The sequence below is a fragment of the Chryseobacterium sp. JJR-5R genome (genome assembly GCF_034047335.1).
In the GTDB taxonomy this organism is placed as follows: Bacteria; Bacteroidota; Bacteroidia; order Flavobacteriales; family Weeksellaceae; genus Chryseobacterium.
Window position 1 is genome coordinate 115343 of sequence record NZ_CP139137.1, and the last position, 57671, is coordinate 173013.

General features: G+C 40.8%; 53 protein-coding genes and 2 tRNA genes (2 of these 55 running past the window's edge). 25 read left to right on the forward strand and 30 right to left on the reverse strand.

Going from position 1 to position 57671, the window contains the following annotated elements:
• Both SD427_RS00565 and SD427_RS00570 read left to right on the forward strand, forming a co-directional pair.
• Window positions 1–215: the end of a TonB-dependent receptor gene (locus SD427_RS00565; protein WP_320559395.1), read on the forward strand. The gene continues 2830 nt to the left of window position 1, outside the view; 215 of the gene's 3045 nt are visible here — the last part of the coding sequence; its start codon lies off the left edge, out of view; its stop codon occupies window positions 213–215.
• Window positions 216–233: 18 nt separating this feature from the next.
• Complete coding sequence (locus tag SD427_RS00570) at window positions 234–1997, forward strand: RagB/SusD family nutrient uptake outer membrane protein (protein WP_320559396.1); 1764 nt, start codon at window positions 234–236, stop codon at window positions 1995–1997.
• Window positions 1998–2217: 220 nt separating this feature from the next.
• Here SD427_RS00570 and msrA read toward each other — a convergent pair whose 3' ends face one another.
• The 9 genes from msrA to SD427_RS00615 all read right to left on the reverse strand — a co-directional run bounded on the left by msrA (window position 2218) and on the right by SD427_RS00615 (window position 15796).
• On the reverse strand, window positions 2218–2772 hold the full coding sequence (gene msrA, locus SD427_RS00575; RefSeq protein WP_320559397.1) for a peptide-methionine (S)-S-oxide reductase MsrA: 555 nt from the start codon (window positions 2770–2772) through the stop codon (window positions 2218–2220).
• Between the two features lie 419 nt (window positions 2773–3191).
• Window positions 3192–4160, reverse strand: coding sequence for an ROK family protein (locus SD427_RS00580; RefSeq protein WP_320559398.1), 969 nt, complete (start codon window positions 4158–4160; stop codon window positions 3192–3194).
• An 87-nt stretch (window positions 4161–4247) separates the two neighbouring features.
• Entirely contained in the window at window positions 4248–5459 is a 1212-nt protein-coding gene (locus tag SD427_RS00585; RefSeq protein WP_320559399.1) for a PepSY-associated TM helix domain-containing protein, read from the reverse strand.
• Window positions 5460–5506: 47 nt separating this feature from the next.
• Complete coding sequence (locus SD427_RS00590; RefSeq protein WP_320559400.1) at window positions 5507–7624, reverse strand: TonB-dependent receptor; 2118 nt, start codon at window positions 7622–7624, stop codon at window positions 5507–5509.
• Entirely contained in the window at window positions 7624–8826 is a 1203-nt protein-coding gene (locus tag SD427_RS00595) for a PepSY-associated TM helix domain-containing protein (RefSeq protein WP_320559401.1), read from the reverse strand. The genes SD427_RS00590 and SD427_RS00595 overlap by 1 nt, the downstream gene beginning before the upstream one ends.
• 55 nt (window positions 8827–8881) lie before the next feature.
• The gene (locus tag SD427_RS00600) at window positions 8882–11065 is read right to left on the reverse strand and encodes a TonB-dependent receptor (protein ID WP_320559402.1); all 2184 of its coding nucleotides are present in this window, start codon (window positions 11063–11065) and stop codon (window positions 8882–8884) included.
• Window positions 11066–11213: 148 nt separating this feature from the next.
• The gene (gene secA / locus SD427_RS00605; RefSeq protein WP_320559403.1) at window positions 11214–14288 is read right to left on the reverse strand and encodes a preprotein translocase subunit SecA; all 3075 of its coding nucleotides are present in this window, start codon (window positions 14286–14288) and stop codon (window positions 11214–11216) included.
• A gap of 124 nt (window positions 14289–14412) precedes the next feature.
• Window positions 14413–14634 carry a DUF2795 domain-containing protein gene (locus SD427_RS00610; protein ID WP_027382805.1) on the reverse strand — a complete coding sequence of 74 codons (222 nt, stop codon included), beginning with the start codon at window positions 14632–14634 and terminating at the stop codon, window positions 14413–14415.
• Between the two features lie 139 nt (window positions 14635–14773).
• Window positions 14774–15796 (reverse strand): GDP-mannose 4,6-dehydratase, encoded by a 1023-nt coding sequence (locus tag SD427_RS00615; RefSeq protein WP_320559404.1) that lies wholly within the window; start codon window positions 15794–15796, stop codon window positions 14774–14776.
• Between the two features lie 89 nt (window positions 15797–15885).
• Here SD427_RS00615 and SD427_RS00620 point away from each other — a divergent pair, with 89 nt between their 5' ends.
• Window positions 15886–16677: a DUF2797 domain-containing protein gene (locus tag SD427_RS00620; RefSeq protein ID WP_320559405.1), complete on the forward strand. Its 792-nt coding sequence runs from the start codon at window positions 15886–15888 to the stop codon at window positions 16675–16677.
• A 28-nt stretch (window positions 16678–16705) separates the two neighbouring features.
• Window positions 16706–19357, forward strand: coding sequence for a hypothetical protein (locus SD427_RS00625; RefSeq protein WP_320559406.1), 2652 nt, complete (start codon window positions 16706–16708; stop codon window positions 19355–19357).
• A gap of 14 nt (window positions 19358–19371) precedes the next feature.
• Here the strand turns inward: SD427_RS00625 and SD427_RS00630 are convergent, their stop codons facing one another.
• On the reverse strand, window positions 19372–19719 hold the full coding sequence (locus SD427_RS00630) for a hypothetical protein (RefSeq protein ID WP_320559407.1): 348 nt from the start codon (window positions 19717–19719) through the stop codon (window positions 19372–19374).
• Between the two features lie 165 nt (window positions 19720–19884).
• Between SD427_RS00630 and SD427_RS00635 the strand changes: the two genes are divergently transcribed.
• From SD427_RS00635 to SD427_RS00645, 3 genes are all read left to right on the forward strand, one after another.
• On the forward strand, window positions 19885–20079 hold the full coding sequence (locus SD427_RS00635) for a hypothetical protein (protein WP_056219633.1): 195 nt from the start codon (window positions 19885–19887) through the stop codon (window positions 20077–20079).
• Window positions 20080–20206: 127 nt separating this feature from the next.
• Complete coding sequence (locus SD427_RS00640; RefSeq protein ID WP_320559408.1) at window positions 20207–21253, forward strand: PA0069 family radical SAM protein; 1047 nt, start codon at window positions 20207–20209, stop codon at window positions 21251–21253.
• Between the two features lie 216 nt (window positions 21254–21469).
• A complete protein-coding gene (locus SD427_RS00645; RefSeq protein WP_320559409.1) occupies window positions 21470–21655 on the forward strand; it encodes a hypothetical protein in 186 nt (61 codons plus the stop codon).
• 69 nt (window positions 21656–21724) lie between these two features.
• Here SD427_RS00645 and SD427_RS00650 read toward each other — a convergent pair whose 3' ends face one another.
• Window positions 21725–21889, reverse strand: a complete 165-nt coding sequence (locus SD427_RS00650) for a bacteriocin-like protein (protein ID WP_320559410.1) — start codon at window positions 21887–21889, stop codon at window positions 21725–21727.
• Window positions 21890–22108: 219 nt separating this feature from the next.
• Between SD427_RS00650 and SD427_RS00655 the strand changes: the two genes are divergently transcribed.
• A complete protein-coding gene (locus SD427_RS00655; RefSeq protein WP_320559411.1) occupies window positions 22109–22378 on the forward strand; it encodes a hypothetical protein in 270 nt (89 codons plus the stop codon).
• A 91-nt stretch (window positions 22379–22469) separates the two neighbouring features.
• Here the strand turns inward: SD427_RS00655 and SD427_RS00660 are convergent, their stop codons facing one another.
• Entirely contained in the window at window positions 22470–23420 is a 951-nt protein-coding gene (locus SD427_RS00660) for an isopenicillin N synthase family dioxygenase (RefSeq protein WP_320559412.1), read from the reverse strand.
• An 84-nt stretch (window positions 23421–23504) separates the two neighbouring features.
• Here SD427_RS00660 and menD point away from each other — a divergent pair, with 84 nt between their 5' ends.
• Window positions 23505–25181: a 2-succinyl-5-enolpyruvyl-6-hydroxy-3-cyclohexene-1-carboxylic-acid synthase gene (gene menD, locus SD427_RS00665; protein WP_320559413.1), complete on the forward strand. Its 1677-nt coding sequence runs from the start codon at window positions 23505–23507 to the stop codon at window positions 25179–25181.
• A 41-nt stretch (window positions 25182–25222) separates the two neighbouring features.
• Complete coding sequence (locus SD427_RS00670) at window positions 25223–26890, forward strand: T9SS type A sorting domain-containing protein (RefSeq protein ID WP_320559414.1); 1668 nt, start codon at window positions 25223–25225, stop codon at window positions 26888–26890.
• 3 nt (window positions 26891–26893) lie between these two features.
• Here SD427_RS00670 and SD427_RS00675 read toward each other — a convergent pair whose 3' ends face one another.
• Together SD427_RS00675 and SD427_RS00680 are read right to left on the reverse strand one after the other, a co-directional pair.
• Complete coding sequence (locus tag SD427_RS00675; RefSeq protein ID WP_320559415.1) at window positions 26894–27520, reverse strand: aminotransferase class IV; 627 nt, start codon at window positions 27518–27520, stop codon at window positions 26894–26896.
• Window positions 27504–28481: an aminodeoxychorismate synthase component I gene (locus tag SD427_RS00680; RefSeq protein ID WP_320559416.1), complete on the reverse strand. Its 978-nt coding sequence runs from the start codon at window positions 28479–28481 to the stop codon at window positions 27504–27506. The genes SD427_RS00675 and SD427_RS00680 overlap by 17 nt, the downstream gene beginning before the upstream one ends.
• A gap of 46 nt (window positions 28482–28527) precedes the next feature.
• On the opposite strand from SD427_RS00680, the gene SD427_RS00685 reads away from it, so the two are divergent.
• The 4 genes from SD427_RS00685 to SD427_RS00700 all read left to right on the forward strand — a co-directional run bounded on the left by SD427_RS00685 (window position 28528) and on the right by SD427_RS00700 (window position 31419).
• Complete coding sequence (locus SD427_RS00685; RefSeq protein WP_320559417.1) at window positions 28528–29250, forward strand: hypothetical protein; 723 nt, start codon at window positions 28528–28530, stop codon at window positions 29248–29250.
• Window positions 29251–29322: 72 nt separating this feature from the next.
• On the forward strand, window positions 29323–30060 hold the full coding sequence (locus SD427_RS00690; RefSeq protein WP_320559418.1) for a beta-carotene 15,15'-monooxygenase: 738 nt from the start codon (window positions 29323–29325) through the stop codon (window positions 30058–30060).
• Window positions 30057–31145 (forward strand): AI-2E family transporter, encoded by a 1089-nt coding sequence (locus tag SD427_RS00695; RefSeq protein WP_320559419.1) that lies wholly within the window; start codon window positions 30057–30059, stop codon window positions 31143–31145. Before SD427_RS00690 ends, SD427_RS00695 begins: the two co-directional genes overlap by 4 nt.
• 19 nt (window positions 31146–31164) lie before the next feature.
• A complete protein-coding gene (locus tag SD427_RS00700) occupies window positions 31165–31419 on the forward strand; it encodes a DUF3820 family protein (RefSeq protein WP_320561065.1) in 255 nt (84 codons plus the stop codon).
• A gap of 67 nt (window positions 31420–31486) precedes the next feature.
• Here the strand turns inward: SD427_RS00700 and SD427_RS00705 are convergent, their stop codons facing one another.
• Entirely contained in the window at window positions 31487–31861 is a 375-nt protein-coding gene (locus SD427_RS00705; protein WP_320559420.1) for a VOC family protein, read from the reverse strand.
• 72 nt (window positions 31862–31933) lie between these two features.
• A complete protein-coding gene (gene uvrB / locus SD427_RS00710; protein ID WP_320559421.1) occupies window positions 31934–33925 on the reverse strand; it encodes an excinuclease ABC subunit UvrB in 1992 nt (663 codons plus the stop codon).
• A 209-nt stretch (window positions 33926–34134) separates the two neighbouring features.
• On the opposite strand from uvrB, the gene SD427_RS00715 reads away from it, so the two are divergent.
• Entirely contained in the window at window positions 34135–35334 is a 1200-nt protein-coding gene (locus SD427_RS00715) for a PQQ-dependent sugar dehydrogenase (protein WP_320559422.1), read from the forward strand.
• A 77-nt stretch (window positions 35335–35411) separates the two neighbouring features.
• On the opposite strand, the gene SD427_RS00720 is transcribed toward SD427_RS00715, so the two are convergent.
• The 4 genes from SD427_RS00720 to SD427_RS00735 all read right to left on the reverse strand — a co-directional run bounded on the left by SD427_RS00720 (window position 35412) and on the right by SD427_RS00735 (window position 39046).
• Window positions 35412–36569: a pyridoxal phosphate-dependent aminotransferase gene (locus tag SD427_RS00720; protein WP_320559423.1), complete on the reverse strand. Its 1158-nt coding sequence runs from the start codon at window positions 36567–36569 to the stop codon at window positions 35412–35414.
• Window positions 36570–36572: 3 nt separating this feature from the next.
• Window positions 36573–37658 carry an NAD(P)/FAD-dependent oxidoreductase gene (locus SD427_RS00725; protein ID WP_320559424.1) on the reverse strand — a complete coding sequence of 362 codons (1086 nt, stop codon included), beginning with the start codon at window positions 37656–37658 and terminating at the stop codon, window positions 36573–36575.
• A 182-nt stretch (window positions 37659–37840) separates the two neighbouring features.
• Window positions 37841–38458, reverse strand: coding sequence for a DUF502 domain-containing protein (locus SD427_RS00730; protein WP_320559425.1), 618 nt, complete (start codon window positions 38456–38458; stop codon window positions 37841–37843).
• A 6-nt stretch (window positions 38459–38464) separates the two neighbouring features.
• Window positions 38465–39046, reverse strand: a complete 582-nt coding sequence (locus tag SD427_RS00735) for a tRNA-(ms[2]io[6]A)-hydroxylase (protein WP_320559426.1) — start codon at window positions 39044–39046, stop codon at window positions 38465–38467.
• 158 nt (window positions 39047–39204) lie between these two features.
• Between SD427_RS00735 and SD427_RS00740 the strand changes: the two genes are divergently transcribed.
• On the forward strand, window positions 39205–39444 hold the full coding sequence (locus SD427_RS00740) for a hypothetical protein (protein ID WP_320559427.1): 240 nt from the start codon (window positions 39205–39207) through the stop codon (window positions 39442–39444).
• Between the two features lie 10 nt (window positions 39445–39454).
• Here SD427_RS00740 and SD427_RS00745 read toward each other — a convergent pair whose 3' ends face one another.
• Window positions 39455–40546 (reverse strand): acyltransferase family protein, encoded by a 1092-nt coding sequence (locus SD427_RS00745; protein WP_320559428.1) that lies wholly within the window; start codon window positions 40544–40546, stop codon window positions 39455–39457.
• A 117-nt stretch (window positions 40547–40663) separates the two neighbouring features.
• Window positions 40664–41548: a metalloprotease gene (locus SD427_RS00750; RefSeq protein WP_320559429.1), complete on the reverse strand. Its 885-nt coding sequence runs from the start codon at window positions 41546–41548 to the stop codon at window positions 40664–40666.
• A gap of 181 nt (window positions 41549–41729) precedes the next feature.
• Here SD427_RS00750 and rplU point away from each other — a divergent pair, with 181 nt between their 5' ends.
• The 3 genes from rplU (at window position 41730) to SD427_RS00765 (ending at window position 42729) form a co-directional block, all read left to right on the forward strand.
• Window positions 41730–42119: a 50S ribosomal protein L21 gene (gene rplU / locus SD427_RS00755; RefSeq protein WP_320559430.1), complete on the forward strand. Its 390-nt coding sequence runs from the start codon at window positions 41730–41732 to the stop codon at window positions 42117–42119.
• 26 nt (window positions 42120–42145) lie between these two features.
• Window positions 42146–42403 carry a 50S ribosomal protein L27 gene (rpmA, locus tag SD427_RS00760; protein ID WP_027387413.1) on the forward strand — a complete coding sequence of 86 codons (258 nt, stop codon included), beginning with the start codon at window positions 42146–42148 and terminating at the stop codon, window positions 42401–42403.
• Between the two features lie 140 nt (window positions 42404–42543).
• A complete protein-coding gene (locus SD427_RS00765; protein ID WP_320559431.1) occupies window positions 42544–42729 on the forward strand; it encodes a bacteriocin-like protein in 186 nt (61 codons plus the stop codon).
• A 59-nt stretch (window positions 42730–42788) separates the two neighbouring features.
• Here SD427_RS00765 and SD427_RS00770 read toward each other — a convergent pair whose 3' ends face one another.
• Window positions 42789–45314, reverse strand: coding sequence for a DUF5686 family protein (locus tag SD427_RS00770; protein WP_320559432.1), 2526 nt, complete (start codon window positions 45312–45314; stop codon window positions 42789–42791).
• Between the two features lie 296 nt (window positions 45315–45610).
• On the opposite strand from SD427_RS00770, the gene SD427_RS00775 reads away from it, so the two are divergent.
• Window positions 45611–45841 (forward strand): hypothetical protein, encoded by a 231-nt coding sequence (locus SD427_RS00775; RefSeq protein ID WP_320559433.1) that lies wholly within the window; start codon window positions 45611–45613, stop codon window positions 45839–45841.
• Between the two features lie 51 nt (window positions 45842–45892).
• On the opposite strand, the gene SD427_RS00780 is transcribed toward SD427_RS00775, so the two are convergent.
• The 5 genes from SD427_RS00780 to SD427_RS00800 all read right to left on the reverse strand — a co-directional run bounded on the left by SD427_RS00780 (window position 45893) and on the right by SD427_RS00800 (window position 48959).
• Window positions 45893–46522 (reverse strand): SOS response-associated peptidase family protein, encoded by a 630-nt coding sequence (locus SD427_RS00780; protein WP_320559434.1) that lies wholly within the window; start codon window positions 46520–46522, stop codon window positions 45893–45895.
• 109 nt (window positions 46523–46631) lie between these two features.
• Window positions 46632–46705, reverse strand: a tRNA-Asn gene (locus SD427_RS00785).
• Between the two features lie 205 nt (window positions 46706–46910).
• A tRNA-Asn gene (locus SD427_RS00790) sits at window positions 46911–46984 on the reverse strand.
• An 81-nt stretch (window positions 46985–47065) separates the two neighbouring features.
• Window positions 47066–48415: an RIP metalloprotease RseP gene (rseP, locus tag SD427_RS00795; protein WP_320559435.1), complete on the reverse strand. Its 1350-nt coding sequence runs from the start codon at window positions 48413–48415 to the stop codon at window positions 47066–47068.
• A gap of 103 nt (window positions 48416–48518) precedes the next feature.
• Window positions 48519–48959 carry a DUF6646 family protein gene (locus SD427_RS00800; RefSeq protein WP_320559436.1) on the reverse strand — a complete coding sequence of 147 codons (441 nt, stop codon included), beginning with the start codon at window positions 48957–48959 and terminating at the stop codon, window positions 48519–48521.
• Window positions 48960–49058: 99 nt separating this feature from the next.
• Here SD427_RS00800 and SD427_RS00805 point away from each other — a divergent pair, with 99 nt between their 5' ends.
• Window positions 49059–49817 (forward strand): nitrilase-related carbon-nitrogen hydrolase, encoded by a 759-nt coding sequence (locus SD427_RS00805; RefSeq protein WP_320561066.1) that lies wholly within the window; start codon window positions 49059–49061, stop codon window positions 49815–49817.
• 95 nt (window positions 49818–49912) lie between these two features.
• Here the strand turns inward: SD427_RS00805 and trxA are convergent, their stop codons facing one another.
• Complete coding sequence (gene trxA / locus SD427_RS00810; RefSeq protein WP_320559437.1) at window positions 49913–50212, reverse strand: thioredoxin; 300 nt, start codon at window positions 50210–50212, stop codon at window positions 49913–49915.
• A gap of 162 nt (window positions 50213–50374) precedes the next feature.
• Window positions 50375–51784 (reverse strand): MBL fold metallo-hydrolase, encoded by a 1410-nt coding sequence (locus tag SD427_RS00815; protein ID WP_320559438.1) that lies wholly within the window; start codon window positions 51782–51784, stop codon window positions 50375–50377.
• 265 nt (window positions 51785–52049) lie between these two features.
• Between SD427_RS00815 and SD427_RS00820 the strand changes: the two genes are divergently transcribed.
• The 4 genes from SD427_RS00820 to SD427_RS00835 form a co-directional block, all read left to right on the forward strand.
• Window positions 52050–53576 carry a helicase HerA-like domain-containing protein gene (locus SD427_RS00820; protein WP_320559439.1) on the forward strand — a complete coding sequence of 509 codons (1527 nt, stop codon included), beginning with the start codon at window positions 52050–52052 and terminating at the stop codon, window positions 53574–53576.
• 218 nt (window positions 53577–53794) lie between these two features.
• Window positions 53795–55018, forward strand: a complete 1224-nt coding sequence (locus tag SD427_RS00825; protein ID WP_320559440.1) for a 3'-5' exonuclease — start codon at window positions 53795–53797, stop codon at window positions 55016–55018.
• A gap of 330 nt (window positions 55019–55348) precedes the next feature.
• A complete protein-coding gene (gene lysA, locus SD427_RS00830; protein ID WP_320559441.1) occupies window positions 55349–56548 on the forward strand; it encodes a diaminopimelate decarboxylase in 1200 nt (399 codons plus the stop codon).
• Between the two features lie 195 nt (window positions 56549–56743).
• A protein-coding gene (locus tag SD427_RS00835) for a thiamine pyrophosphate-dependent enzyme (RefSeq protein ID WP_320559442.1) crosses the window boundary here: on the forward strand, window positions 56744–57671 show its 5' portion. It continues 806 nt past the right edge of the window; 928 of the gene's 1734 nt are visible here — the first part of the coding sequence; the start codon lies at window positions 56744–56746; the stop codon falls past the right edge of the window.

Below are 57671 nucleotides of genomic sequence, written 5' to 3' on the forward strand. Positions count from 1 at the left end.
TGGGGTATACTTTCGATATGAACCAGTTGAAATTCTTAAGAAGCATCAACCTGTATGTAAGTGCACAGAATGTATTCACCATTACCAATTATACCGGCTATGATCCGTTGGTGGATACCAGCAAGCCGTCCGGAGGGAACCAGTCTTTAGGAATTGATTATACCACCTATCCGTCTGCAAAAACCTTTATTTTAGGCGCTACCGTTAAATTTTAATTTAAGTTAAGAGAAATAATGAAATTTACATTTTTAAATATTAATAAAATTGTTTTGTCCTTTGCTGTATTATCTTTTATAGGATGTACCAATCTGGATGAAAAGTTACTTGATGAGGTTCCGTCCAATTCAAATGCAGACCCAGAGGCTTCCCTGGCTGCTGCTTACAGCCAGCTTGGCGAAGGGACTTTCGTAGACCATGGAAGCGTGTTTGCCTTGCAGGAATATTCTACGGACGAAGCACTGTTGCCGACAAGGGGAAGCGACTGGGGAGACGGCGGAAAATGGCGGGCTATGCATGAGTTCACCTGGGATGCAAACAATGATGTGGTAAAAAATACCTGGAACCAGCTGAATTTCGGGATTACCAGATCCCTGTTTGCCATAGGAAGCATCAATAAAAGCAGCATCAGCAACAAAGCATTGTTTCTGGCAGAAGCAAAAGGGCTGCTGGCCTATTATACCTATACCACCATTGATTTGTTCGGCCAGGCTCCTTACCGCGATCCGGATAATATCAATGCACCGATTGAGATCAGAAAAGCAGAAACTACCATTGATGCGTTAATCACCGAGGTGGAAGGGCTTATTCCGAACCTGGCAGACCTTAAAACCCAGAATACGCATGCCGGAAGATTTACAAAACAGGCCGCATACGCACTTTTGGCAGATATGTACCTGAACCGGGCGGTTATAAAGAATAAAACGGCAGCCACGTTCAATTTTACAGAACAGGCGGTTAACGGCGGCGGAACGGATATGGATAAAGTCATCCAGTATTCCACTTTACTGATCAACAATCCGCTTTTCAGCCTGGAATCCAATTATTTCCACAACTTTGATATCGACAATAATACGAGCAAGGAAATGATCTTTACGGTGGTGCAGAAGAAAATTGCGAGCTCGGATAAGGGTTCGGACAATGATCTGGCCTACATGTCAATGGAAAGAATCCAGAAGCCGTCGCCGGACAACAGGGGAACCAATGCCAACTGTGTCACTCCGGAATTCTATTATTCATGGAACGGCAATTTCGAGGACCCGCGTTTCCACAGGCATTACCAGTATGCCGACGGGACCTGGTTCAGGAATAACGGGACCGATGTAAGCGTGCCGTCAACAAGCAAAGTGGAAGGAACGGGAAAACCATGGTTCCATTTCAACAGGGGATTGCAGGCAGGCCAGCAGTATGGCCCGAAGATCATTAACGGAAACTTTGATATGACTGCAGACGGAAGAATTAAAGTATATAAATTATTTACAGAAAAAAATACAACCTTAGCAGCAGATTTTACTCCGGAACTGAATTTTGACAACCCTTCAGAAGCCGTCTTTACCCAGGCTCAGATCAACAGGGGTGTAAGAAACTTCAAGTTCGAGTTTGATCCCGGCTACGGAAACAACGGGACGAGTGGAATGGATGTGCCGTTGTACAGGTTGGGGACCGTTTATATGATGAGGGCAGAAGCATATTTCAGAAGCCAGAATATTACGGCAGCATTGAATGATGTTAATAGACTGAGAACAGGCAGGACCCGTGAAGCTTTATTCAACAATGCTCCCGGTGTTGCCATCTCATCTCTGGATGCGAATATCCTCTTTAAAGAGTCGGGCTACGAGCTTTATTGGGAAATGTACAGAAGAAAGGCCATGATCAGGTTCGGGAAATTTGATCTGGCAGGAACCGCAAAGCCGGCGTCACAGCCTTACCGCAGAATTTTCCCGATTCCTCAGGCTACCCTTGATGCTTCAAAAGAATTTTCCCAAAACCCGGGATATTAGATTTCTTCATTCAGGGATTATTATTTTTATGCAAACAAAAAGCGGGGAGACTTAATCATCTCTCCGCTTTTGTTTTAAAATGCCCTTTGGTTATGACTATCCGTTAAGTCTGTCATTCCGGGATGGCGGATCAGATACAGATAATACATATGGTATGAATAGGAACGGGCTTCAATCTTTTAATAATAAACTATCAGTTAAGTTAGCCAAGACTTAAAAATTATGCTTCATTCAGCATTCCCAGTTCCCCGAAATGTTTTTTGAATTTCTGGATTTTAGGGCCTACAACGGCGCTGCAGTAAGGCTGTGTAGGATTCTCATGGTAATATCCCTGGTGGTACTGTTCTGCCGGCCAGAATTTTTCAAACCGGGTTAATTCCGTCACGTAAGTACCTGTCCATCTTCCTGATTCCTGTGATGCTTTGACAGCTTCTTCGGCTTTTGCCTTCTCAGCATCATCTTTATAGTAAATAACGGAGCGGTATTGGGTCCCTACATCATTTCCCTGGCGGTTTAGCTGGGTAGGATCGTGAAGGAAAAAGAAGACGTCCATTAACTGTCCGTAAGAAATAACTGCCGGATCATAGGTGAGTTGTACCACTTCCGCATGCCCGGTTTCCCCGGTGCAGATTTCTTCATAGGTCGGGTTGTCTGTATGGCCTCCCGAATACCCTGATACAGCAGATTTTACGCCTTTCAGCATATTGAAACAGCTTTCCACACACCAGAAACAGCCGCCGCCGAAAGTGATCTGTTCTAAATTATTGTTATCCATCTTAAAATTGATTATTGTATTTATGCATTTTCCCTGTAAGAATTATGGGGAAAAGCCTGTCAAAAATAGCAAAAACCTTTCCATTTACCATTAAAATCGGCCCTTAAACATATATTGAGCTGATAGATAGGACAAATAAATCATAAGGAAATATAATATGAATAACCATGTAAATCAGTATAATCTGTGGAGGAATTAAATGCAAAGTTTAGTTTTTTTCATGCTTATCTTAGGAAGCAAAGAAGAATCAACAGGTTACATTGATGAAGCTGTAATGCAGGCTTCGCGCAGTAAATTTATTTGTCTCTGCTTCCTAAAATCAATATTTTACTTTATAAATCTTTACATTAATAAAATTTAGGACATAACAAAAAAGCACCCCGAAGAGGATGCTCCGTATGATTAAAAAATAATTTCAATTAATTTTCCCAGACCAGTGCACTTGCGCCTAAAATAGCAGCATCGGCTTCATCCAGCTCACTGAATACCAGTTTTACTTTGTTTCTGAAGATCGGAAGAAGGTTCCTTTCCATATGAAGCTTGGTCGGTTTTAGAATAAAATCCCCGGCTTTAATCACCCCTCCGAACAGAAGAATGGCCTGTGGAGAAGAGAACATGACAAAATTCGCCAGTGCTTCCCCTAATTTCTGCCCGGTATACCTGAAGACTTCAATGGAAATAGGATCGCCTTTCAGGGCACATTCGTGAACGGTTTTGGAATTGATGGATTCTTCCGGGAACTGGCTCAACATGGATTCCGGAAATTCCGCCCGCATTTTTTTTGCCGTAATGGCAATTCCTGTTGCCGAGGCATAGGCTTCAAGGGAGCCTTCAGAGCCTGTGCTCCAGTGTTTCCTTCCGCCCGGCTTTACAATCGTATGTCCCAGTTCTCCCGCAAATCCGTCATGTCCGTAGATCAGTTTTCCGCTGGCCACGATTCCGCTTCCCACGCCTGTCCCTAATGTGATCATGATAAAATCTTTCATGCCTCTTGCTGCCCCGAAAAGCATCTCGCCGTAAGCGGCTGCGTTCGCGTCATTGGTTACCGTAGCCCGGAGATTGAACTTTTCGGTCATCAGTTTCCCGAACGGGATTACGCCTTTCCATGGCAGGTTCGGCGCCTGTTCGATGGTTCCTGTATAGTAATTGCCATTGGGAGCCCCGATACCGATTCCTTCAAACGTTCTTTCTTTGCTGTGCCTTTCTATTAAAGGGTAAATATTTTCATACAGCGCATCGATATACTGTTCTACAGTTTCATAAGCATCTGTACGAAGATTTCCTTTTTCAAGAACTTCACCCCGGTGGTTGACCACTCCAAATTTGGTATTCGTGCCGCCTATGTCAATTCCTAGGGCAACGTTTTTTGATAAATCGATTAATGACATTTTCTATTTCTAAAATTCTAAAAGGTTAAAATTATAAAAAAGATTGTATTAATGGATTATTAACTAAATAATTATTGAATTTTTTTTTCAGGCGGTTTTCACCGTTTTCTTTTTCCTTCTGCCCCACCAGATCATAAATCCGGTTACTGGTAATGAGGCACATATAAGACTTACAACAAAAGCGATGATCTTCGTGGGAAGCCCTAAAATTGATCCTACGTGGATGTCGTAATTGGCTCCCACCGCTTTTTCACCGAAATTTTTGTCTTTCATATCGTGGGTATGGAGCAGGTCGCCGGAATTTTCATCAAAAATAAGGCTGCTGCTTTTGTGGTAAGAATAGGATAAGTGCTTTACATATACTTCAAAATTCGGGTGTTCGTGATCATCCATGTGCGGGTGCCCCAGATCAATGGAAAACCCGTAAGAATCAGGATATTTAGCTTTGACCGTATTGCTGATCTTATCCAGGGTCCCTTCCGTTCTCATCTCGATCGGTGCCTTGGTTTTAATTGATGAAAAATCGGGATACTGGGTTTTCCCGCCGGAGAAAATGAAATAGATGGCTGCCTGCACAAAGAAAAACGCATAGAACAATCCCGTAATGGAAAAAATCAGCGCAAATATGGAAGCGTAAAACCCCAAGACATTGTGAAGGTCATAGTTTTTCCTTTTCCAGCTTTTCACATTCTGCCACTTGAAGGAGAAACGCTGTTTTCTGGCCGCTTTATTTTTCGGCCACCAAAGGATAATGCCGGAGATCAGCATGATCATGAAAATAATCACCGGGATCCCCACAAGGTAGGTCCCCCAGGACTGCTTCAGCAGATAGCTCCAGTGGATCATTTTTACGATCTGGAAAAATCCGTTTTTCTCATCGTAGGTTTCCAGGACTTTACCGGTATACGGGTTTACATAAGCCGCTTTATATATCGGGAATTCATCAAAATAATTCCAGGCTTCCGGGTTATGTTCATACCAGTAGAAGAGGTAAGACATTTTTTTATCAATCGGGATATTTACCCAATGGACCGGATATTTCTCTTTTACCTGTTCCACCACTGCTTTCTCCAGCGTACGGATCGGAAGGACCTGCTTGCTGTCAATATTCTGCTCGTTATGGTAGATGACATCCTGTCTCGTAAAGTTTTCAATTTCGTCCTTGAAAACAAATAAAGCTCCGGTAATGGAAATAATGAAGATCAGAAACCCCACACCCAGTCCGAGCCACAAATGCAGTTTGCCGGTCCATTTTTTAAATGCGCTGGGTTTCTTTTTATGGTGATGCTTTTTTCTCATGCTGATAAAACTTCTGCAAAGATAAACTTTAAATTTATTTAGATTAATTAAAATCTATATTCAGCCATAAAGGTTCCCCTCATCCCTAGGGAATTCACGAAATCACTGTCCCGGGCTGCCCACCAGGCAATGGCCGGCTGGTACAGGCGGTTGAAAAGGTTTTCAATACCTATGGAAAGCTTCCAGTGCTTATCAACTTCATAGCCTGCCCTGAAATTGAAGACCGTATAATCCGGGATTCTGCCTTCGCCGTATACATACAGCCCTGTTTTTGCGTTCGGCTCAAACCGGTCCTGTTCAAAGGCATGAAGCATATCCAATCCCATGGATAAATGCCGTAAAGGTTTTACCTGGATGTACGCCAGTACTTTAGGTGCGGAAATTCTGCTGTTGTTGATTTTTGTTGAATAATCGCCGTCGTCTTTCGGGGAAGTAATGCCTTCCATCCAGCTGTAGCTGCCCCCGAAGCTGATCTTTTCAGCAGGGGTAAAATGGAGAAACCCTTCAACACCGTATACCACTTCCGGAGCCCGCTGGATCATCAAAGCCCGGTCCGGGCTCTGGATGAACGAAGCGCCCAGTTTTGAAGTACTCACATAGGAAGTTAATTCATAGTTGATCCATCTGTTGATCTGGCCTGTTGCCCCGAATTCATAATTATTGACGATGATCGGTTTTGTTTCAAGGTTATTGATGGTATCGGAAGTGGAGGTTCTCAGGATCCTGCCCAGCTCATTGATGGAGTAGGCCTGTGAAAAACTCCCGAAAAGGCTGATAACAGGATTGATGTTGTACCGGAACCCGATATTTCCCACCAGCGCATTGTACTCAAGATTGCCTCCTGCCACAAAAATACTTTTGGTGAAGGTGCCGTCATTTTTAATGCTTGAAAGGGTATTGAAATCACCTGTTTTTACTTTTATATTTTCATAGCGGAGGCCTCCTTTAAGAATTAATTTTTTAAACAGGTCAATTTTTACGAGCATAAAGGGCGCTATGTTCGTCATGTCCATATCCGGTGTCCAGTAGCGGCCGTCTTCCAGTTTCTGTACGGTCTGATCATTTAAGATATCTGCTCCGTAAATGACCTCAGCCTGGGAATTCTGTGCATTCCAGAGCTGGGTATCAAAGTTTATCCTTGCTCCCTTCTTTTTTGAGATGACGTTGGACTGCCCTCCGTTTAAGAAAGTATCGCTATAGCCGTATACCGTCCTGAAATCCTGAAGGTACAGGTTGATATTCAGCGATGTGCCTTTCCAAAGGTTTTTATGGTCGTAGCTCAGTTTGAAATTGTGGTTTCTCGGGGTACCCTGCGGCGTGGTTTCAAGGCCTTTTCCTTCGCCTTCGCCAATGGTGGGAACAAGGCCGTATTTCCCTGTTCTCAATCCTAAATTTAAATCCGATCGCGATGCATAACCAATGTAAGAAGCTTCAACTCTTTGATTGTCATTGATGTTGTAGCCTAGCTTCAGCATTCCGTTATAGTTGTCCATTTTGGCAGGGCTTGAGGTAGGACTGAGGCTGGCGCCGTCGGCATCTTTCATGTATCCTGTTCTTTCGTAAGCCATTGACACTACATAATCGAAATTTTTATTAATCCTTCCGGATAGCAGCTGGCTTGCCCTGAAGCCTAATGTGCCACCGTAAAGCTGCCCGGTAATCCCGATCTGCGACTGGCCCGAGATGTTACGGCTGTTGTCTGATCTTCTGGTGATGTAATTGATGATTCCCCCGTCGGCACCGTTGCCGTAAATGGAAGATGCCCCTTTAATGACTTCAATCCTCTCAATCACGGAAGGATCAATGGATCTGATGTCCCTCGAGCCGTTTCTCAGAGGAGTAGACTGCGGAATCCCGTCAATCAGTACCAGAACCTGGCGGCCTCTCAGTGTCTGTCCGCTGTTGGTGGTCATTCCCGAACTGGTAGCCAGACTGGGAACGGTATACTGTAAAATATTTGTAATATCTGAATTAACCGTTAATTGCGACTGAATCTGTTTTCTGCCTACGATGGTAACGGAACCCGGGATTTCCTTTATGCTTTCTTTTTTCCGGGATGCTGTTAACACCACCTCATCTACATTTTTGGTCTGCAAACTGTCTGTACCTTGTGCGAATACCACAACGGTTCCCAGGCAAGCCACTGATAAAAGAGCCTTTTTCATTATATTTTTTTTCCTTGTTTTTTTCTTTTTCCCCACCAGATCAAAAATCCGGTTACCGGTAATGAAGTACAGAGTAATCCTGCCGTAAACCAGATGATCTTTCCCATCAGCCCGAAATAAGAACCGGTATGGACGTCATAATTGGCATGGGCATACTGTTCTGCGGCAGTCAGTTGCTGATGAGGTTTGTTGACCAGCAGTTTCCCTGAATATTGATCGAAAGCCAATTGGTTTCTTACGGCAAATTTCCCATCTTCGCCATAAACGGTGACAGGAATATTTTTTAACTCTTTTCCTTTTTTGTTTTTTCCGTTCAGCGGTATCCTGAAGCTTGAAGAGGCGGGATACAGGGCCCGGGTCTGCCGGGCGGCGAGATCATAAACCGAACTGTTTTTTGCCAGCAGTGAATCCGGGGATTCAAGTTCTTTTTCCTTCGGAAGCTCAGTAGAACCGGATAAGGTAAAATTAAATGTGTTTTTCACCCACGGATAAGCGAAGTAAACTCCTGAAAGGCTCAACAGCAGGGCGATAAATGAAACATAAAACCCCAAGATATTGTAGAGGTCATAATTTTTGCGTTTCCACGTTTTTACATTCTTCCAGTCGAAACGGAACCGTGTTTTCCTGGCTTTTTTATTTTTCGGCCACCAAAGGATAATGCCGGTGATCAGCATGATGATAAACAGTACCGTCGGGATTCCCACCACATATTTTCCCCAGTCTGCTTTTAGCAACAGGCTCCAGTGAATGGACTTCAGGATAGGGAAAAGGTCATACTTTTCATTGTAAACTCCCTGGATCTGTCCGTTGTAGGGATTTACATACACCAGCTTATTGATTTTTACCTCATCAAAATAATTCCAGGCCTGTTTGTCTTTTTCATAATAGAGAAACCTGTAAGATTTGCTTCTGTCCAAAGGAATTTCCACTGAACTGACCGGAAATTTCTCATTGACTTCCAAAGCGACTTTTTCTTTAAGCACTTCTATGGAAAGCGGTGTCTGCGTAATCGTTTCAGCTTTTACATAAACGGCATTTTTTCTCAGAATACTCTGAACCTCATCTTTGAAAACATACATCGTTCCGGTCAGAGAGACAATAAAAACAATGATCCCAACGGATAAGCCAAACCACAGATGCAGTTTGGCAGACCATTTTTTTATAAAAGAAGGTTTCTTTTTATGATGCTTCCTCTTTTTCATTTAAAATAAACTATTCCTGAAGTTTTTCAGGAATAGCAGTTGTAATTATTGATTTTTAAAACTTGTAAGTAACAGTTCCTAAAGCATTGATAAGCTTTTGCGGGTTTGCCGTTGTGTACCCTATCCAGTAATGCTGATTGGTAAAGTTGTCTACCTTCACACCGATCCTGAATTTTTTTGCATCGTAAAAAGCATTGGCATTTAATACGAAGTAAGTGGGAAGTGTGAATTTATCAATATTGCTGGTTACCGGATTTAACTGGTTAAAGATTTTATTTTCACTTGCATAATTTCCCCCGATACCAACTCCGAAACCTTTGAATTTTCCATCCAGAAACTGGTAACTTGCATTAAAATTGGCTAACCAGGGTGATCCTCCTGTGCTTGGTCTTAATCCTGAAGCTACATCTTTTATGTCATTGTAAGCAATACCTCCGATAAGCGAGAAACCTTTAATCAAATAGGCATTTACTTCCAATTCAACCCCTTTGCTGTGCGTTTCACCGGCCTGGGTCTGAACGGAAGTCCCCGTAGGAGTAAACTGCCCTGTCCCAATCAAAAGGTTCTTTACTTTGATATCATAGTAACTTACCGATGCATTAATTTTCCCGTTGATAAGGTTAGCTTTGAAACCTCCTTCAAACTGATTGGCTCTTTCAGGATCAGCCAGTGCTATGCTTCCTGCGAAATCCTGCGTATAATATCCGTTACTTTTGAAACTGTTCTGATAGTTTCCGAAAACGGAGAATTTATCCGGAATGATCTGATACACCAAACCTGCTTTGGGAGACCATGCAGATTGATTATACCCTTCAACAACAGACATGAAATATTTACCTTCTTTTGCATTATTGCTTTCGTAACGAAGCCCAAAAACGATATTAAGGCCTGTAACAGGTGTGAAGACGTTGGAAATATATCCGCTGTATGTATTGATGTCTGCATCACTGTCAAAATTCCCGATATTTGAAGGATTGCCGTAAAGGTTGCCTAATACAGTGCCGTTGAAATCTGAATAATCTGCTCCGTTTGCAGGAACAGGATTGTTAAAACTGCCTGCACCACTTACCGTTAAATAAATATAACGCGACCTGTCTTTTGTCTTCAGATAATCAAAACCTACTACCGTCCTGTTTCTCATACCGTTTCCGAAAGTATAATCGAAATTAAAATTCTGCTGAGCCTGGAAATATTTTTTCCGGCTGTCTCTTGTCCCCTGGTCGAACCTTGAAACAGTCAATGAATTATCGGTGGCTAAACCAACCGAAAAGTAAGGCCCGAAACCATCCGAGTAACTTGAAGAACTATTGATGTTTGTAGAAGACTTAATGTTGTCATTGATCTTATAATTGATCTGGCCGAAGATGTTATTTACCCTTGCTGTGGTGTAAAGATCATCCCCGATGTAAGATTCTTTATAATTCAATCCCTTCTTTTCCAGATCCTTCATATTATCAACTCCTAAAGCCGGTGAAAGATAGAAGAAAAAAGGATCCCCGACAGCTCTTGTATTGAACATTTCATATTCCACATTAAACTGCAATCTGTCATTTACATTATATGTTAATGACGGAGTAAAAGCAAAGTATGAGTTTTTTGCATCCGTCTTCTGGAATGTTCCTTCGTTGGTGTAAGCCGTATTGATTCTGAAAAGTAATTTTTTATCTTTCGTAAGCGGTGCATTTACATCAGCCTGAGCCCTGTAGGTATTATAGCTCCCGCCCATTAAACTTACCTGGCCTTCGAAGCTGTCAAAAGGTTTTTTTGTAATTCTGTTGATCAGACCTCCATAAGATGCCACGTTACTTCCGTATAAAGTTCCTGAAGGGCCTTTTAGAACCTCCAGCCTTTCAATGTTGATCGCATCTATTGTCGTGGTAACAGGAGATACCAATCCGTTTCTCAAAGAGTTATTGGAAGGAAATCCTCTTAATACGACAAAAGATCCTCCGTCGCCGGCTCTGCTCGTTGCTGTCCACATTTTCTGTAATCCAGTAACGTTTCTGTACGCATCGTCAATCGTGAAAATTGCCTGATTTTCTAAAATAGTTCTATTGATAGACGAAAAAACCTGTGGGTCTTCGATCGCCTTTAGAGGCATTTTGTTTGAATAGTCACTGTCTTTCTTGATATACGTATTAATAATAACTTCTTCGATATTAGCTTTAACAGAATCTTTTTCCTGTGCGAAAGTCAACATAGAACCTAACATAGAGGCACAGATCAGTACATTTTTCATGAAACGCAAATTTTTTGCAAATATATTGTTTTTAATTATTCTAAATAAATTAGTTAATTGATATTTATCATACAATTAATATCCGGTGAATAACAAAAAACCGCTCCAGGTTGTGCTGGAGCGGTTTATATGATTAAAATTTTGTTTCTTATGCCGGAATTTCACCTTTATACAGGAACGAAATAATTTCTTTATTCAGTTTGTCTATCATTTCGCTGAACAGGTGGAAAGATTCCTGCTTGTAAATGACAAGCGGGTCTTTCTGCTCGTACACAGCACCTTGGGAAGATTTTCTCAGGTCGTCCATTTCACGAAGGTGAAGCTTCCAGTTTTCATCGATGATCGATAAGGTGATGTTCTTTTCAAAATCGTTGATCAGGCTTTCACACTGGGATTCGTATGCTTCTTTAAGATCAGTAACAATTGTCATTGTTTTGTGCCCGTCTGTAAACGGAACCTGGATCATTTTAAACATGGATCCCTGGTTCTGGTATACATTTTCAATAATCGGGAATGATTTTTCTTTCAGTAAGTTCAGCTTCATCTGATAATCTTCCTGAGCTGCCTTGAACAGGATATTGGTAAGGTCCTGAACGGTCTTGTTACCGAAATCATTTTCAGAAACAGGGGAAGCCATGGTGAAGTGTTTGATGACTTCAAATTCAAAATCCTTATAGTTTCCTGTTGCTTTTCCTTTGGTTACGATAGAATTCGCAACATCGAAAATCATATTCGTAATATCATATTTCAGGTGGTCTCCGAACAGGGCATTCTTTCTTCTCTTGTAGATAACGTCACGCTGTTTGTTCATTACGTCATCATATTCCAGAAGCCTTTTTCTGGTTCCGAAGTTATTTTCCTCCACTTTCTTCTGAGCTCTTTCAATCGATTTGCTGATCATGGAATGCTGAATGACTTCACCTTCCTTGTGGCCCATTCTGTCCATCATTTTTGCAATTCTTTCAGAACCGAAAAGACGCATCAGGTTGTCTTCCAGGGAAACATAGAACTGTGAGCTTCCCGGATCTCCCTGACGTCCCGCTCTACCTCTCAGCTGTCTGTCAACACGCCTAGAATCATGCCTTTCTGTACCGATGATGGCTAAACCTCCGGCTTCTTTTACTTCTTTGGTCAGCTTGATATCCGTACCACGGCCCGCCATGTTGGTAGCAATGGTTACCACGCCCGGCTGTCCGGCTCCTGCCACAATTTCCGCTTCCTTTTTGTGGAGTTTCGCGTTCAGTACCTGGTGTGGGATTTTTCTTAACTGTAATGCTTTTGATAATAACTGAGAGATTTCAACAGATGTTGTACCTACCAGTACAGGTCTCCTTGCAGCTGTTAATTTTTCAATTTCTTCAATTACCGCGTTATATTTTTCTCTGTTGGTTTTAAAAACCAAATCCTGCTTGTCGTCTCTTAAAATTACACGGTTGGTCGGGATTACCACAACATCCAGTTTGTAGATCTCCCAAAGTTCGCCGGCCTCCGTTTCGGCAGTACCGGTCATCCCCGCAAGTTTGTTGTACATACGGAAATAGTTCTGGAGCGTTACCGTTGCAAACGTCTGCGTTGCCGCTTCGATTTTCACGTTTTCTTTCGCTTCGATTGCCTGGTGGAGACCGTCTGAATATCGTCTGCCTTCCATAATACGGCCGGTCTGTTCATCAACGATTTTCACTTCGCCGTCAATAACCACATATTCATCATCTTTTTCAAATAATGTATAAGCCTTCAGCAGCTGGCTCATGGTGTGAACCCTCTCGGATTTTTCGGCAAAGTCGGCAAAAAGCTGTTCTTTAGCTTCAAATTCTTCTTCCTTAGATAAATTTTTAGCTTCAACTTCTGCTATTTCTGTCCCGATATCCGGAAGAACGAAGAAATTGTTGTCTTCATTTCCCTGGGACATATATTCAACCCCTTTATCTGTAAGGTCTACCTGGTTGTTTTTTTCTTCAATGACGAAATAGAGGTCTTTGTCTACAATCGGCATATCACGGTTGTTGTCCTGCATATACTGTGCTTCGGTTTTCTGAAGCAATGCACGGTTTCCGCTCTCTGACAAAAATTTAATCAGCTGTCTGTTTTTAGGAAGGCCTCTGTATGCCTGAAGCAGTTTGAACCCTCCTTCTTTATTCTTTCCTGCAGCAATCAATTTTTTAGCTTCGTTGAAAATGGCAGAAACGGTTTTTCTCTGTACCTCAACAATCCTGTCGATGGAAGGCTTAAGAACATCGAATTCCTGCCGGTCTCCCTGAGGAACCGGCCCGGAAATAATCAACGGGGTCCTGGCGTCATCCACCAATACGGAATCGACCTCATCCACGATGGCAAAGTTCAGTTCTCTCTGTACTAGTTCGGAAGGTGAGGTCACCATATTATCCCTCAGGTAATCGAACCCGAATTCATTGTTGGTTCCATAGGTAATATCTGAATTGTACGCGCTTCTTCTTCCGTCTGAATTCGGCTGGTGGTTATCGATACAGTCAATGGACATACCGTGGAACTGGTACAAGGGTCCCATCCATGCGGAGTCCCTTTTTGCCAGATAGTCGTTTACCGTTACTACGTGGACGCCTCTTCCCGGAAGTGCATTCAGGAAAATGGGTAAGGTACCCACTAAGGTTTTACCTTCACCGGTTGCCATTTCAGCAATTTTACCGCTGTGAAGGATCACTCCTCCGATAAACTGTACATCATAATGCACCATATCCCATACTACCGGCGTTCCGGCAGCATTCCATGAGTTTTTCCAGATGGCAGTATCTCCCTGGATTTCAATGAAGTCTTTTCCGGCAGCGGCCAGTTTTCTGTCCCAGTCGCTTGCCTTAATGCGGATTTCTCCGTTTTGTGCCCATCTTCTTGCCGTTTCCTTTACCAAAGCGAAAACTTCAGGAAGGATCTGAAGAAGGACTTTTTCTTCAACTTCATATGATTCTTTTTTAAGAGATTCAATTTTAGAGAAAAGCGCTTCTTTTTCGTCAACGTTTTCTGAATTTTTTATCTGCTCCTGGATCTGTTCTATCTGAGCTGTGATTTTACCGGTTGCAGATTTGATATTTTCTTTAAACTCAGCAGTCTTCTCTCTCAAACCGTCATCAGACAATTGCTGGATATCAGGTTCAACAGCTTTGATTTTTGTTACAACTTTTTTTACTTCTTTTAGGTCCTGCGCTTTCTTGTCTCCCAAAAACCCTTTTAGAACTTTGTTTAAAAAACTCATAAATTTTTTGCTTTATGCTTAAAATGGTATCCTTTAAGCGTTTTTAATAACACTTATCGTGTAAATTTGATATGTGAAAAGGGCAAAAAAGCTCTAAGCGAGGCTTAAAGCTTATTGCTTCCCATTAATATTCGTCTTCGTTCCAAAGATAATCTTCGTCCGTAGGATAATCACTCCAGATCTCATCGATCGCATCATAGATTTCCCCTTCATCTTCAATTGCCTGAAGATTTTCTACTACTTCCATCGGTGCACCAGTTCGGATTGCATAGTCGATAAGCTCTGCCTTAGTCATTGGCCATGGTGCGTCACTTAAATATGAAGCTAATTCTAATGTCCAGTACATAATTTTCTAATTTTTGCAAAAGTATAAAAATAGCTTATATTATACGCTTTTTTATACCTGATTTTCAATTCTTTTTATTAATTTTTACTCATTGTCTTTCGGAGCTGCTGTTACAGCCCTGAAGGCCACCTGATTGTTGTCATTTTCTCAAAAACCATTCCACAAATTTTTTTATGCCATTTTGGAAGTTTGTGTCAGGTTTGTAGCCGATTAGTGTCCTGGCTTTGGTAATATCGGCATTGGTTTTCTGTACATCTCCGGGCTGCATTGGCAGATTTTTTCTGATGGCAGATTTTCCCAGCGCATTTTCTATGGACGATACCATGGTGTTCAGTGTGACAACCTGATTTTCCCCGAGATTCAGGATTTCATAGACCTGTAGATTCCTTTCCAGATATATGATGGATTTTGTAATCCCGTCAATAATATCATCAATATAGGTGTAATCCCTTGCCGTCGTCCCGTCGCCGTAAAATGGGATTTCCTGGTTTTCCGAAATTAATTCAGTGAATTTATGAATGGCCAGATCCGGCCTCTGCCTCGGTCCGTACACGGTGAAAAAACGCAGCTGGATCATATCCATATCATATAAATGGTGATAGACGTGGCCTAAAATTTCACCGCATCTCTTTGTTGCAGCGTACGGGGAAATAGGATGGTCTACCGCATCGGTTTCAGAAAAAGGGATCTTCCGGTTGTTTCCGTAAACACTCGAAGAGGAAGCACATACAAATTTTTTAATCTGAAAATCTTTGCCCAGCTCCCACAGGTTCTGGGTTCCGCGGATATTGACTTCCTCATAATCCAGCGGCCTTTCTATAGAAGGCCTTACACCTGCAAGTGCTGCCAGGTGGATAATTAAATCAATTTTATGGGTTTTAAATATCTCTTCAAGCCCCTTTTTATCACGGATATCCTGGTAATACAGGCAGAATGAGTCAGATTCTGTAAGCGAAACCAGTTCCCGGATATCTTTTTCCTTTTCAGAAAATTCAAAATCCGAAAAGCGCTGAACAGAATCTAATGTATTTTTAATTTTTATGCGATAATCATAGAAATCATCAAAATTATCAATACTGATGACAGAATGTCCTTTTTTCAGCAATTGTTCAACTAAGTGGGAACCAATAAAACCGCTTCCGCCGGTGACAAGATATTTCATCCGTATGTTTTTCTTCCCACAAAAATATAAATTTACTTCGTGAAAAATATAATCTGTAAATTTACTTAAAAAAGTAATATAAAATTAATATGCAGTTTCAGGGACAAATTTTAAAAATGACATGCTTCAATGATGAGCCGATCCAGTATTATCTTAACCTTTCAGGGGATCTGATCCATATGAATGAGCTGTTCGGGAAAGACCTCACAATAAAGCATACCGGATTCCAGTGTGTAAACTGCCAGCAGGACAGGCCGGTCTACAGGATGGGGTTCTGCAAAAACTGTTTTTTCGAAAGTCCTTATGCAAGCGGTACGATCATCCGTCCCGAACTCTCCACGGCACATCTCGGAATTGCAGAACGTGACCTGGAAGTGGAAAAACACATTCAATTGCAGCCGCATACCGTTTATCTGGCCTATACGGGGGAAGTGAAAGTAGGCGTTACCAGAAATACGCAGATCCCTACACGGTGGATTGATCAGGGCGCGACTTTTGCTCTGCCTATCGCGAGAACGGAAAACCGGTATGAAGCAGGCATGATAGAAGTGGCTCTTAAACAGTATGTTCCTGATAAAACAAGCTGGAAGAAAATGCTTAAGGATGATCTGGAAGACGATGTAGACCTGGCGGATTTTCAACAGAAAATAAGGGAATATTTTCCTGAAGATTTCCGGAAATTCTACAGTGAAGGCGAAAATCTCTGGAAATTTGACTATCCTTTTGAGAAACCTGAAAAAGTAACATCATTTACCCTGGATAAGAGGCCTGAATTTACAGGAAAACTGATCGGAATCAAAGGACAGTATCTTAGCTTCGACGGCGGGGAATTTATCAATGTAAGAGGACATGAAGGTTATGTAATTGAATTGACAATATAAACTGACGTATTAATATCAAATCACAAGGATGAAAAAATGGGTTAAAAAGATATGCATTGGTCTTGGCATTATGCTTATCCTGGTCTTACTGGCTAATCTCGGACTGAATATCTGGCTTAAAACCCAGCTTCCAAAATATATCAAAAACAATACGGATTATAAAGTTTCCTATAAGCTGATGGAAGTTGACCTCCTGTCCGGGAATATTCTTTCGACAGGGATTACCGTAAACAGCAAAAACCCTCAGAATACCGATGCCATAGGGTTGCAGGGAACCATTGATACCCTGAAAATCAGCCGATTCGGAATCTATGATGCCATTTTCAATAAGCAGATCAACTCATCTGACCTGTTACTTGCCAAGCCTGATTTAAATATCATCCTCGCCAAACCGGCAGATACAAAAACGGGTAAAAAAAGAAACCCGGTTATGTTTGAAAATATCAGGATCCATAAAGGCAACATCAGTATTTTCAGGCATACGAAGCAAAAATTCATATCCGTAGAGGCTCTTGATCTGTATGTGGAAAACCTGCAGCTGACCGAAGAATCCGTAGAAAACCAGCTGCCTGTGGTTTTTGATAATTATAATATCAGAGGCAGGAATTTTTTTATACGTCCCGATAATGTCTATGCTTTACGGATTAATTCTATACAAACCACAAACGGGCAGGTATCAATCAATAATTTCCAGCTTGTCCCGGTACTTACGTTTGATCAGTTTAAAAAATACTATCCTAAAAAAACAGAACTTTTTCAGTTTGCTGCTAAAAAGATGGAGTTTAAAGATCTGGTATTGAAAAAAAACAAGGTAACACTTTCCCATGCTAACTTTTATGATCCGGATTTTGTAATCTATACAACCAATGCAGCTTCTGTAAAAATTAAAAAACCTTCTGATTTTGAGCTTAATCTTGAAGATATACGTCTTAAAAATGCGGTTGTCCGCATCATGAAGCCTGACGGCAAGAAGCTTCTGTACGCCAAGAATATCAATGCAGATGTCAATCAGCTGAAATTTGATAAGGAAACCCGCGAAGAGCTTATTCCGGTTGGTTATAAAGATTTCCGGTTGTCAGGGAGCGATATTTTATACTCCAATCATCAGGATTTTAATATCAAAAGCCTCAGTTTAAATCCAAAAAAAGGAGAACTGAAACAGATTACCGTTGTACCTAATGGTACTGCTGAAGGAAAAACGTCTATGGACTTGTCTGCTGAACTTGTTGCCTTTACAATTAATACATTGGAATTTGCAGACAAAAAGCTCAAGCTTGATATCAACGAAGTTCTTGCAGACAGGGTAAAAGGAACGGTTAAAGCCGGGGATGCTAAAAACAGTAAAAAAAGCGGTTCAAGCGGAATACAATTTCCGATTATTGTAAGAAAGGTGACGGTAAAAAATTCGGATATTACTTACGATAAAGATAACCGGCCTTTGAGTTTCAGCGGACTTAACGCTATGGTTAACGATATCCGCCTTGTTCCGAAAAAAGATAATTCCGGGATAGCGGTGAGTGTTAAGAATTACGTTCTCACTACCAATAATTTCCTTTACAAAACGCAGTTTTACCGGATGGCTGCCGGTTTTCTTAAGCTTAATGAAAAAAATGTCCAGATCAATAATTTTGAAATGGCACCGGTAGTTTCTAGGGCTCAGTTTATCAGGGCGATTCCTGTTGAAAGTGACCTTTATGATATCAAAGCCCGGCAGATCAGTGCAGACGGGACCTGGGACCTGTTCTCAGATCAGAAATCCATTAATGCTTCCCAAGTGATCATTCAGTCTGCCGATGCCAATATTTTCAGGAGTAAAATCCCTAAGGATGACCCTAAAGAGAAACCTTTGTATTCAAGGCTGCTCCGGTCGCTGAAGATTCCGCTGTCTGTCAATACACTTACCCTGAAAGATTCAAAACTGGTGTATGAAGAAGATACTCCCGAAAGCGCGGGCCCGGGAAAACTTACGTTCAGCAATTTTAATATGAATGTCAGAAACCTCAATTCAGCAAAAATGAAAGGGAAGCCGACAAAAGTTGATATCAGGATCAGCTGCTCATTCATGGATCTTGCGCCGCTCACTGTAAACTGGAATTTTGATGTTGCAGATCAGCGGGACTTATTTACTATTTCAGGCAAAATTACCGGCCTTCCTGCACGGGGCATCAACCCTTTCATCCGTCCTTACCTTCACGTAAGTGCTACAGGGAACATCCAGGAAATGCTTTTCAATTTCAGGGGAAGCCCAAAAGGGCTGAACGGTGATTTTAATCTCAGGCACAAGGATCTGAAGGTTGCCATTCTGGATAAAGACAACCGTGAGAAAAAAGGATTGCTGTCTGCTGTTGCCAATCTGCTGGTAAAATCAGATTCCGGCAAGCTCCCTGAAGATGTGAAGGTGGAAGATGTGGAAAGGGATGCTACAAAATCATTTTTTAACTTATTCTGGAAAGGAATAGAGCAGGGATTGAAGAAAACCCTTATCGGAATCAACATCGGCGGCGGGACAAAAACACCGGATAATGGCAATGCTGCAAAAAAAGATATCAAACCATCTGCCGCTCCGGATAAGAAGGCATCAGATAAAACGGAAATAAAAGCGGAAGGAGAGAAAAATAAAAAACCTTTTCTGAAAGGCATCTTCAGGAAAAAAGAGAAAGAAAACCCCGGAACCAAATAGCTCCGGGGTTTAAGTTATGAATCAAGATCAAACTCTTCGTTTTCCAGGATAGGGATCTTACGCAGGAAATCATCAAATTCTTTAGGATAGTTGCTTCCTGCACCATAAGAATCAATCATCATTCCCAGGTTGCCGTCAGTATCTTTAATTACATAAAGGACAGCATTGTCATCCGGATTGCTCGGTCCTTCGAAACGGTAGGTCTTTACGATGGTCAGTTCGTCAGGCTGGTATTTTTTTTCAGAATTTTCAAATTTCATTTCACCTTCTTCATTCATTCTGAATTCCCTGTGGATCCCTCTTTGTGTCAGTCTTGTCATCACCTGACTTAATGTCGTCATTTTATCGATATGTCCTTCCATAATATTATTTTTCCTTTAAGATACAATAATTAAACCACAGCGATAAAGAAAGGTATTTATATAGGAGATTAAACCGGAGCCAGTTAAGTGTTAACAAAATTTATAATACATATCATTCTTTGGGTATGCTTTTTGCAATAGAAAAATTAATAAATCAGACGAAATATGAAAAAAGAGGTCGGAGTTTTACTGGCAGGGGGAGTTGGTCTTTTGGCAGTATTAAGCATCATCGGTATCAAGAAAATATTAAATAAAAAAGATAAAAAGTATAACGATACCTACTCGGATTATTACAGGCATTTTGACAAAGACTCCTATGATGACGAATATCACGGAGTGGAATTCTATGCATTGAAATAGCAATACAAACAACAATAATAAACATTATCATATATAATCCATACCGTAAAGGCGATGGATTTTTTTGTGTAAAATTTGTTGTTAAAAAGCATTGTTTATTAATGTGCCGTTTTATCTTTACAGATTGATGCAGAACGAAAATATAATTAAAGGTCAGGGAGCTCAGCGAAATGTGGTCAACCGTTTCGAAAAATATACTTATGAGCCGGAAGACGAAGATGTCGAAACGGTAAAAACATCCTTCACCGAAGTTTTTCCTAAGACCATTGTGAATCAGGTGAAAAGCAAAGATCTGCCGATGGAATATTCCATGAATCCTTATCAGGGTTGTGAACACGGCTGCTCGTACTGTTTTGCGAGGCCGACCCATGAATATTGGGGCTACAGCGCAGGCGTTGATTTTGAAAGAAAAATCATGGTCAAAAAAAATGCACCGGAACTTCTGGAGAAATTTTTCCAGAAAAAGCGGTACCAGCCGGCACCGATTTTACTTTCCGGGAATACCGATTGTTATCAGCCTGCAGAACGCCGGTTTGAAATAACACGTAAGCTCCTGAAAGTGTGCCTGGACTACAGGCATCCCGTCCATATCCTGACCAAGAATGCAATGGTTTTAAGGGATATTGACCTTTTACAGCCGATGGCAGAACAAAACCTGGTTTCCGTCTCTCTGAGTATTCCCACCATTAATGAAGAGCTTAGAAGAAAAATGGAGCCGCGGACCAGCTGTGCGAAAAATAAACTGAAAGCGATAGAGGTATTATCCGAAAGCAAAATTCCGGTGAATGTAATGGTTGCACCAATTATTCCCGGGCTCAATAGTGAAGAACCGCTGGCTATTTTAAAAGCCATTTCAGATGCGGGTGCAAAAAGCTTCGGGTATACATTAGTGCGGTTGAATGATGCGGTTGAACCGGTCTTTGTTCAGTGGATTGAAAGTGCTTTTCCTGACCGTGCCCAAAAAGTACTGAACCTGATCCGCTCTGTGCGCGGCGGGAACCTGGGTGAAAAAAGATATTTTGACCGTCAGAGAGGTGAAGGAAATATTGCTGAAATGATCCACAGTACTTTTAAAATCGGAAGGAAAAAATTCTTTGACAGAAAAGAATTCCCGAAATTGTCAACCGCTGGGTTTACCGGAGCGAAAGACCAGCAGCTGAGGTTGTTTGATTGATCATTAAAATATTGAGAAAACTGTTTTTCTTACTTTTGCTTTTTGCGGAAATAATTTTGTCTTTATATATTCCATGGATTACCCGGGCTAATTGTACAGATTACTGACGCTTCGAATGATTTTAAATTTAGCCTTGTATCTTATAAAAATGAAAACAACAATGTATTTTTTACTCCAAAAAAAGGTAAAATTTTAAGTTTTTCTAAATTTAAACTTTTGGAAGAAAATTTTTACAGTCAGCCTTTTGCAGAGCTTGAAAGCAGTGGTATGAGATTGGTACATGCTGATGAAAAAGGGAATAGATTGCCCTGGAATTCACGAGAAATGTCACAAAAAATGCAGAATACGCTTAAAGAAAATAATAATCCCATAGAGCTTAATTATAAACCCGACTTCAAATAATACATAATTTATAAAAAAGAAACCGCTCCAAAAGGAACGGTTTTATCATTTGCAGATGAAATCTATAGTTTAGATTGAATCATCCGGGCATTTGAAATCATCACTGCAGGTTGTACAGATTACTACGTTCCCGCATGCATACACGCAGAAATCTGGTTCCGGAAGTGTTTTAATTCCTCCTGCTCCCGTAATTGTTTTTAACTGGCTTTTGTTTAACTTCTTTAGATTTTTCATATTGTTTTAATTAAAAATTTGATAGTACTGTAAATATAATTAAAAAATACATAAATCAAACTGTTGTGGTATATTTTTTAAATAAAATTTATTAATTTCATTAATTGGTGAATAAAATCACTTAAAAATTTGATTGTTAATAAGATATATTTTAACTTTAAATTGTTAACAGTGTTGTCCGAAAAGCTTACAGAATAAGAAATACCAAACATAAAAACAATGAAAAATTACAGAAAACTTTCAAGAGAAGACAAAAAAAGAATTTCAGCCGGTGATAATCCGGCGTACTGTTTCGAAGGCGGCGGCCCCGGAACCGGAGGCTGTGCTGCTGATCAGATTTGTTCAGGCGGAAGATGTATTCTATATAATGATCCCGGAAACGGGGGAGGAGGCAATCCCGGCGGCGGCGATTCTTTTACCTGCATCTGTCCGTGGGGAACGGTTATACAGTCGACCCCTTGTCCGGAATTTTACTGCATCACAGGATAATTAAGAATGAAAAATGGCTGTGAAAAAATTAAAGTCAATAATTGATCTTATTCCTAAATACAAGAACAATCAATTATTGACTTTTTATCTGTTATTTTTTAATCAGTCCCAGTTCAATTAACCGCTCATGCAGAAATGCTCCGGCTGTAGTATCTTCATACAGTTTCGGATGGTTTTCATCTACACAGTTTTCAAGCGCGTTTAAAGACATGGAGCTTACCGGATGCATAAAGAAAGGGATGGAATACCTTGATGTCCCCCAAAGCTCTCTCGGCGGATTAACGACCCTGTGGATGGTTGATTTCAGTTTATTGTTCGTATGCCTTGAAAGCATATCCCCGACGTTGATCATCAGCTCGTCCGGTTCTGCAATCGCATCGATCCATTCGCCTTTGTGGTTTTGAACCTGAAGGCCTTTTCCCTGGGAGCCCATCAGAAGCGTAATCAGGTTGATATCGCCGTGAGCCGCTGCCCTTACCGCATCGTCCGGTTCCTGTGTAATAGGAGGGTAATGGATCGGTCTTAAAATAGAATTTCCTTCTGCAATTTTATCGTCAAAATAAAATTCATCCAGTCCTAAATACAAAGCCAGGGCCCTTAAAACATACTGTCCTGTTTTTTCCAGCATCTGGTATGCTTCTTTGCCTACTTCATTGAACTTCGGAAGTTCTTCAACCGTTACATTATCTGGGTACTCGCTTTTGTATTGTGAATCCTCAGTCACATACTGCCCGAAATGCCAGAATTCTTTCAGGTCTCCTTTTTTAAAGCCTTTTGCCGTTTCTTTGCCGAATCCTACATAGCCTCTCTGTCCGCCAATGCCCGGAATCTCGTATTTCTGTTTTGTTTCTGTGGGCAGTTCAAAAAAGTTCTTTACCTCTTCATACAGTTCATCCACCAGGGTGTCACTAAGAAAATGGCCTTTTAAGGCTACAAAACCAATTTCTTCATAAGCTTTTCCGATTTCATTAACAAATTTCTGTTTGCGTTCCGGGTCACCCGAAAGGAAATCACGCAGGTCTACACTAGGTATTTTGTCCATTTATAGAAATTTTACGTAGCGCTAAATTACAGATTTTAAATTAAATTCTTTTTTATCTCCGGTATTATAAATTAAATTTGTCCTATGAAAAAATATTCTTCCAAAAGAAGTATTCAGATATTGGCACACCTTCTTCAACAGTACGGAATTTCAGATATTATCATCTCCCCGGGATCCAGGAATGCTCCTCTGGCGATTCATTTTTCGGAAACCGACGGCTTTAACTGTTTCAGTATTGTAGATGAAAGGAGTGCGGCTTTCGTAGGAATGGGAATGGCCATGAGCCATAAAAAACCGGTTGCCATTACCTGTACCAGCGGTTCTGCAGCAGCCAATTATTATCCTGCGGTTACGGAAGCTTTTTATTCGAATATCCCGCTTTTGGTGCTGACTGCCGACAGGCCCACAGATTATGTGGATATTTTTGACGGACAGACGATCAGGCAGCAGAATCTTTTTCATCAGCATTCCTACGGGGACTTCCAGCTGCTGGAAGACAGCCGGGAAAATGCGGAAGATTTTAATTTCGATACCCTTAAAAAAGCCATCGAGCTCTGTTTTGAAAAGCAGGGCCCGGTTCATATCAATATTCCTTTGGAGGAACCTTTGTATGAGCTGATCTCTGAGCTCCCGACTTTCCCTACCGTAGAGAAAACAATCAAGCAAAAAGATTATGAAATCCCGTCGAACCTTGTGGCTGACTGGAATACTTCGCAGCGGATTATGATTCTGGTAGGAACCAGGGGCTACAGTCCTGAACTGGAAAATCAGCTGTCCCAGCTGGTTAAAAACCATTCTGTTGTAGTGTTGAGTGAAGCCAATTCCAACCTGTATCACGAAAAGTTCTTCAGGCATATTGACCGTTACATTTTTAATTTCACCGAAGAAGATTACAGGACCTATGCACCTGATTTACTGATTACGGTAGGGCAGAACGTAGTGTCTAAAAAAGTGAAGCAGTTTTTAAGGAGTGCCAAGCCGAAACAGCACTGGCACCTGGATGAAGTCTGGCAGCCCGATACCTATTTCGCCCTGACAGAAAAGATAGAAGCAAGGCCTGAAATTTTCTTTACCAAACTATTGAAATTCATTAATCTGGAGCCAAGGCCCTATTTTAACCTCTGGGATATTTTAAGGGATAAAAAAGATGCAAAGCATGAACAGTTTCTGAATACGGTAGGATTTTCTGATTTTTATTTCTTCCGTACATCTTCACAGGCGATTCCTGAACATTACAATATCCATTTCAGCAACAGCTCAGCCATCAGGTATGCCCAGCTGTTTGATTACGGGAAGAGAAAAATCTATTGTAACCGGGGAACGAGCGGTATTGACGGTTCCACGTCTACTGCCATGGGATTTGCCATTAAAAACGCGGATCCCACCCTGCTGATTACAGGGGACCTGAGTTTTTTCTATGATATCAACGGGCTTTGGAACCAGTATATTCCTCCTTTTGTAAGAATTATGATTTTTAATAACGGGGAAGGCAATATTTTCAAGATTATTCCGGGCCCGGGAAATGCCAACCCGAATGCACTGGATGAGTTTATTGCTACCAGGCATCATAAAAATGCAGAGCATCTCGCAAAACATTTCGGGTTTTCTTACACGAAAGTAGATGAAGAAGCTACATTAGACCGGGTCCTGGAAAATTTCTTTAAACCTGATGTTCAGCCTAAGATATTGGAAATTAACACCTATGGGAAAAACAATGCCGAGGTACAGAAAGCTTATTTTGAATTTATGAAAGATAAATAATTTATTTAAATTTGCTGCTTGAAAAAATTACGCTACAAACCATGAACAAATTTTTATTTCTCTTATTAGGTTTCTTCTATACATTTTTACATTCTCAAAACTATTCCGGAGGTTCCGGAACGGTAAACGATCCTTATTTAATATCTAATCTTACGGACTTAAGATATTTAAGTGAACATAACTCAGATTGGAGTAAAAGCTTTTTGCAGACAGCAAATATAGATGCTACAGTCAGCTCAACATGGAATGGTAATAAAGGTTTTTTTACTATCGGAAGCCCATCCGCTTCTTTTTACGGAACTTATGACGGCGGAGGATACAAAATTATAGGGATGTATATCAACAGATCTTCCAATATGTATGCAGGTATGTTTGGAACGGTATATACTTCAGCAACGATCAAAAATATAAATCTGGTCGGAGGTTATTTTTCCGGTGATATGTATACAGGCAGTATTGCCGGTGAAGTTTTGGGAACGATTACCAATTGTACTTCTTCTGCAACTGTTAACGGCGGAAAATATGCAGGCGGATTGGTTTGCCTTATTAAAAATGGTATCACCAATAGCTCAGCAACAGGAAATGTCACAAGTGGATCTGGCTACTCAGGAGGAGGTCTTGCTGCCGGAGCTACCGGCACTGTTTCGAATTGTTTTGCAACAGGGATTGTTAAAGGTTCTACCGGAATAGGCGGTCTTTTGGGAAGCTCAGGCGGTGAAGTCATAAATTGCTATGCAACTGGTAAGGTTACGAAACTTCCATTTGGAGGAAGCACTACTTCGGGAGGCTTGATTGGTTCTGCTGCAAAACTTGTTTCAAATTCTTATGCAACTGGAAATGTGGATGGTGATATAGCTGGAGGCCTATTAGGTGAAACAACAAGTAATGTAACAAAAAGCTACGCCACAGGAAATGTAGATGCAACCGGAGCGAGTCAAAATATTGCAGGTGGTTTGATAGGAATGATAAGGCATGCAACCGCAGCTTCGTATTTTTCATCTGTCAGTTTATCATTTTCCACAGGAACGGTTATCGGAGGTTCTATTACCGGCGGCTTAGTTGGATTTGGCAAGAATTTACAAAAAATCAATATTACAAATTGTTATTCCAGAAGCAAGGTTAACAATGGAACGGGTGCGCTTTTTGGTTATTTTCAAGAGGATGGTGCATTTATTACAACCAGTTACGCAACAGGACAGCAAGGAGGAACTAATCCGGGAGGATTGCTGTCTTATGGATTGAACGTAACTTTAACCAGAGCCTTTTGGGACCGTGATACAACAGGTGCTTTGGTTGCGGATGCTTCCGGCTGGAATCAGACCGACGGAGGAAGAACAACTGCGCAAATGAAAGCTCAGGGTACATTTATCAATTGGGATTTTGCAACCGTTTGGGCAATAGATCCGGCTGTCAATGACGGATACCCGTATCTAAAAGAAAACTCAGGATATTTGGCAACAGGTGAATCATCAAAAAAGGATCACTCCATCAAAATATATCCCACAGTAGTAACTGATAGGGTATATATTTCTTCTGATGTTAATATTATTAAATATTCAATTTTTGATATGCAGGGAAGATTAATAAGACAGAATGCTGCTAATTCGAGAGAATTTGATATTAATCTTAATGATTTACAGCAAGGAGCTTATCTCTTAAATATGATGCATCAAAATGGATTTGAATCTAAAAAAATCATCAAGAAATAAAATTTAGAGGTCTAAATATTCTTCATTTCCGGGCAGGTTAATAATTTTGTCAAGCGGATAAATAAAGTTTTTATTGAAATCATTCATGGCATTAATGATCTGGAAATGAGAAAACTGTTTGATGTTCTGGATGTTGATTTCGGTTTCTTTGATTTTTTTCTGTTTTAAAAGGTACTGCCGCTGCACCCCGTTCAGAAGGTAAGTGGACGGCGTGTACCATTCTTTCCCCTTTAAAAACAGAATATTGGAATAGGAAGTATCCGTCACATGGTTGTTTTTAATAATGATAATTTCCTCTGCTTTGGATTTCATTTTCATTTTTTCCAATTCTTTCCGGTCTTCAAACTTGAAGGAATAATCATAGCCGTTATTCTCCACCAGCTGGAAATCCTGTATTTCCGGTATGGCATAAGGAATCATCTGGGTACGCACTTTTTTGTCAAGATCATACACAACCCTGAGCTTAAAAAGCCCGTCTCCGTCATGGTCCAGCTGTTTATAGATCTTGGCAAGGTCTACAGAGCCTTCTTTCCCAAAGTGGGCAAAAGTCTGGTCTACGCGCTTCTGATGCAATTCCGATAAGAAAATCTCCTGGTCTTCTACTTTGATGCTTTCAATAAATTGGGACATAAATTTTATTTTTCATTTCCTGATACTCGTCTTCCGGCCTGCTCATATGGGTAATCCCGCCGCCGCTTTTAAAATAAAGCGTATCACCTTCTTTCTCTATAAACCGGATCATAATACAGCTGTCTACATTTTCACCGTCAAACCAACCGCAGACTCCGGTGTAAAAACCCCTTTCATAACCTTCCGCATCTAAAATTATTTCCATTGTTTTAGATTTCGGGGCTCCTAAAATAGAGCCTGCAGGCAGCAGGTTCTGCATAATGCTTCCTACCTTTCCGTTAAATTCAGGCTTGATATTTCCTGATATTTCCGAACTCATGGCGTACAGGTCCTTTTGCCGGGTCCTGATGAAATCAATGTGCTGGAATTTATCCACTTTCACATCATCTGCCACCATGCTGAGATCATTCCGGAGCAGATCTACCACCGTATAATGTTCAGCTTTTTCTTTCCTGTCATTTTTCAGGGTTTCCTCGGCATTTTCCAGGGCGGCATCGATGGTGCCTTTCATGGGATAGGTAAGAATTTTTCCGTCAATGATCTTCACAAAAGTTTCAGGAGAAAAAAATACAAAAAAATCTTTATAAAAAACTTTATATTTCGCGCCTGAATGAAAAAATATTTCCCTAAGGGTCAGGTTTGTCTCGATTTTGGTTTTCCGGGTATAGTTAGTCAGATAAGAATTTCCGAGGTGGATGTTTTCCTGCACCTTATCAAACCCTTTTTTAAAGCTTTCCAGGGTTTCGGGATACGATTTCCATTCAATATTTTTATGCAGGGCAGGCTGGTGCGATGTATTTGAAAAGTTTTGAAAATCAATCAGCAGGTCTGAATTTATCAGCTCTTCCTGTCTGAAAATTTCAATATTCTCTGCCTGAAAGTCGATCATAAAGAAAAAAGGGACTTTCCGGAGCGAAAGTTCATCCATTTCCATAAATTTTTGTTGTTTCACTGAAAACATTCTGCAAAAGTAATTATTGATGATTACTTTTGCACAAAATTTTTTAATGGAAAACAGATATCCACAGAAACCGGGATTGGATTTTATACTGAAGCAGGCATTTTTCTACTGGAATAAGACGCTCATCTACCAGCTGATGTTTTCAGTGATTTATTTTGTCATCTTTTTCACGGCATTTTTTTTCTTTGCTTCAAAATACGGCATCTGGGACCAGCAGCAGGAACTTGTTGACGCTTTCCAGGTGAGCACTGAAGCGTATCTTCAGAAAGCACAGGCGATGGGGCAGACAGAAAGTTCACAGTATTTCAGTTATGCATTTTTAGGAATACTTGTTTTTTTATATCCTTTAAACCTCGGGCTGTTTCAGATTTTCAGGAAAATCGATCTGAATGAGACACCGGAAATCGGAGACCTGTTTGTTGGCTACAACGGTTTTAATTTTTTTAAGTATGCCGCCTTCTATCTATTCTGGTTCATGGTTTATATGATGACATTCAGGCTGGTTATCCTGCCGTTCGTATGGGTATGTATTACGATCTTTGTTGCGCCGATTATGTTTTTTATGAACAAAACAATCTTTGAATCCATCTCTTTGAATTTTAAGGCATTAAAAATGTATTTCCTGGAAATATTTGTCTGTGTCATGGTTGCGGTTATCTTTAAATACGTCGGGTTTGCCTTATTTCTTATCGGCGGATTGTTTACATTTCCTTTCTGGAATGCTATGATTTACTCACTTTATAAAACAATTTTTACAGAGAAGGAGTAAATTTTAAATGTTCAATGTTTTTTCTTTCAAAAAAAAGTTAAATTTGGGAGGAACAACATTAAAACACACATCATGTCAGAATTTAACGAATTTGATCTGCAGGGCTCTGTTCCGGAAAGGACTACAGGCTCTGTTATCTCACACGCTTTCGAAATGTACAAAGGCATCTTTTTATATGCCATTGTAGCAATGGTTATCTATTTAATCGGGGGGTCTATAATAAAGGCCCTGAGCGGATTCAATTCCATGAGCTTTGCCGACGATATGAAAAGCTATGGTGATAATTTTTCCGGGTATAATATATGGGCAGCCCCCGGATTTACCCTGTATCTTTCCCTGTCATGGTTTTTAGGGATTTTACTGGCTCCGCTGTATGTAGGCCTGATCTATATCGTTAATAAGTACAATACCAAAGAACCTATTGAATTTTCTGATTTATTTATCGGTTACCGGCAGAATTTTGTCAATATTCTGATCTATAGCCTGCTTTCAAGTCTTATTTCCTCAGTAGCGGCTTTTTTCTGCGTCATTCCTGTATTTTTTGTTTATCCTTTACTGATGCTGGGTTACCCTATTCTCCTTTTTGACAATGCCAGTGCCACAGATGCTTTAGGGAGAACATTCAGCATAGCCAAAGAAAATTACGGCACGTTTTTAGGAACGACTGTTTTGGGAATCATAATTTCCTGTTCCGGAATTATACTTTGCGGAATCGGGGTCATTGCAACCGCTCCGTTTATCATGGTTGTGATGTATTCGCTGTATTGTGCTTTCCTGGGAAAACCGAGACAAATAACTTATAAGAAATGATGAATAAAGAACAACAAATAAGCAGTACTAAAATAAAGCAGGTAGCATTACTTGCTATTATTTTGGTCATGGCAGGTCTAATCTGCTTTAATCTTGCGCTTTTTATACCTTCGGTATTGGGCGCTATTACCATATATGTGGTATGCAGGAAATATAATTTTTATCTTCAGGAAGAAAAAAAATGGAAACCCTGGGCTGCAGCGCTTGTCCTGATGGTTGCCAGCCTTATTATCCTTATCCTGCCGATTTATTTTATCGGGGATTTACTGATTGAAAAATTCGGGAATGCCCAGGCTTATATGAACAAGTTCAATGTATTCCTGGAAAAAATACATACCTATGTTTATTCTAAAATCAAGGTTGATATCCTGAGTAAAGAAAATATGGGTAAGCTTCAGAGCAGTGTCGGGCAATTTTCTACAAAGGCTTTGAGCGGGACGGTAAATACCCTTACCGTGATCGCATCCATGTATTTTATTCTTTACTTCATGCTCGAAAAGCCACGGTTTTTTGAAAGGATCCTTTCTTCATCCGCTCCCCTGAAAAGATCAAACGTTTCTATGATTGGTGAGAAAATGAGAAAACTGATCATGGCTAATGCAATCGGCCTTCCGGTGGTAGCACTTGGCCAGGGTATCATTGCCCTGATCGGGTACTTCATTTTCGGGGCACCAAGCCCGGTCTTGCTTTTCGCTCTTACTGCTGCCGCATCAATGATTCCTGTAGTGGGAGCTGCCATTGTATATGCGCCGGTCTGTATCTTCATGATTGCGGAAGGAAATACCGGTGCAGGACTAGGACTGGCAGCCTATTGCTTAGTCGTAGTCGGTGTAACAGATAACCTGCTTCGATTTACCCTGCTTAAAAAACTGGAGGATATCCACCCTTTAAATACCGTTTTCGGAATTATTATGGGAATGAACCTGTTCGGTTTTATGGGACTGATTTTCGGGCCGATTATGGTTTCCCTTACCTTATTGCTGATCCAGGTTTACAGAAATGAGTTTTCTGAAGACGATATCCCTGAACTGCAGCTTCCTGACAAAAATGAAGCATTGGAAAAGAAAATTGATTTAATACTATAATGATAAAATGACAGAAGGAATAAATCCGGAGATATTGAAGGAAATCTGCACCGCTAAAATGCCTTTTGGGAAATATGCGGGGACGGTTATCGCAGATCTGCCGATAAGTTACCTAGAATGGTTCCAGCGTCAGGGGATGCCTAAAGGAAAGCTGGGAATGCAATTATCAACAATTTATGAAATCAAGCTGAATGGGCTTTCAGATCTTCTGATTCCTATCCGAGGAGGTACTGTAAATTATGAAAAGCCCAAAACAAAAACGTATAAATTCTAAGATTAAGATATAATTTCGGCGGCATCAGAGATGCCGCCGAAATTATTATTCAGACAGATCATTGCGGTTAAATAGGTTCCCAGAGTTCTACTTTATTGCCTTCAGGATCAAGGATGTGAATAAACTTTCCAAAGTCATATACTGCAATATCATTCAGAATTTCCACGCCTTCTTTTTTTAATTCTTCAACCAATGCTTCCAGGTCATCAACGGTATAGTTGATCATAAATTCTTTGGCAGAAGGCTCAAAATAGGATGTCGTCTCCGGCATCGGGCTCCAGGTGGTTGATCCTTTGGAGTCTGACTCAGCAGCCTGTTTCCAGTCAAAGGTAGTTCCGTATTCATTTCCCTCTATTCCAAGATGTTTCCTGTACCATTCTTTTAAGGCTTCAGGATCTTTACATGTAAAGAAAATTCCGCCGATACCTGTTACTTTTTTCATGTTTATAAGTTATAGTTAATGATTTTCAGATGTTATTCAACAGCAGTTTTTTATGCTGACATTTTATATTCTTTAACCTTTTAAGGCGGCAATTTCATCCCTTAGCTTTGCCGCTTTTATGAAATCAAGGTTTTTGGCAGCGGCTTCCATTTCTTTTTGTTTCTGTCCGATGACCTTTTCCATATCTCCGGAAGTATAAGTCGCTTTGGCTTCAGCCACTTTCTGCAGGATCTCTTTCTGTGTATATTTTTCGTCAGGGAAATCCTTGGTCCTTCCCACCAGGCTTTCAGAAATCTTTTTATTTAAAGCAACAGGAACTTTACCGTGCTTTTCATTGTACTCTATCTGCTTTGCTCTACGGTAATCCGTTTCATCCAGCGTAGCCTGCATTGATTTTGTGATCTTATCGGCATACATGATAGCCCTTCCGTTCAGGTTTCTTGCAGCCCGGCCTACGGTCTGGATCATCGACCTCCTGCTTCTCAGCATTCCTTCTTTGTCTGCATCCAGGATGGCCACCAAAGAAACTTCAGGTAAGTCAAGCCCTTCTCTCAATAAATTCACTCCGATCAGGACATCAAAAAGGCCTACACGCAGATCCTGCATGATCTGGATACGTTCCAGGGTTTCCACATCAGAGTGAATGTACCGGGTCCTGATACCGAATTTGGTGAAATATTTGGTCAGTTCCTCTGCCATTTTCTTTGTTAATGTTGTTACCAGAACCCTTTCGTCCACATCAGCCCGCTTTCGGATTTCTTCCATTAAGTCATCAATCTGATTGATGGTAGGCCGGATTTCAATGATGGGATCCAGAAGCCCTGTCGGACGGATGATTTGTTCAATGTAAGCACCGCCGGTTTTCTCCAGCTCATAATCGGCCGGTGTGGCAGATACATAGATAACCTGGTTCTGGATGGCTTCAAACTCTTCAAATTTCAGAGGCCTGTTGTCCATCGCTGCCGGAAGCCGAAAGCCGTATTCCACCAGGGATTCTTTTCTGCTGCGGTCGCCTCCGTACATCGCATGAACCTGCGGTACGGTTACGTGGCTTTCATCAATCACCATCAGGTAATCTTTAGGGAAATAATCCAGCAGGCAGAAAGGCCTGCTTCCGGGAATCCTGCCGTCCAGGTATCTGGAGTAATTTTCAATTCCCGAGCAGTAGCCGAGTTCTTTGATCATTTCCAGATCCAGCTCTGTTCTTTCCTGCAGCCTTTTGGCTTCCAGCGGTTTTTCAACGGAATTAAAAAAATCAACCTGTTTTACCAGGTCGTCCTGAATACTTCTGATAGCACCGTTTAAAGTATCTTTTGAAGTTACAAAAAGGTTGGCAGGGTAGATCTGGATCTGTTCAAAGCTCGCGGTGACATTTCCTGAAACGGGATCAAAACTCTGGATTTTTTCAATTTCATCCCCGAAAAACTGAATTCTTACGGCATTGTCTGCATAGGCCGGAAATACATCAATAACATCACCTTTTACACGGAAGGTCCCTCTCTGGAACTCATTCAGCGTTCTGGAGTACAATGCATTAACCAAGGCATGTAAAAGAGCGGTCCGGGTTACTTTTTCGCCAATGGCTATTGAAATCAGGGATTTGTGAAATTCCGTAGGGTTCCCGATACCGTAAATGCATGAAACGGAGGCCACAATCAGCACATCCCTTCTTCCGGAAAGCAGGCTGGCCGTTGCCGAGAGTCTCAGCTTTTCAACTTCTTCGTTGATGCTCAGGTCTTTTTCAATATAAGTTCCTGATGTTGCGATATAGGCTTCAGGCTGATAGTAATCATAGTAACTCACGAAATACTCCACGGCATTCTCAGGAAAGAATTCTTTAAACTCCATGAAAAGCTGTGCGGCCAGGGTCTTATTGTGTGCCAGTACCAGGGTAGGCTTCTGCACATTATGTACAAGATTTGCCACTGTAAAGGTCTTTCCCGATCCGGTTACTCCCAGTAAGGTCTGGTACTTTTCACCGATTTTAATGCCTTCGGTAAGTTTTTCAATGGCCTGGGGCTGGTCACCGGTGGGTTTATATTCTGATTCTAATTTAAACTGCATAAAAAATGTGATCTTGTATAACAAAAATACGAAAGAAATTTCTGATTAAAGATGTATTTAACATTTACGAAAATTAGCCCGTAGATTTTAAATCAATGATCATATATACAAAAACAGCACCTTTTCGGATGTTGCTTTGCTTTATTTGAATAACCGGATTTTGTGGCACCAATTTTTCTATCTTATTCTGTAACCTCTTAATTTTGATTATGAAAAAAGTATTCTTACCTCTTTTATTTACCTCTGGAATCATGCTCGTTTCCTGCCAGGGAAAAGGTAAACCAAGCGAACCTTCCGCAAAGGAAGAGAAACCCAATACAAGTTATAAGCCTGCTTTTAAAGGGCAGACCAGAATTACTCCTGTAAAGACAGTAACGCCCTATACAGTAGAAGTGCTGAATAAAGACCTGGGAAAACCGTGGGGGATTATCAATTTGCCGGACGGCAGATTCCTGATCACGGAAAAATCAGGTTTTATTAATGTAGTATCAGCCGACGGAAAGCAGGTTTCTAAAATTGAAGGCTTCCCTAAAGTGGATGACAAAGGTCAGGGCGGAATGCTTGATGTGGCCTTAGACCCCGATTTCAAGACCAATAATATGGTGTTTTTTGTTTTTTCTGAACCTTTCGGAGACGGTAATCTGACCTCGGTGGCCAAAGGAAAGCTTTCTGCAGATATGAAAAATATTTCAGGCGTACAGGTAATTTTCCGGGCGACGCCTTCTTATGATGGAGACAAGCACTACGGAGGACGGCTGCAGTTTGATAAAGACGGGAATTTATTTGTAAGCACAGGTGAACGGTCAGATAAGCAGACCAGGGTGTATGCTCAGAAAACAGATAATTATTTAGGTAAAATCTTAAAGATTACCAAAGACGGGAAACCTGCTCCGGGAAATCCGTTTATGAATACCTCCGGATATAAACCTGAAATTTATGCATTCGGAATCCGGAATCCGCAGGGCATGGCTCTGGATGAGAAAGGACAGCTCTGGGATATTGAAATGGGGCCTCGTGGCGGAGACGAAATCAATCTGATTCAGCCGGGGAAAAATTACGGTTGGGGAGACGTTACGTATGGCATTGAATATTCCGGGGAGAAAATCAACAACGGAACGACACAGAAGGCAGGAACCGAGCAGCCGGTTTATTATTGGGATCCGGTAGTTTCCCCGAGCGGCGTGACTTTCTATACCGGGAATATACCTGAATGGAAGGGCAATTTATTCATCGGATGCCTAAGCGGACAGCACATTAACAGGATTGTCATGAAAGACAACAAAGTAGTGGGCGAAGAAAGGCTGCTTCTGGACCAGAAAGAAAGATTCCGGGATGTCCTGAACGGAATGGACGGCAACTTGTATGGAATTACCGACAGCGGCAAACTCTATAAAATTTCTAAGAAATAATAATACAGTATTCCCACAGGTTTTGCATCATACAGAATTTTAAATTCGTATCACTGTGAAACCTGTGGGAATATTATTTAAAAGCTGTTGATCATCCTGTTAAGCCCTTCGGTCAGGATTTCCTGAGAAGTGGAGAAACAGATCCTGATATGCCCTTCGGCACCTTTTCCGAACCATCTTTCCGAGCCCGGAACAACGGCGACTTTTCCTTCTTTAAGTACATGCTGGGCAAATTCATCACTGGACATGCCTTTTTCTATTTTAGGAAATATTACAAAGGTAGCTTCCGGAAGATTCGGGGTGAGGATCCCGGAATTGCTTAATATGCTGTGAGCCAGATCCCTGTTGTGCTGTAAATGGGTGAGGAAATCATTAAACCACGGTTTTGCCTTGTCAATCGCTACGCTGGCAGCAATCTGGGATAAAGTAGAAACGCCTTCAATGGTAGAGTTAAAGTTGGATTTCTCCGTAAAATCATCCAGAAGGTCCTGGTCATTGCATAAAACTGCTCCTATTCTCAGCCCTGCAATCCCGAAAGATTTTGAAAAGCCGAACACCGTAAAACTTTTATTTTTAGCCTCCTCAGATACCGAGGAATAGGTATTGAATTCCTTCTTGTCATATACAATGTCACTCCATATTTCGTCACTCATCACCCAAAGATCATGAGTTGCGGCAATCTCTGATATTTTTTTCAAAATTTCTTTGGAATATACCCTTCCCACAGGATTATGGGGATTGCAGATGCTGATTAGTTTTGTTCTGGGAGAGATTAGGGAAACCAGCATCTCAAGATCGATATCGCCTGTTGCAGCGTCTACTGAACACAGCCTGATATTTCCTCCGACCGCTTCCACTGTTTTTTTGAAAAGGAAATCGACAGGGTCAAAAATAATCGCTTCGTCTCCGGGATTTAAAACATATTTTGCAATCAGGAACATGCCCTGAGCTGCACTGTTTACGGCTAAAACATTGTCCGGGGTAAAGTTTCCTTTCTTTTCCGTATTGAAATGTTCGGCAACGCTTTTCCTGAATTCCGGAATCCCGGAAAAAGGGCCGTAGCTTAAGTAGCCGTCCCTGATATATTCAATGATTCCGTTTTCGATTTCCTGTGACATCCTGAAATCAGGATCAGCTGCCGTCAAAGGGATGATCCCGTTTTCCAGTGTGGCCCATCTGCCGTTATAGGCTTTTCTTTTCAGGGCTTCGAAATTAATATCTGTATTTGTAAACATCTGTTATTTATAAGAGATTGGTAAAGTATTTTTTGGCTGTTCGTCCAGAGGCAGCAGGAATTGCTCAAGCAAAGCCCTCCCGTTTCTGATGTGAATGTCGATTTCAGGCCTTCTTTCTTCCTCATATGTCCGGAAAGTTTCCTGAAGGTTATTTCCTTTGGTCAGAAGACCGGTTAATGTAAAGGAATCCTTCAGTGCAGAGGTAACCCCCTGGCTGGTAAAAGGAATGAGCGGATGGGCTGCATCTCCAATGAATACCACATTCTCATGGTAAAACGGATTTAGCTTTTCCAGTTCATATACCCTCCAGATGTGGGCATTTTCATAGCCTGAACCTTCGATAATGGAAGAAACCAAAGGGTTCCAGTCACCGAAATTGTCAAGCATGAACTGCCTGATGCAGTCCGGCGTGTAGTCTTCATTGATAAAAAACCGAGTAATATCAAACTGGCAGTACCAAAGGATTTTTGAAGAAGAAAGTTTTAAAACGCCGAAGGTGAGACCTCCGTTCTCATGGTGGAATTTCAGGAAATTGCTTTCTATCTGTGCGGCAAGTTCTTCATTTTCAATAATATTGACCACTTCGTTTTCCAGTACGGCTTTCATGGTCTCATCCTGGAAAATTTTCCTTCGGATCCTACTTCTTGATCCGTCCGATGCAATAACCAGATCAGCTTCCAGTTTTGTATTGTCATTAATCAGGATGTCCGCTTTTCCGTCTGAGAAACCGTTTAAGGCTACTGTTGTTTCGTATGAAAGCCTGTCTGAAGGGATTCCGTTGGCCAAAATCTCAATCAGTGCACTTCTTGAAACTACAAAAACATCATCCAGGTCTTTTTCTGAAATGATTTCCCCGCTCCGGCTGTAATGGATGTATTTTTTCAGGAAACTGCCTTTTTCGTAAAGGTGATCAATGTTAATGATATTGGAAAGAAACTCAATGCCTTCTTTGGGAAGGATAAACCCGTGCCCTTTCAGGTCATTCTGCGTTCTTCTTTCGTAGAGGTGATAGTCTATATTATTTTTTTCTAAATAATTTGCCATGCTCAGGCCGGAAACCCCGGCTCCTATGATTGCAGCTTTGCCCATCTTTTAATGTTATCGTATTGTTTTGTTGGTTGTTATTTTTGATCTGAATATCTGAAACGCTCGGCTTATATCTGATAAAGCCGGTATGTTGTGTACAGCAGATACAGGTAATCTCCCTTTTACCAAAGTATAATACATTTGATCAGGAAAATACAGGGTTCTGTACAGGATTGAAAAGGAAGTTATTCCGGTGCTTTGAAGATATTGTCATCTGAATGAAAACCCGCAACACCGCCGCTCACGGCAAATTTCATGGCAGTAGCCGCCGTCATCCCGACAACAGGCTTGATGTTTTTTTCTTCAGTAACAATTACCCAGCCTGAAATAGCATACGAATGGGGAAGGTAAACCGCAACATAATTGTGTTTTTCCACATCCGCCATCTCTTTTTGGGTCAGGAACCCGATTCTCCAGATTTCCGGGTTTTCATTGGTTTTTACCCAGACCGGGTCATTGAATTTTTTCTTGTCTCCGACAAATGAAGACATCACATCTTTGGTTGGGGTATAAATGTGTTTAACGCCGGGTGTTTTCTCCAGTAAACGGTCCATGGAATCGAAAAAGAATTTTCCCAGCACAAATTTGTTTCCTAAGAATCCTAAAATTGCGGTGCATAAAATTGTTGAGATAAAGACCAGTCCCGGAATTTCCCTTGCCACTGAAGGGATAATGTTATCAATTGACGAAACAACATACCAGATCACAAAAATGGTCAGCCCGATGGGCCCGATAATGACCAGTCCCTGAAAAAAGTTTTTCAGGAAAAAATTGGCAAAGTTTTCAAACGTCAGTTTTTTCAAAATAGTTTATCCGTGTATGGTTTCTCCTTTTCCATAAGAAAGGATGATCCTGGCTTCATATTCCAGCCACTCTTCCCATCTTGCATTTACTTTATCGGGATCCCCAAGCTGTCTTGCAAAACCGATAAAGGTGGTATAATGATTGGCTTCCGAGATCATCAGTTCTTTGTAGAAGGTTTTCAGTTCCTCATCCTTAATATTTTCGGTAAGCACTTTAAATCTTTCGCAGCTCCTGGCCTCAATCATCGCGGCAAAAAGCATCTTATCTACAATAAGGCTATCCCTGTTTCCTCCTTTCTGGATAAAATGTACAAGTTCGTTTACATAATCATCTTTTCGGGTACGCCCGAAAGTGTAGCCTCTTTTCTTAATGATCTCATGCACCTGATTGAAATGGTCCAGTTCTTCCCGGGCAATGGCAAGAAGTTCTGTTACAATTTCAGGGTATTCCGGGAGCATGGTAATCAGCCCGATGGCATTGGTAGCGGCTTTCTGCTCACACCAGGCATGGTCCGTTAAAATTTCTTCAATGTTTTCCTCTGCGATATTTGCCCACCTCGGGTCGGTAGGAAGTTTCAACTTAAACATATTTTAAATTTTCCGTAAAATTAAAATAATTTGTGATACGAACGAGCCTTTTATTGTTATTTCCTGTTTTACATTGAAATTCCAATTTTACTGCAGTTTTTTAAACAGATGGTCTCTTTTTTGATTGTTGATCTAAAAATAACTTAAAAATTTAAACAATGGAAACAATTACAATTCTGAAAAATAAGGCTAATGCTTTATTGTCATTAGCATTCTCTGTACTGATGTCTCTTACTGCTTTTGCCCAGGATACTGCCGGAGAACTGGTTACCAAAGAAAACAGTTCTAAAACCACTACCACTACGGAATGGTATGCAGATCCGATGTATATTATTGCCGGAGCGGTCCTGCTGATTATCATTATCGCTTTGATAACCAGAAGCGGAAGAAGAAGATAAATTAAGGCTGTTATTTAACAGCCGTTTTTATTCTCAGGAACTGCAATGCTTTCCACCCCCATCCGTCCACTTTTTTCAGTCCGCCGGAAATTATGAAAGCCAAGAAAATATTAATGATGTATATTAAAACCATCAGGATCCACCAGGGCATACTGTCTTTTAATGGGGTTACCAGAAAATAGACCAATGACGAACTTATTCCCTGTGCAAAATAAAAGAATATGGCATTCCTGCCGATATGGGTAACAAAACTTTCTTTCGTAATTTTTAACCGGTTGTAAAAAACAAATAGGGTTACCAGTGAAAATAAAGCCCAGATGATATAAGGGATCTTCGGCGGAAACTTATTCCTGTTGATCTTATAAAAGATTCCATTTCCGTAAAAGAAGAACATCCATACTAAGGCTAAAGCTACAATGCCGTATAAAACGGGGATTATCTTTTCCGGAATCTTTTTTCCTTTCATCTTATGAGCAGCCAGAAATGCGGTCATGTAAAATGCAACATAACCCACCTGTCCTGTGGGATACATTTCCGGGAATATATTAAATATCAGTGTTAAAGCCACACACAGCCCAATGAACCAGTTGATGTGCTTCGGAAAGAATTTTAAAACCAGAACCCCGAAAACCGTCAGTATAAAATACACTTTCAGATACCAGAAACTGCCCATTACTACGGGGAAAGTGTCTGCATTGCTGTATTCATGGAGGTACCAGTTGCCGAGGTTTTCCCATTGGGGAACTGCAGAAATATCTGTAGCGGCATATTTTGATCCGAAAGTCGTATAGAAATTCTGCAGCCATTCCATTGAAAAAAAAGCAAGCCCGAAAACTTTGAAGAAATAATCCAGAAAAAACAACAGGGTTACAAAGATCATATACGTAATCTGCAGTTTCAATAACCTGTAAAATGTCTTTCCAATATCAGATCCTGAGGTAATTCCGCTTAATGCATAGAACAGCGCCACATCAAACACCAGGGAAAATACCCTTACTTCAGCCGGAATGTAAAGCTGCCCGGACCAGAATGCCGTGTGGATAAAAATAATGGAAAGGGTAGCCATGCCTTTTGCAAAATCTATATAAAGGTCTCTTTTCATGCGAATGTATATGATGCGTCAAAAGTAAATAAACTTTACGGATATTTAAATAAAGAAAAGAGGTAAGACCAATGCTTACCTCCTGAATAATAATATCGAAAATGAATGAATGAATTTTTATTTAAGTTCTTTAAATGCTTCTGCAGAAATTTCCCCGCTTTGGATTTTTCTCAGTTCGTCCATATACTGAGTCATATAAGCATCAATTTCAGGATACTGGGTGTTTTTTCCCATCTTATAGGTTCCGTTTAGAACGCCCTGGTAGTAGTAGAAGAAGTTATAATCAAATGCAGCTGCAGTAAGGTCATACTGCCCCAGTAAAAAGCCCAGACGTACTGCTGATCTTCTCTGTGGCGGAGTTCCATGGTGCCCCGGACTGGTGGTCTGGTAATCGCCGATGCTCTGTGCAAACTCATAGGCGGCGGCAATCTGAGCAAAGGAGGTCTGGTTGTATCCGTTTGGTCTTCTCAGGTAATAGCCGGCAAAACCGTCTGCTTCCAGCTCATTGGGCCTTGCTGTAGGTTCGCTTACTGTAGGCAGTCCAAAGATGTATTGCAGCTGATGTCCGTATTCATGCGCGAGGATCATGGCATTCACAATATCTCCGCCTTTGTTTTTGGCATCATAATAAATGGCATAGCCATAATAAATTTTTCCGGTGGAATAGGAAATCGCATTGTATGTAGAATTGTAGTTTGAAGGGTCATTCACGAACCTTAATGTCGGATTGCTTCTTCCCCACAGGCCTGCAATTTTAGTCATCTGCGCATTCATAAAATTGGTATCTGTGGAATTCTGGAGCGAAGTTGTCAGGACTGCGTTTGAACTCCAGTACTGATCTACGTAATAGCAAACCTTTTCCAGTGCATTCGGCTGCTCCGGCTTCAGGCTTTCTGTCTGTTGCTCCGTTACCGGAGTTTCCATGGTGTCGTCATTACATGCTGACAGGGAAAGTGCAGCAATGGCTCCCACAATAAGGTGGAAATTAAAATTTCTTTTCATATAAAATATTTTGATTAACACGAAGTTATTACATTTAACGGAAAGTTTTATCACTTTATTGTGATAAATTATTCAATACATAGTTAAAATTTATATTTAAAAAAGATTGGATTGAATTTGAGATGATTAAAAAATAATTCATATATTTGCACCTCGAAATAACTAAAAAAATCTATAAACAATGTTTGCAATTGTAGAAATAGCAGGGCTTCAATATAAAGTTGAGCAAGACCAGAAGTTGTTTGTAAACCGTTTGTCAGGAGACAAAGGAGGTAAAGTATCTTTTGATAAAGTACTTCTTACCGTAAACGGAGCAATCACTGTAGGCGCCCCAGCTGTAAGCGGAATCACTGTAGAAGCAGAGATCCTTGACCACGTAAAAGCTGATAAAGTAATCGTTTTCAAGAAAAAAAGAAGAAAAGGTTACCAGGTGAAAAATGGTCACAGACAATCTTTAACTCAGATTCAGATCACCGGGATTACCGGATTTGAAAGAGCTGAAAAAGCAGAGAAGCCTGCTAAAAAGACAACAAAAAAAGCAGATGCTGAAGCTGCTGAAAGCGCAGAATAATTTAAACCAAAAAACCTTAGAATAAAATGGCACATAAGAAAGGAGTTGGTAGTTCCAAAAACGGTAGAGAATCTCACTCTAAAAGATTAGGGGTAAAGATTTTCGGAGGTCAGGAGGCTATTGCCGGAAATATTATTGTTAGACAAAGAGGTACTCAACACCACCCGGGTGCAAACGTGGGAATCGGTAAAGATCACACTTTGTTCGCTTTAATAGACGGAAAAGTAGTTTTCAGAAAGAAAGCAAACAACAGATCTTTTGTATCTGTAGAAGCAAACGCATAACACAAGCGTTTTATAAAGACTTAAAATCCCCGGAAAACCGGGGATTTTTTTGTTATATACATTCAGGATAATATTTTATTCATTTAATCCGTTTGCAGTGAAATATTTTTATATATTTGATTAAATCAAAAATAATTAATATGAAAAATTTAAAAAAAATCAACAGGCAGGAACTTAAGCATGTCACAGGCGGAATTGTTCCGGATAACGGATGCCTGCCTTGTGATGTTTATTGCAGCATTCCTGAAGGGCAGCGGCCGACCTGTAACATTGTGTATATCGTAGCACACTGCAACGGCTGTAAAGATTATCCTTTAGAATCGTAATGATCCATACTACCATACCTGCATAAAAAATCTCCTTCGTTTTGAAGGAGATTTTTGTATCAGAAGCCGAACTGAAATCCGGCTTTAATTCCGAACTTTGAAATATCAGGCCTGTCGAGATAATTTCCCCTCCAGTTAAAATCTACCCTGAATATCCTGAGGTTTCCGAAACCTATATTTTCAATACCTACTCCATATTCATAATATATATGCTCACTGGGCGCTGAATATTTGAATCCGGCTACATTAATGGCTTTTGATGCCTCGCTTAACGTACCGTAAGCCCCTCTGATAAATGCAATTTCCCTCAGTTTTAATTTCTTGATTAAAGGAATATAGGAAAGTATTTTACCGTTAAAATGATGCTCAAGATGAAGCGTAGTATAGGTATCGGCAACAAATTCATAATAATTTAGCTGCGCAAAAGTATTGGCTGCCAGGCTATAGGACTGGTTTCCCGGGATTACGTTCTGTAAAGCCAGAGGCACGGTATCGAAATTTTTCCCGGCTTCAAAATTAACCAGCGTTTTGCCCCAGCTGCCGATCAGCACCGGCTTATAAAACATGAACTGCAGCTTATTATAATTAAAATCTGATCCGAATAAGCCTTCAACTCCTTTTGTGTACTTTAAAATAATGGTAGGGGCCAATGTTCCGTGCTCATACCGGTCAATACCGGTTTGCGAGAATTTGGCTCCCGGCCTTGCGATTAGACTCAACGTAAAATGAGAATCGTTGGCTGTTTTTCTCAGATCCCCGTTTTTATAATACATCAGGTTAAAACCATCAGGATTGGCAGATTTGATGCTCTGCATGCTTCCGTCCAGCCTGATCTGGAAGTTTTTCCACGGCTCGATAGAGGTGAAGACATTGGTTTGGTTTAAAGAGCTTAAAGATGCATTTTCTCCTCTTGCAAAAATGGTTGAGGAAGCAAATGTCCTTGCCATAATCCCGTCATCATTGGTAAGCTGCACTCCCAATTGTAAGATATCCCTTCTCGTTCCGGCTCCTACGGTAAACCTGTTTACCCTGTTGAACATAAATCTCGCTTCTGCTCCGTATTTTAACTGCTGGTCTTTAAAACCGTAAGCCGTATAGAACTGTACCCGCCAAGGGTCATTTCTGGTAAAGTAGGTTCTTGCTCCGAGCCTTATCCTGTCGCCTTCTACTTCATTTTTTCCGTAGACAGAAAAAATAGGGCCTATATCAATGCTCTTTCCTACATTATAATATCCGGAACCAAGGGTTTCATATAATTTTACAAGGCGGTTGAACTTTGGGGTCTGCTGAAGCTTGTCCAGCATATCATAAATTCCCTGCTCGCTTTTTGAGAGCGAATCCGGCCGTGCTTTCAGCCAGTAAGCATCATCCTTGTCTACAAACCGGTCATTGTATTCCTCTTCTTTCCGTTTGAAAATATTATCTTCAAGGGGCTTGTTAAATTCGTAATCCGAATAATCGACAGACCGTTTTGCAACAATGCTTTTGGAGGTTTTCTTTTTTGAAAACGGAGTCATTTCAATTTCAGTCACAAATTTCCTGGGCAGGAATGTACTCTCATCAGGATTGTCATATTCCAGTTCCGTTGAAATCCCGTTGATGAAGTTAACATTGATTTTCTGTGTAGATTTCAGGGTCGCCCCTAAAACCGCATAACTGTCGGTATCAATATAAAGGTATCCCTGGAAGGCCAGTACTTCGGTCCTTTTCGGCTGATAGCGGATCTTGAAAGCGTTTTCTCCGCGGATTGAAATGGTATCAATCAGGTTATAATCGTATGTACTGAATCCCGTTTCTCCCACCGGGCTCGGAAATCCGATATCAAAATAATTTAATGTGTTATCGTAAATATTGATGTCCCGGTAGAGGTTTTTGGCAGTCAGTGTAATAATCTGGTTATCCTGGAATCCTGAAGTTTTCTGTGCGGTAAGCAGCCTTTTGTTTTTTTTTGACGGCCTGTTTTCCCCGTAATTTTCATATACGGCTTCATTCAGGAAAAGGGGGAGGCCCATTTTTCCGCTTGCGGTAGAGTCTGCATATTCAAAGATAAAATCAAGTTTATTAAAGATTTTTCTTTTCATAAAAGCACTGTCCAGGTTATTGGCATCAAACTGGATTTTTTCATACTCTTTGTATGTGTAGGTGTCAAACTTATCCAGTCCGTTGTTTCTTTTCCGCTCCCAGACTTTCTGCATGATGGCATAAGCCGGGTTTTCCTTCTTGTTCTTATACTTAGGTTTTTCGTTATGGATCACTACCTCTTCAATGCTGCTCACTTTTTCCTGTGAAAGCTTTACAAAAATATTGGAGGCCGTTTCCGGAGTAACCGTTAGGTTTTCTAGCGCATAGTTTTTTCTTAAAAATTTTAATTTGTAAATAATGCTGTCAGACTGAACCGTAAAGTTGCCCGAGGTAGTGGTAAGCACAGGCTTGTTGCTTTCATTAATGAAGACATCCACGCCGCTTATTTCTTTGTTGGTTTTGGCATCTACAATCCTTCCGTTGGCCGTATTCTGCGCATAAACAGATTCGATGAAAAAAAGGAGAAAAAAGAGAGGGTAATATTTCGGATTGTTAATTAACATTTGTTGTTTCTTCAAGCTATTAGCATAAACAAAAAGTATGCAGTTTTATTGTTGGTAATCAAAATATTTCGCCTGGAATTCAGGCTGGATATAAAACTGCAAATGTAAGGAAATAACATCATCATTCTCGGAATTCAGTCTGATGTTTCATTAAAAATAATAAATCTCTGCAGTTCCTTCATAAAAAGTGGATTGTGGCATAAAACTTAATGTATGATCAGGTAGCAGATTGCTGTTCAGGCAGAATTCTTGTCTGTGTTAAAATAAGTACAATTGAAAGAACAAAATATCTCAATATGAAAATAGAAATCAAGACTTTGATTGAAAAAATTACACTAGAATTTGACAACGAAGAATATTTCAGAAAAATCCATTCTGAAATAACGGAAGCCCTATTGGATGATCTCAATGTCAGAGGTGTGTTTTACGAAAAAGACGGTTGCGGCATTATGCTGCCGGCTTTGTTATTAAAAAATAGTATTATCTCGATACAAAAAAATGCGGATTCTTCTCCGTTGTTTTCTTAAAAGCAAAGCCCCTTAATCGGGGCTTTTTCATTTTTCTTTTTTTTCTTCAGGTTAAAATAAAGTATCCTGTACCTTCTCCGGTTCTAAATTCACATATTCCAGATCCGGCGAATAGTTCGGAAACTGAAATTCTTCAATCGGCTCCTGATCCAGAAATGCCCTGCCCATCTTTGCGTCAAGGGTGATGATCATCCGGTTGTGGACTTCCGCCTGTACCGGGTTCGGCAATGTGGTTACCAGGCCGAAGCCCAGGCTGCCGTCATCATATTCATCAAAATACCCGGCAATATAAAACTGCATTTTATCCTTCCAGAACATTTCATGCTTTACCTTTGTTGGGGTTTTTCTCCCCTGTACAGGTACGGTCTTGTGTTCAAAATAAGAAGAGGCCGGGATCAGGCACCGGTTTTTTTCAATTTTACGGTAGAAAGTGTGGGTATTTTCAGATTTCAGGTTCTTTCCTTTAGTCGGAGCATCCGGATTCTCTTTTGCACCCCAGAAGGTATTCATGAGGACAATCCCGTTATGGTTGACGATTGCTGGAATGGCTGGAGCTGTCTGCTTGGTAAATGCATTGATGCTGCCTTTCAATTCAAACTCCTTTTCTTCGTATCCTTCTGCATTAAGGTCTTCCGCTGCTTTTTTCAGGCTGACTTTTTTATTATTGAAATTGTAGCACATATGATTTTTAGGGGAAAATTATACAAAATTTATGCAAAACAGAGGATTCAGAAACGATCAACCATTGCACACCACAAAAAAAGACCTACATTTCTGTAAGTCTTTTCTGCTCCTCCTGCTGGGCTCGAACCAGCGACCCTCTGATTAACAGTCAGATGCTCTAACCAACTGAGCTAAGGAGGAAGGTCCTTCGTTTTAAGTAGTGCAAATATAATATGAATATTAATATCATGCAAATTTTATTTTATAAATAAGCAGATTTTTCCTGTGTTGGTGGGCTTCTTAACGCTATCCGACTATTTTTCAATCAATTAAAATAAACCGGTAATTAAAAATTATTTTAATCCTCAACATAAAAAAAGACTTACGTTTCTGTAAGTCTTTTCTGCTCCTCCTGCTGGGCTCGAACCAGCGACCCTCTGATTAACAGTCAGATGCTCTAACCAACTGAGCTAAGGAGGAAGGTCCTTTGTTTTTTAAGTGGTGCAAATATAGGACGGATATTTAAACCACGCAAATTTTTTGCTGATAATTTTTATTTTTTTAAAACTTATCGGTAACAATCTTGAAAATGTCATTTCCGAAAATCAGTAGCATCAGTCCCAACAGGAAGATAACCCCGATCATCTGTGCATTTTCCAATACTTTTTGAGGAACCGGTTTTCCGACAATCATTTCATACAAAGTGAAAATAACATGACCGCCGTCCAATCCCGGGATCGGAATTAAATTTAAAAAAGCCAACCATATGGAGAACATTGCAGTGAAGCTCCAGAATGCAGCCCAATTGATAGAAACATCACCGTTTGCATCTCTGTCAACCGGCATGTTCTTCACAATGGCTATCGGTCCGCCGACATTTTTATATCCCTGTATTTTTGAGTTGAACATGATTTTAAACTGCTTTACCTGCATGGTTAAAGCTTCAATAGTCCTTACGAAACCTCTCGGGATCGCCTCACCGAAAGAATATTTTTTATCAGTAACAACGCCGGCAATGCTTTTCTGGTCAACAGCGATTCCTAATTTACCGTTTTTATCCACAGGGGCCGCAACGGTCTGGGGCTGTCCGTTCCTCAGTACATCAATCTGTACCGTTTTTCCTTTGTTTTCATTTAAAACAACACCTACCTCATCAAAGAACGGGGTTTGTTTTCCGTTGACAGCAAGTACCTTGTCGCCTTTTGCCAGTCCGGATGATTTGGCTGCCGGCGTTACCAGAGAGTCAACCGTCATGGTGAATCTCGGGGTAATGTACATTTTGGCCTCTTTTTGCTTCAGAACGTCGGCTACTCCGTCTTTCTCAATTGGGAAAGTTACCTCTTTGCCGTTTCTGAGTACCGTTACGTTATCACCCAGTAAAATATTAATGGATGCATTTTCCAGCCGCTCAGCGGGCTTCCCATCGATGCTGATGATTTTGTCACCGCTCTGGAATCCCATTTTTCTGCCGGCATCCGTTACCCCGATGCCATTATTGAATTTGGTAAGGTCAGTATAGGTTTCCCCGTTAAAAAAGGAAAGTGAGCTGTAGATCAGCCACGCAAGGAAAAAATTAACCGTTACGCCTCCCAGCATGATAATCAGCCTCTGCCAGGCCGGTTTGGCCCGGAATTCCCATGGCTGTGCGGGCTGCTTCAACTGTTCGGTATCCATGCTTTCATCCACCATTCCGGCGATTTTTACATATCCTCCGAAGGGAAGCCATCCGATACCGTATTCGGTTTCACCGATTTTTTTCTTGGCAAGAGAAAACCAGGGATCGAAGAAAAGATAGAATTTTTCAACTTTGGTCTTAAAGTATTTTGCCGGTAAGAAATGCCCCAGCTCATGAAGAATTACTAAGATAGAAATGCTCAATATAAATTGAAACAGTTTGATTGCTATTTCCATTAATGCTTTTTATGTTTAATTTGCAAAGGTAACAATTATCAAAAGGATGCCAAATAAAAAGCTTCCCGTTTCAGGAAGCTTTGTCATATAATGTAATGATTTGTTATAAATTGATGGAAACCCCGAGGCTGCCATTGTTGCCGACTTCTGCAAATACCCCGATTCTGTCAGTAAAAAAGTACCGTGCACCGATGTGGGCACCAAGCCCAAAGTCGCTTCCTACAACCCCGATATCGATTCCCGGATAAATATCCAGTTTTTCAGGCAGCTGCAAAGTTTCTTTCAGGTGGAAATTCAGCCTTCCGAAAACAAAAACACGGTTATCATTGTCATTATCTTTGTAATTGCCAAAATAGGCATTCAGCCCGGCACCTACAGAGATCAGGTTATTCAGCCCGTAGTCATAGGTTCCCGTAATTCCTGTTCCGTAACCCCACGCACTTATTCCTGCATTGATTTTCTGATCTCCTTTTCCTGTCCATGCCTGCGCATCTGCAGCTGTGCCTGCAAAGATCAGCATCACGATAAAAAACAGTTTCTTCATAAATTATACTTTTCAGATGATATTCAATGAATATTTGCAGCAAAAATAAAACCGTACTCATTGAAAAAGCGTATTTTTAAAGAAGTTTTTAATAAAGTTATGAAGATTACAGGACTGAATTCGGATATCATCTGGAAAGATAAAGCGGCCAACTTTCAATTCATAGAAAAAGAACTGCAGAATAAAGAAGCGGATCTCTTTCTTCTGCCGGAAATGTTTTCGACCGGTTTCTGTATGGATGCTTCGGAAGTCTCGGACAGGAATCAGGAATCCCTTGGGTTTTTAAAGAAGATGTCCCTTGAGAAAAATGCGGCTTTCTGCGGAAGTGCACCGGTGGAAGAAAACGGGAAGTTTTTCAACAGGATGTATTTCGTGCAGCCGGATTCCCGGGTTGATTTTTATGACAAGCGCCATTTGTTTTCTTTCTCCGGAGAAGATAAAGTGTATTCCAAAGGAAAAGAAAGGGTAATCGTCAGCTATAAAGGTTTCAGGCTTCTGCTACAGGTATGTTATGACCTCCGGTTTCCTGTTTTTGCGAGAAATAATGATGATTATGATGCCATTCTGTATGTGGCCAACTGGCCGGAGAAAAGAGTAGGAGCCTGGGAGCATTTATTAAAAGCCAGGGCAATTGAGAACCTGTCTTATGTGTTTGGTCTAAACAGGATAGGCACTGACGGGAATGACCTTTTTTATCAGGAAAGTTCACACTGCTTTTTTGCGGATGGCAAAGAAATTTCTGAAAAAAGCGGAAATATCGTTACTGCAGAATTAAATAGCGAAGAATTAAGGGATTTCAGAAGCCACTTCCAGTTCCTGAATGACCGTGATGATTTTGAAATTTCAGGTTTGAAGTAAGTTGAACATTAATTCCCTCACAACTTATGAAGATCTTCACAGATTTCAATTTTCGCGAAAATCTGCGACAATCAATTTATCTTTTTTTAATTAAGCTAAATATATTGTTCTAAAATCTGCGTCAACCGGTTCACATCATGCACGCCGCTTTCTTTATATAACAGTTCTCCTTTTTTGAACACGGCTAAGGTAGGAACTCCGCGTACTCCGTACTGGGAAGCTATAGCGGGATACTGGTCAACATCCACCTTAATGATTCTTGCTTTGTCGCCCACATTTTCCTTTACGGTATTGAGAACCGAAGACTGTACTTTGCACGGCTGGCACCACGTTGCAAAGAAATCGATCAGTACCGGCCTTTCGGAGTCAATGATTTCCTGGAATTTCTGTGACATAATTTTAGGTTGGTTTAAATTAATATTTCTTAGTAAGGTCCTGCCGGCATTTCCCTGTATTTTTTTCATCCCGGATGGCTTCAACATTCCTCCATGTTATTCCGTTATATGCTTCAATAACCTTTTTTATTAAGAATTTCCATAGACTGGCCTTCCTGAATCTTACAGTGTTTTGGACTGGCATACAAAATCAGAAGTAGGAAATTTTTCCGCTTTTTTAATACCGCCGAAACCACCTTCAATTTCAGTAAAGTTTCTGATGCCATGGGAGTTAAGGATGCTGGCGGCAATCATGCTTCTGTAACCTCCTGCACAGTGTAAAAAGAAATGCTCGGAATCGTCAATGGTTTTCACCCACTCGCTGATCATATCCAGGGGCTTATTATAAGCATTGTCCACATGTTCGGCAGAATACTCTGATATTTTACGGACATCGATCACTTTTGAGTGTTCCGTGAACTGCTCTGCAAATTCTGCCGGAGAGATTCTTTTCACCTCATCCGTTTCCCTGCCGCCGTTTTTCCAGGCTGCAAAGCCTCCTTTCAGGTATCCCAATACATGATCAAAACCTACACGGCTCAGTCTTGTAATAACTTCCTCTTCTGTTCCTTCATCTGCTACCAACAGCAAAGGATGTTTTACATCAACAATTAAAGTGCCTACCCAAGGGGCAAAATCACCTTTCAGGCCTATATTTATAGAATTCGGGATGAATCCTTTGCAAAATTCAGCCGCGCTTCTTGTATCCAGAATCAACGCTCCCGTTTCTTCGGCATATGCTTCAAAATCATCAGCCGCAATTTCGGTCAGCCCTTTATCCATGACAGTATCAAGGCTCTCGTAGCCGTTTTTGTTCATGGCCACATTCATTCCGAAATATTTAGGCGGTGCCGTAAGTCCGTCAAGAACTTCTTTGACAAAAGATTCTTTGTCCGGCTGATTCAAAGCGTAATTTGTTTTTTTCTGATTGCCTAAAATATCAACGGTTTCTTTCTGCATGTTTTTTCCGCAGGCCGAACCTGCACCATGGGCAGGATATACTGTAATGCTGTCGTCCAGAGGCATGATTTTCGTCTGCAGGCTGTCGTATAAAATTCCGGCAAGGTCTTCCTGCGTAAGGCTGGTCGCTTTCTGGGCAAGATCCGGCCTTCCTACATCTCCCAAAAATAAGGTGTCGCCGGTAAAGATTGCGGTTTCCGTACCGGACTCATCAATCAGCAGGTACGTGGTACTTTCCATCGTATGTCCCGGCGTATGAAGTGCTTTTATTTTTACATTCCCGATTTCAAAAACCTGACTGTCTTCTGCGATAATCGCTTCAAATTCAGGCTGTGCCGTAGGCCCGTATACAATAGGTGCCCCTGTTTTCCTGCTCAGATCCAGGTGTCCTGAGACAAAATCTGCATGGAAATGGGTTTCAAAAATATATTTTAAAGCGACATTATCTTTTTCCAGACGATCCAGATAAGGTTTTATTTCTCTTAAAGGATCAATGATCGCAGCTTCATTTTCAGATACGATGTAGTACGCACCCTGAGCCAGACATCCGGTATATATTTGTTCGACTTTCATTATATAGTGTAACAGTTTTAATATTATTGATGTACAAAAATCGTGTTTTATTTTTTAAATCATATTAAAATTAAGAAATCTGTATTGATAGAATACATCTATAAAGTTTTACGCACTTTGATTTCTATCGTTAACGTTCAATATTTCAAAATTTTATTCCTGGCATAAGATTATTACAGCGTATCCGGACCTGAAATTAATCATATTTGAATTCCTGTTCATAAATCTCCTGAAAAAATTTATATTTATAAGTTAAAAAGAAAAAATGGCAGACAAAATACAGTTTATTAAAGAACTCAACGCGAAATACACTCCGAAAGGAGACCATATTATACTAGGAAAAGCGATGCTGGACGGTGAAGTGGTTACTGAAGTGAATGTTGCGGTTCCGCTGAAGACCATTAACCGCCACGGTCTTATTGCCGGGGCAACAGGAACGGGCAAAACAAAAACCCTGCAGGTTTTTGCAGAGCAGCTTTCCCATCAGGGAATCCCTTCTCTGGTATTGGACATTAAAGGTGACTTTTCGGGAATTGCAGAAGCAGGAACCGAAAATCCGGCCATTAAAGAACGGTATGCAAAAACACAGCTTCCTTACAATCCACAGGCGTTTCCGGTAGAACTGATGACGATTTCCGGGGAAAGAGGCGTGAAGCTGAGAGCCACGGTTACAGAATTCGGTCCGGTTTTATTAAGTAAAATCCTGCAATTAAACGAGACACAGCAAAGCATCATGTCTATTGTTTTTAAATATTGTGATGATAAAGGGCTGCCTCTGATTGATCTGAACGACCTGAAAAAAGTATTGCAGTATGTTACGGAGAACGCGCAGGGAAAAGCTGAGCTTTCGTCAGACTACGGTTCTATTTCCCCGGCATCTTTAGGTGCGATCCTGCGATCGATAGTTGCTCTGGAGCAGCAGGGTGCTTCAGGTTTCTTCGGGGAGTTAAGCTTTGATGTCCATGACCTGCTTCAGACCAGGGACGGAAAAGGGGTGGTGAATATTTTGCGGGTGGCGGATATCCAGAGTAAGCCGCAGCTGTTCTCCACCTTCATGCTCTCTCTCTTTGCGGAAATTTATATGACTTTTCCTGAAGAGGGCGACAGCGGAAAGCCTAAGCTGGTTCTGTTTATTGATGAAGCTCATCTTATTTTTGATGAATCTTCCAAAGCGCTGGTCTCTCAGATTGAAACCATGGTAAAGCTGATCCGTTCAAAAGGAGTGGGGATCTACTTCATCACGCAAATTCCGGGTGATGTTCCGGAAGCGGTACTGTCCCAACTGGGATTAAAGATTCAGCATGCCCTTAGAGGGTTTACGGCAAAGGATAAAAAAGAAATCTCCAAGGCGGTGGAAAACTATCCGGAAACGGAATTTTATAATGCCTCCACGTTGATCCAGAACCTGGGAATCGGGGAGGCATTTATTACGGCGCTGGATGAAAAAGGAATCCCGACACCGCTGGTCCATACCTACCTGATTTCACCCGAATCCAGAATGGATGTGCTGAATGACGCTGAAATAACTGAGCTTACAGGCAGGTCAGCCTTGGTTGCCAAGTACGAAAAACCGGAAAACAACGAATCAGCTTATGAGATCCTGGTTAAAAGAATGGAACAGGCGGTTCAGAAGGCTGCTCCGGGACAGAAAACAAAACCGGTAAAAGAAGAGCCCGGAATGTTTGAGCAGATTCTGCAAAGCAAGGCAGGAAGGACTTTCACCGGTACCCTGATGCGTGAAGGTGCCAAAGCGATCCTCGGAATGCTTGGACTGGGAGGAAGAAAGAGATAATTGTAGAATTTTTGTTATTTTAGCAGGATGCCTTTACCGGAGATTAAATGATTCAGTAGTCAGGGTTTTATTCTTTTGCTGTTCTATAGGGGTCAGCACTGCCTGGTAATCAATACTGCAGGAGCTATGGCATAAGTTGTGTTATTAAATTATTGTTATCCGGACCTTTTTCCGGTGGCCGTATTAAGATTAATCAAATGAAATTTGTACAGATTTAAATGTATTCAATTATCGATATAGAAAGCAATGGTGCAGGTTATAGGAAAGAATGCATTATAGATATTGCCATTTACAGGTATGACGGGCAGAAAATTGTAGACCAGTTTATTTCCCTGGTTAATCCTGAAAGCGATATTACGCCCTTCGTGCAGAAACTCACGAATATTACCCCCAAAATGGTCAGGACGGCCCCGAAATTTCATGAAATAGCCAAAAGAGTGATTGAAATTACGGCCAATACCACTTTGGTAGGCCACAATATCGATTTTGATTACAGGATGCTGCGCCAGTCTTTTCAAAGGCTGGGTTATGATTATAAGATCAATACATTGGATACCATTCCGCTGGCAAAAAAACTGATTCCGGATGAGGCAAGCTATTCCCTCGGTAAACTTGTGAAATCCCTCGGAATCCCGCTTACCAACCACCACCGGGCAGACGGTGATGCAAGAGCGACTCTGGAGCTGTTCAAGCTGCTGATCTTAAAAGATACCCAAAACGAGATCATCCAGGAGCATCATGAAGAATCCAATGCCAAGACTTATATCAACAAGATCAAAGTGCTTACGCAGGATCTTCCCAACGAAAAGGGGTTTGTCTATTTCCAGGATGAATCCGGGAGAATTATTTTTTCGGATCATGTTCAGGACATCAATAAATTCTCAAAAAAAATATTTAATTCCAAGTCCAAAAGATGGGAAGCTGTTCAGGAAGACACAGAACAGATCAATTATGAGCTTACCGGAACCGATATTATTGCCAAGCTGATTTTAAATTCAAAAGGAATCAGAAAGAGGGAAATTCTTCCGTTCGGGCTGTATTACAGAAATTCAAAGTATATCGTAGAAAAGAACAAACTGAACAAAGATGAAAAGCCGATCCTGAAGTTCAAATCTTTCACACAGGGTTCAAAGGCCGTCCAGTTTATCAGTAAACTGGAAGAATACAATGAGGTGGAAGCTTTTAAAAATAAAATCAATTTCAAAAAGAAAAACGGGCTCTGGCTGGGGACGGGAAGGAAGCTGGGAGAAAAACTATTTTTAATTGTTGAAAACGGTAAAGTGGTTTCTTATGGATTTTATGAGCTTTTTACACAGATTCAGACCTTAAGCAAACTTTCCAAACTTAAAATCGACCTGCTGTTCCAGTCATCCGATCTTAATAATGATTTACAGCTTGCCCTCATCCGAGGCGATTTTGAGACATTGCCGCTGCCTAAATAAGCGAGTAGGATATAATTATACTGATCTCAGGAAATATAAATCCTCTTATACGTCCTTATTTGATAAGGCTTAAAATTGCAAAAGATCATAATGGCTTGTTGCCTCTGTTCAAGGACATCTTAAGCTTCTTTACCCTGAAGTCAACAATACCGGTCGGTTAATTGTCATATTATTGATATAAAAAACTATCTGTATCCTGAATAAAGTTTTTTATTCTGTGAAAGGGTAAATTATAAGGATAATCTTCTACCGGTTTGGTTTCAAAATATAATCAATTTGTTACTACATTTGTATTTCCTTAAATAAAAAAGAAGTTTAATCCCATTACTTATGAATTCACAAGATTTATTACAGATTGCCAATGAGTTTGGCACACCGGTGTATGTGTATGACGCTGAATCTATTAAGACGCAATATGAAAAACTCACCTCTTCTTTTTTAAAACATACAAAGTTCTTCTATGCTGCGAAGGCACTTACGAATATCAATATCTTAAAGTATATCAAAAACCTGGGTGCTTCATTAGACTGTGTCTCTATCAATGAAGTAAAATTAGGACTGAAAGCAGGATTTACCAAGGAAAAAATACTCTTTACCCCCAACTGTGTAGACCTGGCTGAAATTGAACAGGCCATGACCCTGGGTGTGCATATTAATATTGACAATATTTCTATTCTTGAACAGTTCGGGAACAAATACGGAAATATATACCCGATTTTAGTAAGGATCAATCCGCATATCTTTGCCGGCGGAAACTACAAGATTTCCACAGGCCATATCGACAGTAAATTCGGTATTTCCATTCATCAGGTCCGCCATATCGAAAGAGTGATGAAAAGCACCAACCTGAACGTGGAAGGCCTTCACATGCATACGGGAAGCGAGATCAAGGATCCGGATGTGTTCCTGCAGGCCCTGGATATTATGCTTGAACTTTCCGAACATTTCCCGAACCTGAAATACCTGGATATGGGAAGCGGTTTCAAAATTCCCTATCAGGACAGTGAAGAAGAAACAGATGTAAAAACGTTAGGTAAAAAAGTAGAAAAAGTGATTTCCGAATTTTCAAAATCAACAGGGAAAAAATTTGAACTGTGGTTTGAGCCGGGAAAATTCCTTGTAGGGAAAAGCGGATACCTTCTGGTAAAAGCCAATGTCATCAAACAGACGACAGCAACGGTTTTCGTAGGGGTAAACTCGGGTTTTAACCACCTGATCCGTCCGATGTTCTATGATTCTTACCATCAGATCAATAATTTATCAAACCCGAAAGGCGCAGAAAGAATTTATACCGTAGTCGGGAATATCTGTGAAACCGATACGTTTGCATGGGACCGGAAACTGAACGAAGTGAGGGAAGGCGATATTTTAGTTTTCCATAATGCAGGGGCCTACGGTTTTGAAATGAGCTCTAACTTCAATTCCAGATTGAAGCCGGCAGAAGTCCTTTTCCTGGACGGCAAAGCCCACCTGATCCGTAAAAGGGATGAATTTGAAGATCTGCTGAGAAATCAGATTGAAATATTGTAGATTTTTGGAACAAAAAAGTTTAATTGTCTATTGACGGCAGGAATAATTAATATTTAAAATACAAAAGGCTTTGCAAAATGATATTGCAAAGCTTTTTTAATTAAAATTTAAGGTATTATTATGCTTTGAAACGGGATAATGGCATAATCTTTACAGCTTTAAGACTTTATTCTAAACCAAATCAAAATATCAATTATGGCGAAAAATATAGCAGAGCAAATTGTAGAAATGCTCGAGAATGCAAACGTGAAAAGAATTTATGCAGTAACCGGAGACAGCCTCAACCACCTCAATATGGCAGTGAAAAAAAGCAGTATTGAGTGGATTCATGTACGGCATGAAGAGGTCGGAGCATTTGCTGCAGCGGCTGAGGCGGAACTTGACGGGTTTGCGGTATGTGCCGGAAGTTGCGGACCGGGGCACATTCACCTGATTAACGGTGTTTATGAAGCCCACCGCTCACACCTTCCGATGCTGGTCATTGCTTCTACTATTCCAAGTGAAGAAATGGGAACGGATTATTTTCAGGAAACCAATACCATAAAGTTATTTGATGACTGCAGCCATTATAACCAGATGATTACCAGGCCGGAACAGGTGCAGAGGATCATGCAGACGGCTATCCAGCATGCAATTTCCAAAAAAGGCGTGTCTGTCATCGGGCTTCCCGGGGATGTTTCCGAGCTGGATGCAGAAGAAGCGGTGACTTCCAATACAATTTTTAAAACAAATCCGGTCATTCGTCCTTCTGATGAAGAACTGAGAAGCCTGGCTGATCTTATTAATAGAAGCGAAAAAGTCACCCTCTACTGCGGAATAGGCGCTGAAAAGGCAGGTCCTGAAGTGATACAGCTGTCAAAATATTTAAAGGCACCGGTAGGATATTCCTTCCGTGGGAAAATGGCCATTCAGCCGAATAATCCCAATGAAGTCGGGTTAACAGGCTTGCTGGGCCTTCCTTCTGCTTACCACGCAATGCATGAAGCCGATTTACTCGTTCTTTTAGGAACTGATTTTCCATATCAGAAATTCATGCCCGTAAAAAATAAAATCGTTCAGATTGATGAAAGTCCCGAAAGGCTGGGAAGAAGGGCAAAGCTGGAAATTGGGCTTACCGGCGATG

Excerpts from the sequence above, each read along its gene's own strand:
- SD427_RS00570 (WP_320559396.1), top strand. The coding sequence starts at position 234 with ATGAAATTTACATTTTTAAATATTAATAAAATTGTTTTGTCCTTTGCT.
- msrA (WP_320559397.1), bottom strand. The coding sequence starts at position 2,772 with ATGGATAACAATAATTTAGAACAGATCACTTTCGGCGGCGGCTGTTTC.
- SD427_RS00580 (WP_320559398.1), bottom strand. The coding sequence starts at position 4,160 with ATGTCATTAATCGATTTATCAAAAAACGTTGCCCTAGGAATTGACATA.
- SD427_RS00585 (WP_320559399.1), bottom strand. The coding sequence starts at position 5,459 with ATGAGAAAAAAGCATCACCATAAAAAGAAACCCAGCGCATTTAAAAAA.
- SD427_RS00590 (WP_320559400.1), bottom strand. The coding sequence starts at position 7,624 with ATGAAAAAGGCTCTTTTATCAGTGGCTTGCCTGGGAACCGTTGTGGTA.
- SD427_RS00595 (WP_320559401.1), bottom strand. The coding sequence starts at position 8,826 with ATGAAAAAGAGGAAGCATCATAAAAAGAAACCTTCTTTTATAAAAAAA.
- SD427_RS00600 (WP_320559402.1), bottom strand. The coding sequence starts at position 11,065 with ATGAAAAATGTACTGATCTGTGCCTCTATGTTAGGTTCTATGTTGACT.
- secA (WP_320559403.1), bottom strand. The coding sequence starts at position 14,288 with ATGAGTTTTTTAAACAAAGTTCTAAAAGGGTTTTTGGGAGACAAGAAA.
- SD427_RS00610 (WP_027382805.1), bottom strand. The coding sequence starts at position 14,634 with ATGTACTGGACATTAGAATTAGCTTCATATTTAAGTGACGCACCATGG.
- SD427_RS00615 (WP_320559404.1), bottom strand. The coding sequence starts at position 15,796 with ATGAAATATCTTGTCACCGGCGGAAGCGGTTTTATTGGTTCCCACTTA.
- SD427_RS00620 (WP_320559405.1), top strand. The coding sequence starts at position 15,886 with ATGCAGTTTCAGGGACAAATTTTAAAAATGACATGCTTCAATGATGAG.
- SD427_RS00625 (WP_320559406.1), top strand. The coding sequence starts at position 16,706 with ATGAAAAAATGGGTTAAAAAGATATGCATTGGTCTTGGCATTATGCTT.
- SD427_RS00630 (WP_320559407.1), bottom strand. The coding sequence starts at position 19,719 with ATGGAAGGACATATCGATAAAATGACGACATTAAGTCAGGTGATGACA.
- SD427_RS00635 (WP_056219633.1), top strand. The coding sequence starts at position 19,885 with ATGAAAAAAGAGGTCGGAGTTTTACTGGCAGGGGGAGTTGGTCTTTTG.
- SD427_RS00640 (WP_320559408.1), top strand. The coding sequence starts at position 20,207 with ATGCAGAACGAAAATATAATTAAAGGTCAGGGAGCTCAGCGAAATGTG.
- SD427_RS00650 (WP_320559410.1), bottom strand. The coding sequence starts at position 21,889 with ATGAAAAATCTAAAGAAGTTAAACAAAAGCCAGTTAAAAACAATTACG.
- SD427_RS00655 (WP_320559411.1), top strand. The coding sequence starts at position 22,109 with ATGAAAAATTACAGAAAACTTTCAAGAGAAGACAAAAAAAGAATTTCA.
- SD427_RS00660 (WP_320559412.1), bottom strand. The coding sequence starts at position 23,420 with ATGGACAAAATACCTAGTGTAGACCTGCGTGATTTCCTTTCGGGTGAC.
- menD (WP_320559413.1), top strand. The coding sequence starts at position 23,505 with ATGAAAAAATATTCTTCCAAAAGAAGTATTCAGATATTGGCACACCTT.
- SD427_RS00670 (WP_320559414.1), top strand. The coding sequence starts at position 25,223 with ATGAACAAATTTTTATTTCTCTTATTAGGTTTCTTCTATACATTTTTA.
- SD427_RS00675 (WP_320559415.1), bottom strand. The coding sequence starts at position 27,520 with ATGTCCCAATTTATTGAAAGCATCAAAGTAGAAGACCAGGAGATTTTC.
- SD427_RS00680 (WP_320559416.1), bottom strand. The coding sequence starts at position 28,481 with ATGTTTTCAGTGAAACAACAAAAATTTATGGAAATGGATGAACTTTCG.
- SD427_RS00685 (WP_320559417.1), top strand. The coding sequence starts at position 28,528 with ATGGAAAACAGATATCCACAGAAACCGGGATTGGATTTTATACTGAAG.
- SD427_RS00690 (WP_320559418.1), top strand. The coding sequence starts at position 29,323 with ATGTCAGAATTTAACGAATTTGATCTGCAGGGCTCTGTTCCGGAAAGG.
- SD427_RS00695 (WP_320559419.1), top strand. The coding sequence starts at position 30,057 with ATGATGAATAAAGAACAACAAATAAGCAGTACTAAAATAAAGCAGGTA.
- SD427_RS00705 (WP_320559420.1), bottom strand. The coding sequence starts at position 31,861 with ATGAAAAAAGTAACAGGTATCGGCGGAATTTTCTTTACATGTAAAGAT.
- uvrB (WP_320559421.1), bottom strand. The coding sequence starts at position 33,925 with ATGCAGTTTAAATTAGAATCAGAATATAAACCCACCGGTGACCAGCCC.
- SD427_RS00715 (WP_320559422.1), top strand. The coding sequence starts at position 34,135 with ATGAAAAAAGTATTCTTACCTCTTTTATTTACCTCTGGAATCATGCTC.
- SD427_RS00720 (WP_320559423.1), bottom strand. The coding sequence starts at position 36,569 with ATGTTTACAAATACAGATATTAATTTCGAAGCCCTGAAAAGAAAAGCC.
- SD427_RS00725 (WP_320559424.1), bottom strand. The coding sequence starts at position 37,658 with ATGGGCAAAGCTGCAATCATAGGAGCCGGGGTTTCCGGCCTGAGCATG.
- SD427_RS00735 (WP_320559426.1), bottom strand. The coding sequence starts at position 39,046 with ATGTTTAAGTTGAAACTTCCTACCGACCCGAGGTGGGCAAATATCGCA.
- SD427_RS00740 (WP_320559427.1), top strand. The coding sequence starts at position 39,205 with ATGGAAACAATTACAATTCTGAAAAATAAGGCTAATGCTTTATTGTCA.
- SD427_RS00745 (WP_320559428.1), bottom strand. The coding sequence starts at position 40,546 with ATGAAAAGAGACCTTTATATAGATTTTGCAAAAGGCATGGCTACCCTT.
- SD427_RS00750 (WP_320559429.1), bottom strand. The coding sequence starts at position 41,548 with ATGAAAAGAAATTTTAATTTCCACCTTATTGTGGGAGCCATTGCTGCA.
- rplU (WP_320559430.1), top strand. The coding sequence starts at position 41,730 with ATGTTTGCAATTGTAGAAATAGCAGGGCTTCAATATAAAGTTGAGCAA.
- rpmA (WP_027387413.1), top strand. The coding sequence starts at position 42,146 with ATGGCACATAAGAAAGGAGTTGGTAGTTCCAAAAACGGTAGAGAATCT.
- SD427_RS00765 (WP_320559431.1), top strand. The coding sequence starts at position 42,544 with ATGAAAAATTTAAAAAAAATCAACAGGCAGGAACTTAAGCATGTCACA.
- SD427_RS00770 (WP_320559432.1), bottom strand. The coding sequence starts at position 45,314 with ATGTTAATTAACAATCCGAAATATTACCCTCTCTTTTTTCTCCTTTTT.
- SD427_RS00775 (WP_320559433.1), top strand. The coding sequence starts at position 45,611 with ATGAAAATAGAAATCAAGACTTTGATTGAAAAAATTACACTAGAATTT.
- SD427_RS00780 (WP_320559434.1), bottom strand. The coding sequence starts at position 46,522 with ATGTGCTACAATTTCAATAATAAAAAAGTCAGCCTGAAAAAAGCAGCG.
- rseP (WP_320559435.1), bottom strand. The coding sequence starts at position 48,415 with ATGGAAATAGCAATCAAACTGTTTCAATTTATATTGAGCATTTCTATC.
- SD427_RS00800 (WP_320559436.1), bottom strand. The coding sequence starts at position 48,959 with ATGAAGAAACTGTTTTTTATCGTGATGCTGATCTTTGCAGGCACAGCT.
- SD427_RS00805 (WP_320561066.1), top strand. The coding sequence starts at position 49,059 with ATGAAGATTACAGGACTGAATTCGGATATCATCTGGAAAGATAAAGCG.
- trxA (WP_320559437.1), bottom strand. The coding sequence starts at position 50,212 with ATGTCACAGAAATTCCAGGAAATCATTGACTCCGAAAGGCCGGTACTG.
- SD427_RS00815 (WP_320559438.1), bottom strand. The coding sequence starts at position 51,784 with ATGAAAGTCGAACAAATATATACCGGATGTCTGGCTCAGGGTGCGTAC.
- SD427_RS00820 (WP_320559439.1), top strand. The coding sequence starts at position 52,050 with ATGGCAGACAAAATACAGTTTATTAAAGAACTCAACGCGAAATACACT.
- SD427_RS00825 (WP_320559440.1), top strand. The coding sequence starts at position 53,795 with ATGTATTCAATTATCGATATAGAAAGCAATGGTGCAGGTTATAGGAAA.
- lysA (WP_320559441.1), top strand. The coding sequence starts at position 55,349 with ATGAATTCACAAGATTTATTACAGATTGCCAATGAGTTTGGCACACCG.